This window comes from Acidovorax sp. (assembly GCF_021287135.1).
Classification (GTDB): domain Bacteria; phylum Pseudomonadota; class Gammaproteobacteria; order Burkholderiales; family Burkholderiaceae_C; genus Acidovorax.
The window spans coordinates 1-54033 of record NZ_JAJTBB010000067.1; the positions used below are offsets into that span (position 1 = coordinate 1).

The following is a 54033-nucleotide window of genomic DNA, read 5'->3' on the forward strand; positions in this document are numbered from 1 at the left end:
TGCCTTGCCAGTTCAACGAATTCCTGTCTCAGGTTCATGGTGTTGCAAGCCTTCCATGGCATAGCGACCTCCGGCGAAGTTCGCCGAAAGTGTTAACCATGTCCCCGCACACCTGTTAACCATGTGTCCGATCTGAACAGCGAAGCAAAGAACAAGTACCTCGGCCGCCGGGCCGAGACCCGGCTCCCGTCGTTCAACCGAGCACGCCGCTCAAACCAGCGAACGTGCGCCCAGGTTTCGACAAGCTCAACCCACCGGCCGTGCCACCACCCCCCTGCGCCCCACCCACCACGCCTGCAGCGACCGCCCATACAAGATGAACCCCAGCGCCGCCCCGATCAACGGCAGCGCCGCAAACACCCACCCCGTCAACACCTCGCCCCCCAGCGCCACCCCCACCACCAACGCCACCGCCGGGTTCACAAACGAATAGCTTCCTGCCAGCGCAGGCGACGTGTTCTGCAGCAGCCACAGGTAGGCGTTGAGCGTGAGCAGCGTGCCAAACACCAGCAGATAGCCCCAGGCGGCCCAGGACTTGGCACTCACCTGTGCGAGGGACGAGACCGGCTCGAACCACGGCGCCACCAGCAGGCCCAGGGCGCCGCCCACCAGCCACTGCGCGGCCGAGGCCATGGCGGGTGCGGGCAGCGACAACTTGCGCGAGGCGTACGAGCCCACGCTCCACGCCAGCGGGGCGGCAAAGGCCAGCAGCGCCCCCAGCCAGGTGGCCGAGAAGTCGCCCTCCAGCGCCAGCAGCAGCGCCCCCGCCACGCCCAGCGCCAGGCCGATCCAGCTGGTGAAGGGCACACGTTCACCGCCCAGGCGCGACCACAGCGCGAGCCACATGGGCATGGTGGTCACCACCGTGGCCATCAGGCCCGAACCGATGCCCAGCTTCTGCGCGAAGCCCGTCAGGTTCATGGCCAGGAATACCATGCAGCCCCCCACCACGGCCGCGTTGCGCCACTGCCGGGCCGTGGGCAGTGCCTGCCCCTGCCACAGCGCGATGAGCAGCATGACGCCGCCCGCGCACAGGAAGCGCAGCGCATTCATCAGCAGCGGCGGCATGCTGGTGAGCGCGATGCCGATGGCGAAGTACGTGGTGCCCCACACCACATAGACCAGAGCCAAGGCCGCCGCCACGGCCCAGGGCGCGGGCGTGCGCGCTTGCGCATGGAAAATTGTCGGCATATTCTTCACTTCACCGAAAAATGAATGGAAACCGCGAGGTTTTCGAAATTCTTACCAAAGTCAGGCGACTATGCAAGCAAATATTCAGACAGATGACATGGACGCCAGAATTATTTCGGCACTCGGAGCGGACGGGCGGCGTTCATACGCCGATGTCGGGGCCGAGGTCGGGCTGTCCACCGCGGCTGTGCACGAACGGGTGAAGAAGCTGCTCGACAAGGGCGTGATCCGCCGCTTTTCCATCAGCGTGGACCCGGAGCGCGTGGGCCTGAACTTCACCGCGTTCGTGGCCATCCGCAACGATGGCGGCGTGCACTGCCGCGACGTGGCCCCACGCCTGCGGGCCATGCCGCAGGTGGAAGAGCTGCACAGCGTGGCGGGCGAATACGACTTCCTGGCCAAGATCCGCACCACCCATGCGCGCGGGCTGGAGGACGTGCTCTACCAGATCAAGGCGATTGCCGGCGTGGCGCGCACCACCAGCACCGTGGTGCTGAACACCGAGTTCGAGGACCGGCCGCTGGATCTGGGCTGGATGAATGCCGACAAGAACGACTGAACGCAGCGGCTGCGCGGCCCGCTTCGGCCGCGCCCGCACTGCCCGTTACGCCGGAGACAGCGGCGCCTCGACCGCCAGTGCGCGAACAGCGGACAGGTAGTGGGCCAGCGGCGGCGTGGCCAGCCCGGGCACCTTGGCATGGTCGTCGTAGCGGCGCAAACGAATAGCCTCCTGCGCAAAAGGCAGGCTCGCAAAACGCTCTGCCTCCGGCCCGGAAAACGCCCCGCCTTGCAGCACCAGGCTGTGCTGCGAAGCGGGCGACAAGGCCTCCCAGTAGCCGGGCTCCACCGTGCACAAATACCGCTTGGCATCCACGTGCAGGCGGATGGGCTCCAGCACCGCGTCGGGCAACAGGCTGCGCAAGAACGGCAGCGCCACGTATTGATGCAAATCGTCCTGCTCGTGCGTTCCGCCGCCCGGCGCCAGCAAGTGGCCCAGATCGTGCAGCAGGCACGCCGCCACGGTGGCGGGGCTCTCGCCCGCCTGCTCGGCCAGCTGCGCGCACTGCAGCGCGTGCTCCAGCTGGCTCACCGCCTCGCGGCCGTATTGGAGGGGGCCTTGGGTGACCAGCAGGTGCTCGATCTCTTGCAGGGTGAGTGCCATGGCGGGCCTCCGATCAGATCAGGACTTTGCGGATGCGGGCCGACACCAGGTCGATCGCGCTCACGGTGACGACGATGATGAGCATCACCGCACAGGTCTCGGCGTACTGGAAGCCGCGGATGATCTCCCACAGCACCACGCCAATGCCGCCGGCTCCCACCATGCCCACCACCGACGCGGACCGCACATTGGCCTCGAAGCGGTAGAGCGTGTAGGAGATCCACAGCGGCATCACCTGCGGGATCACGCCGTAGATGATCTCGTGCAGCGCACTCGCGCCGGTGGAGCGGATGCCCTCCACGGGCTGCGGGTCGATGGCTTCCACGGCTTCAGAGAACAGCTTGGCCAGCGTGCCCGAGGTATGGATCCACAGCGCCAGCACGCCGGCGAAAGGGCCCAGGCCCACGGCCACCACAAACAGCATGGCGAACACCATCTCGTTGATGGCGCGGCAGGCGTCCAGCACGCGGCGCACCGGCTGGTACACCCACCAGGGCACGATGTTGGACGACGCGAGCAAGGCCAGCGGCACGGCGGTGACCACCGCCAGGGCCGTGCCCCACAGCGCGATCTGCAGCGTGACGAGTATCTCCTGCACATAGATCTGCCACTGCGCAAAATTGGGCGGAAAGAACTCCGCCGCGTACCGCACCATGTTGCCCGAGTCGTTCCACAGATCGAGCGGGCGCATGTCGGCGCCCTTCCACGAGGCCGCCAGCAGCACCAGCAGGATGCCCCACGACAGGTACCAGGCCAGGCTGCGCTTGGGCGCCGCGGTGCTGGCCAGCGTGGCCAGCGAGGGATTCAAAGCAGAGGACATGGGGTCACCCGGGCCACGACATCCGACCGGCGGATTACTTGAGCGACGCCAGCTGCTGGTCGATCTCGGCCAGGCGGGTCTTCTTGTCGGCCTCGGCCAGGGTGGCATCGGCCTCGATCTTGTTGCGCTTGCCGAACAGGTCCAGCTGGCGGATGGGCGTGAGCTGGGCATTGGTGGAGGGCTTGAAGCCCGACAGCTTGGAGATCTTCATGACGATCTCCTTTTCACGCGCATCGGTCTTGGCGTAGTGGTAGAAGAAGTCGCGGATCTTGGTCTTGGTGGCCTCGGGCAGGTCCTTGCGCATGACCAGCGGGTCCAGCGGGATCAGGGGCGAGGTCCAGATGATCTTGATGTCCTTGAACTTCTCGGGCTGGCGCTCCTTGATCTTTTCCAGGTTCTCGCTGTTGTTGGTCGCCACGTCCACCTGCTTGTTGGCCACGGCCAGGGCGTTGGTCTCGTGGTTGGCGCTGCGCACCACCTTGAAGTGCGTCTTGGCGTCCACCTTGTTCTGCGCAAAGGCGTAGTAGCCGGGCACCAGGAAGCCCGAGGTGGAGTTGGGATCGCCATTGCCAAAGCTCAGCGACTTGCCATTCTTGAGCACGTCGTCCAGGCTGGCCAGGGGGCTGTCCTTGTGCACGATGAGGTGCGAGTAGTAGCCCTGCGTTCCGTCGGCATTCACCATCTGCGCAAAGACTTCGCCATTGGCGCGGTCCACGGCTTCCATGGCCGACTTGTTGCCCAGCCACGCCACCTGCATCTTGTTGAAGCGCATGGCTTCGATCAGGCCCGCGTAGTCCGACGCGAAGAAGGCGTTGATCTTCAGGCCCGTCTGCTTGGCCATGTCGTCCAGCAGCGGCTGCCAGTCGGCCTTGAGGTTTTGCGACGCCTCGGTCGAGATCATGCCGAAGTTGATGTCTTGGGCCAACGCGCCCGTGGTCAGGCCCACCCCGAGGGTCAGGGCGGCAAACAGTTTCTTGAACATGGGGAAAGCTCCAGAGAGGGAAGGGAAGAAAAAGGGAGGGAGAGGGGAAACGCCGATCAGGCGGCCCGCACCATGGCGGGCGACCACTGCGGCACGGACACCGGGGCTGCCGCCGGCACGGCGGGCGCAGCCGCGGCGTCGGGCAGGATCTCGTCGGCCTGCACGCCGTACAGGCTGCGCAGCAGCGCGGGTGTGAGGGCGGCCGAAGGGCCGTCGTACACCACCTGCCCCTGGTGCAGGGCCACCACGCGGGGGCAGTACTTGATGGCCACATCGACCTGGTGCAAGGACACGACCACGGTGCAGCGGTCTTCGCGGTTGATGCGCGCCAGGATCTCCATGACCTTGCGCGACGATTCGGGGTCCAGCGAGGCGATGGGCTCGTCGGCCAGCACCACCTTGGCACCCTGCACCAGGGTGCGCGCAATGGCCGCGCGCTGCTGCTGGCCGCCCGACAGGGTGGACGCGCGCTGCGCGTGGCACTCGGCAATGCCCACGCGGTGCAGGGCCTCCAGCGCCAAGGCCCGCTCCTGCGGCTTGAACATGCGCAGCCAGCCGCGCCACCAGGGCGTGCGGTGCAGCAGGCCCACCAGCACATTCATCAGCACGGGCAAGCGGTCCACCAGGTTGAACTGCTGGAACACAAAGCCCACCTGCGAGCGCACCTTGCGGATGTCGCCGTGGATGCGCCCGCCCTGCTGCACGCAGCGGCCATCGACCTCAATCAGCGAATTGCTGGACGCATCGGCCACGACCAGACCCGCCACATGGCGCAGCAGGGTGGACTTGCCCGAGCCCGAGGCGCCGATCAGTGCCACCATCTCGCCGCGCTGCAGGGTGAGGTTGATGTCGCGCAGGGCATGCTTGCCGTTGGCGAAATGCTTGTTCAGTTGGTGGATGTGCAGTGCGGCGGTCATGGCAGCCTCCTGGGGGGTTAAGTCGTCTAGACAACCGGAGTTTGGTTGCTGGGCGTGACAGCGCTTTGACAGTTGGGAGAAGTTTGGGTGTCAGGGTTGTGCAGGGCGCCTACAGCACCCGCTGCCCTTCACGCCACACGCCGCGCACGACAGCTTGGCGGCCGCCGCCAGGCAACTCGGCCATGTGCACCTGCACCAGGTCGGCGCGCAAGCCCGGCGCCAGCGCGCCCCGGTCCGCCATGCCCGCGGCCCGGGCCGGGTTGCAGGTGACGGTGGCCACGGCCTGGGGCAAGGGCAGGATGTCGTCCTGCACCAGCCGCATCACTGCGCTCAGCAGGCTGCCGGGCACGTAGTCGGACGAGAGGATGTCCAGAAGCCCCCGGCGCGCCAGATCGGCCGCGGCCACGTTGCCCGAATGCGAACCACCGCGCACCACGTTGGGCCCGCCCATCACGGTGAGCAGCCCGCGCTCGTGCGCGGCCTGGGCTGCGGCCAGCGTGGTGGGGAACTCCGACATTGCGGCCCCTTCGGCATGGGCCTGCTCCACATGCGCCACCGTGGTGTCGTCGTGGCTGGCCAGCGAGATGCCGTGCGTGCGGCAGTAGTCCACAAAATACGCACGGTGCGGCTCGGCGTATTGCGCTTGCAGCGTGGCGGCGTGCGACACCTGGCGCTCGAACTTCTCGGCGCTCCAGCCCTTCTTGCCGGTGTAGTAGGTGCGCGCCTGCTCGATGTTCTCCCACTGGCGCTGGCCCGGGGTGTGGTCCATCAGCGAGATCAGCGACAGGCGCGGGTGGCCGTGGAAGGGCTCGAACAGATCAATGGTGTTGGGCGCGGGCAGCTCGCAGCGCACATGCAGGTGGTGGTCGGCGCGCAGCAGGTTGCGCTCGGTGCAGGTGTCGAGGGTGTCGAGCACGCGGTTCCAGGCGCTGCCGCGCAGGCTGTCCGCGTCGGCCTCGCCCACGCCCAGCGCGTCCAGCACCGTCGTGATGCCCGCGGCCGCAATCTCGGCGTCGTGCGCCAGCAGTGCGGGCATCTCGGCCCATTGCACCTTGGGGCGCGGCATGAGGTGGCGCTCGAAGTTGTCAGTGTGGATTTCCACCAGGCCCGGCAGCAGGTAGTCGCCGCCCAGGTCAATGCCTTGCAGGGCCGCGGTGGCCCCGCTGTCCAGCGACGCAATGCACCCGCCCTCCACCTGCAGGCTGCCCTGCACCACTTCGCCCGGCAGCACCATGCGGGCATTCTTGAACACGGTCGCGGTCATGCCGATGCTCCCCGAAAATCACCCACGTTCACGCGGCGTGTGGCCACGGCGGCGCCCACCTGGGCGTCGTGAAAAATGCCCACCAGTGCCGCGCCGCGCGCCACGGCCTCGCGGATCATGGCAATCACCGTCTCGGTGTTGGCCGCATCCAGCGATGCGGTGGGCTCGTCCAGCAGCAGCAGCGGCTTGGGCTTGATCATGTTGCGGGCGATGTTGATGCGTTGCTGCTCTCCGCCCGAGAACGTGGCGGGCGGCAGGTGCCACAGCCGCTCGGGGATGCGCAGGCGGGTCAGCCACTGGCGGGCGGCCTCGCGTGCGGTCTCGATGCCCGCAGGGTCGTCGCCCGCGTCTTCGGCCAGCGGCTCGGCCACCACATCCAGCGCCGACACGCGCGGAATGACCCGCAGGAACTGGCTCACATAGCCCACGGTGTCGCGCCGCAGCTGCACCAGCGCACGCGGCGTGGCCTGCGTCACGTCCACCACCGTGCCATCGGCCGAGCGCACGGTGATGCGGCCGGCATTGGCCCGGTAGTTGGCGTAGATCATCTTGAGCAGCGTGCTCTTGCCCATGCCCGAGGGGCCGTCCAGCACCACGCATTCACCGGGCTGCACGGCCAGGTCCACCTGGGCGAGCACGGGCAGTTCGATGCCGTTCTGGTGGTGCAGGGTGAAGCGCTTGGCCACTCCTTGCATCTGGAGGATGGGCGCAATGGAAGGAGGTGGGTTCATGGCTGCAGTACCGAAGAAACGAGGAGCTGGGTGTAGGGGTGTTGCGGGTCGTCGAGCACCTGGTCGGTCAGGCCGGCTTCGACCACGCGGCCGCGCTGCATGACCACCATGCGGTGGGCCAGCAGGCGCGCCACGGCCAGGTCGTGCGTGACCACAATGGCCGCCAGCTGCATCTGCCGCGTGAGCTGGCGCAGCAGGTCCAGCAAGCGCGCCTGCACCGACACATCCAGGCCGGAGGTGGGCTCGTCCATGAACACCAGGCGCGGCTGGGTGACCAGGTTGCGCGCAATCTGCAGGCGCTGGCGCATGCCGCCCGAGAAGGTGCGCGGTGCATCGTCGATGCGCGCAGCGTCGATCTCCACGCGCTGCAGCCATTCCACCGCCGTGGCGCGCAAGCGGCCGTAGTGGCGCTCGCCCAAGCCCATGAGACGCTCTCCCACGTTAGCGCCGGCCGAGACCTCCATGCGCAGGCCGTCCGCCGCGTTCTGGTGCACAAAGCCCCAGTCGGTGCGGGCCAGCAGGCGCTGCTGCGCTTCGGTCATGGCGTACACGTCCTGCAGCTCGCCGCTGCGCTGGCGAAACTGCACCGTGCCTTCGTCCGGCGCGTTGCGCGCCGCGATGGCGTTGAGCAGCGTGGACTTGCCGGAGCCCGACTCGCCCACCACGGCCAGCACCTCGCCGGGCCACAGGTCAAAGGATGCGCCTTGCAGCGCCACGCGGTCGCCATAGCGCTTGCCGACGTTGCGCACGCTCAGCAGCGGCGCAGAGGGTTCAGGGTGGTTCATGGGAGGTTCTCGACAACAAAGCTCAGGCCGTGCTGTGCAAAGCCCAGGGATTCATAGAAGGCATGCGCGCCCTTGCGGCGGGCGTTGGACGAGAGCGCGAGCTTGTAGCAGCCCGCGTCGCGCGCCTGCTGCATGGCGTGAGCCATCATCTGGCGGCCAATGCCACGGCCCTGCTGGCCCTGGGCCACCACCACGTCCTCGACGATGGCCGAGGGCGCGCCCCGGTGCGCCAGGTTGTGCATGACCAGCAGCGCATAGGTGCCCACCACGGCGTCGTGCTGTGCGGAGTCGCAGGCCACCCACAGGCGGTAACTGGGGTAGCGGGCGAACTGGGCCCACACGGCCTGGGCTTCTTCCATCGTCAACAGGTCGGCAGCGCTGTCTTCAATGGCGGCGTACAGCGCCAGCACGCTCTCCAGGTCGGCCTGCCGGGCCTCGCGGATGTGCACCGTGCTCATGCGGCACCGCCTTGCACCTGCGCCGTTTCGGCCTGCTGCGCCTGGCGTTCCTGGCAGTAGTCCGAGTCGGAACAGACGTGCATGCGGCCGCCCTGGTCGTCGGTGATGACCTCGTCCAGAAAGCTGTCGGTGGCGCCGCACAGCGCGCAGGCAGCGTCCCAGCGCTGCACCTCGAACGGGTGGTCTTCAAAACCCAGGCTCTCCACCGGCGTGTAGGGCGGCACGGCGTAGATGCGCTTTTCGCGGCCTGCGCCAAACAGCTGCAGCGCGGGGTTCATGTGCATCTTGGGGTTGTCGAACTTGGGGATGGGCGACGGCGCCATCACGTACCGGCCGTTGACCAGCACGGGGTAGTCGTAGGTGGTGGCGATGTGGCCGTAGCGCGCGATGTCTTCGTAGAGCTTGACGTGCATGAGCCCGTACTCGGCCAGGCCGTGCAGCGTGCGCGTTTCGGTCTCACGTGGCTCCAGGCGCTGCATGGGCTCGGGCACCGGCACCTGGTAGACGATGACCTGGCCTTCGGCCAGCGGCGTCTCGGGGATGCGGTGGCGCGTCTGGATCAGCGTGGCCTCCCGCGTGCGGGTGGTGGTGGCCACGGCGGTGGTGCGCTCGAAGAAGCGGCGGATGTTGACGGCGTTGACCGTATCGTCCGAGCCCTGGTCGATCACCTTGAGGCAGTCCTCTGGGCCGATGATGGACGCAGTGACCTGGATGCCCCCCGTGCCCCAGCCGTAGGGCAGGGGCATTTCGCGCGAGCCAAAGGGCACCTGGTATCCGGGGATGGCGACGGCCTTGAGGATGGCGCGGCGGATCATGCGCTTGGTGCGCTCGTCCAGGTAGGCGAAGTTGAAGTGGCCGTCCACCGGCGCAGCGTCGGCAGGCAGGCCCATCACGGCGGGTTCCATGGGCGCGTTCATGCGGCGTCCTCCTCGGCGGGGGTGGTGGGGTGGGCGGCGGCGGCGCGCATCTTGCGCACCAGCTCCAGCTCGGACTGGAAGTCCACGTAGTGCGGCAGCTTCAAGTGCTGCACGAAGCCCGAGGCCTCCAGGCTGTCGCTGTGGCCCAGCACGAACTCCTGCATCTGCGCGGGGGACTCGACGGGCTCGCCCAGCTCATCGGCGCGCAGCGCGCGGTCCACCAGGCTCATGGCCATGGCCTTGCGCTCGCTGTGACCAAACGCCAGGCCGTAGCCGCGCGTGAACTGCGGCGGCTGGCTCTTGCTGCCGGCAAACTGGTTCACCATCTCGCACTCGGTGATCTCGATGTCGCCGATGTCGATGGCAAAGCCCAGCTCTTCCGGCACGATCTCCACCGCCACCGTGCCCAGGCGCACCTCGCCCACGAAGGGGTGCGAGTGCGAATAGCCGCGCTGCGTGGAATACGCCATGGCGAGCAGGAAGCCCTCGTCGCCGCGCGCCAGGTTCTGCAGGCGCGTGGCCCGGTTGGCAGGGAAGCGCAGCGGCTCGCGGGTCAGGTCCGTGGGCGCGGGGTCGCCCGGGGGCACGGGCCGGGTTTCGATCAGGCCTTCCTGGTTGAGCAGGTCCACCACGCGCGGCGTGGGGCCGGGTGGCACAGGGTCTGCCGCAGCGGCAGGCGGCGTCACCGGGCCTTCGGCCAGCAGCTTGAAGTCCAGCAGGCGCTGCGTGTAGTCGTAGGTGGGGCCCAGCACCTGGCCACCGGGCAGGTCCTTGAAGGTGGCGGAGATGCGCCGGTCCAGCCCCATGCAACGGGTGTCCAGCGGGCGGGTGGTGCCCAGGCGCGGCAGCGTGGCGCGGTAGGCGCGCAGCAAAAAGATGGCTTCCACCAAGTCGCCCGCCGCCTGCTTGATGGCGAGGGCGGCGAGTTCGGGGTCGTACACCGAGCCCTCGGTCATCACCCGGTCCACGGCCAGCTTGAGCTGCTGGCGGATCTGCGCCACCGAGAGTTCGGGCTGCGACGCATCGCCACGGCGCTGGCGGGCCAGCAGCTGGTAGCTGTTGAGAATGGCGGCTTCTCCGCCCTTGACGGCTACGTACATGCTCAGGCCTCCTGAAGGGCAGCGGCGCTGCGCGCCGCCCGCGTGGTGCGGGGCAGGCCCACGATGTGGCCTGGGGTGGCCAGCAGCAGATCCACACCGCGTGGAAACGCCACGTGGTTGGCGGCCCACCGGGCCTCGAAGTCGTCGGGCAGGCCCTCGACCTGCAAGACAGCGACCTCCTGGATTCCGGGGCCGCGCAAGTGCCATGCACCGCTGGCGTCCGCCGTGGTGGCTTTTGCATGCGACACGTCGACCACACAGGTCGCCGACTGGTCGGGGTAGATATCGGTGCCCTGGGCCAGGCTGCCCAGCGCTGGCCATTCGTCGCCCTGCGCCAGCCACACAAAGCGGGCCTGCGCCGCCTCGCTCACCAGGGCGCAGCCCGTGTGAAAGCGCAGCCAGGCACCCGCATCACTGGCCGCCAGGCGCGGCGAGAGCCACAGCGTGCAATCACTGTCGAGCAGCGCCAGCAGCACGGCGGCCGAGGCGGCGTGCCCCACGGCGGGAGTCTGCGCATCGTGGGCTACCGGCACCGTGCGGCCGGGGTGCGACAGCGCCTGCAGCACGGCGCGGAACACCGCCTGGCTGCCAAAGGCTTCGTTGGAGAATCCGGCACCCAGGGATGCCAACGTGGTCATCGGGGCCATCGGGGTCGTGCTCATTCGGTGTCCTCGTCGTTGTCGGCACCACTCTCGCGCGCCACGGTAAAGAAGTCCACCTTGGTGCTGGCGGCCCGCGCTTGGCGCTCGGCCTGGGCGTTGCGCAAGTGGTTGCGGATGGGTTCGAGCAGTTGTGCGTCCAGCACAGGTTGTTGTGCGGGGTCTTGCAGCAGGGCATCAGCCAGCGCGGCCAGCTGCACCTGGCGGTGCGAACGGCCCAGCACATACGCCACACCCACGGTGGCTTCGGCGGCGTCCGGTGCATCGGCCACGCGCAGCGCGCAGCGGGTGACGGTGACCTCGCCCAGGTTGAAGCGCTCGCCCGTTCCCCCCGCGCGGCCCTGCACCATCATCAGGCCGGTCTCGGGCGCACGCAGCCAGCGCGCGGGGCGCGTGGCATGCTCGTGCAAGGCAGATTCGAGCAGCCCCAGCGGCGCCCGGGCCAGCAGCGCCATCCACTGCGCGCGGCCCAGGGGGCGGTCCGGCCCCGGGTTGTCAAAGGCTTGAAACATGGAAGTGGTACCCTGAAAGTTGTATAGACAAATTGAACAACTGACGCCAGCTTAAAGAGCGCGCATGTAGGTTTCATGACAGCCAACACACTTGCTTCCCGCCCCCTTCCACACACCGCGCCGCCACTGCGCCCGGCACGCGACAGCTTCTGGACGCGCATTGCGGCCGAGCTGGCCGAGGCCATCGGCAGCGGCGTCTACCCGCCCGGCCAGCGCCTGCCCTCGGAGCACGCGCTGGCCGAGCAGTTCGGCGTGAACCGGCATACCATCCGCCGCTCGCTCGCCAGCCTGTGCAGCCAGGGGCTGGTGCGCATCACGCAGGGCAGCGGCACCTATGTCGAGGACTTTGCGGTGGACCTGGTGCTGGGCAAGCGCACGCGCCACCAGCAGGGCCTGGCGCAGGCCGGTCTGCGCGGCAGCCTGGTGGTGCTGCAGGCCCAGACCACGCGCGCCACGGCGGCGCTGGCCCAGGCGCTGCAGGTGCCCACGCGCAGCCCGCTGCTGGCGCTGCGCGTGCGCGGCGATGCCGAAGGCCAGCCGCTGCACGTGAGCGAGCGCTACTTTCCCCTGCCCCGTTTCGAGCGCCTGGCTGACGTGGTGCGCGAGACGGGGTCCATCACCGCCGGCTTTGCCGCCCACGGCGTGGCCGACTACACCCGCCGCGAAAGCCGCATCACCGCCGAGCTGCCCACGGCGGACGTGGCGCAGCAGCTGCGCCAGCCCGCGGCGCGGCCCGTGCTGCAGGTGGAAAGCCTGAACGTGGACACCCGCGGCACCCCCATCGAATGGGCCCGCGCCTGGTTCGCGGGCGACCGCGTGAAACTCACCATCGACCACCATGCCGACTGAACCCAGCACTGCGCCCCGTACCGCACCCACCGCCGCCCACCGCTACGCGGTGTACTACGCGCCCCACCCCGGCACCCTCGGCTGGCTGGCCGGCAGCCACTGGCTGGGCCGCTGCGCCGCCCAGCTGCAACCCTTGCCGCAGCTGGACATCCACGGCGTGGCCGCGGCCGACCTGCAGCGCCTGACCGCCGCACCGCGCCGCTATGGCTGGCATGCCACGCTGAAGGCCCCGTTTGCGCTGGCGCCCGGCGCCGACTGGCTTACGCTGCACCACGCGGTGCAGCAGGTGGCGCGCAGCCTGCGCCCCTTTGCGATGCCACCGCTGGAGGTGCAGCGCATCGACGACTTCCTGGCCCTGGTGCCTGCACAGCACCACCCTGCCAATGCGGCGATCCAGGAAGCCGCCGCCACCTGCGTGACGGCGCTGCAGCCCCTGGCCGCGCCCCTGTCGGACGCCGACCTCGGGCGCCGGCGCGCGGCCGGGCTCACGCCCCGGCAAGACGCGCTGTTGCAACACTGGGGCTACCCGTTCGTGCTGGAGGAGTTCCGGTTTCACCTGTCGCTCACCGGGCCACTCAGCCTGGTGGACGAGGCCACGCAGGCGCTGGTGCTGGACGCCGCGCAGCAGTTCTTTGCCGACCTGCCGCCCCTGAAATTCAACAGCCTCGCGATCTTTGCCGAGCCCACGCCAGGCGCGGACTTTGTGCTGCTGGACCACCTGGAGATGGGCGCATGACCGCGGGCCGGCTGGTCTATTGCATGGGCCCCTCCGGTGCGGGCAAGGACAGCCTGCTGGACTGGCTGCGCGCACACCTGCCCGCGCCCAGCCCCGTGCACTGGGCGCAGCGCACCATCAGCCGTGCCGCTACGCCCGGCGGCGAAGCGCATGAGAGCGTGTCGCCCGAGGCGTTCGCGGCGCTGCGGCAGGCCGAGGCGTTTGCGCTGCACTGGCAGGCCAACGGCCTGGGCTACGGCATCCGGCCTGCACAGCTGGCGCCGCTGGCGCAGGGGCGCTGGGTGCTGCTCAACGGCTCGCGCGCCTACCTGCCCGAGGCCCTGCAGCAGTTTCCCGACCTGGTGGCCGTGCACATCACCGCCAGCCCGCAGGTGCTGCGCGCGCGGCTGCTGTCGCGGGGCCGCGAGACGCCTGAACAAGTGGAGGCGCGGGTGCAGCGCGCGCTGGCCTACACCCCGCCCCCGGGTGCGGCCAGCCTGGAGGTGCACAACGATGGCGCGCTGGGCGATGCGGGCGAGCGGTTGCTGAGCGCGCTGGAAAATTTGCCAGGCTGGCCCCAGCGCAATGGCAAACTTTGGCCCGTCGCCACCGAACTTTCCAGCACGCCATGACCACGATCACGATCACGATCTATCACAACCCCAAGTGCGGCACGTCCCGCAACACGCTCGCCATGATCCGCAACAGCGGTGTGGAGCCCCAGGTCATCGAATACCTCAAGACCCCGCCCGACCGTGCCACGCTGGTGGCGCTGATTGCCGCCACGGGCGAGCCGGTAATCAACGCCGTGCGGACCAAGGAAGCGCTCTTCACCGAGCTACAGCTGGGCGCCCCGGGCGTGACCGACGAGCAGCTCATCGATGCGATGCTGCAGCACCCGATCCTCATCAACCGCCCCATCGTGGCCACACCCCTGGGCACGCGGCTGTGCCGCCCGTCCGAGAAGGTGCTGGACATCCTGCCCGCGCCGCAGCAAGGCGCCTTCACCAAAGAGGATGGCGAAGTCGTCGTCAACGCGCAGGGCCAGCGTGTCTGACGCCACGTCGCACCGCACGCCATGAGCGCCGCGTCCCAGCGGTGGACCGTGGCGCGCCTGGGCACGGCCCAGACGCTGGCCTGGGCGTCGTCCTACTACCTGCCTGCCATGCTGGCCGTGCCCATGGCACGCGACCTGGGGGTGGCCGCACCGACGGTGTTCGCGGCGTTCTCGGCGGCGCTCATCGTGTCGGCCCTGCTGGGCCCGGTGGCGGGCCGCGCCATCGACCGCCATGGCGGGCGGCCGGTGCTGGTGGGCACCAACCTGTTGTTTGCGGTGGCTCTGGCGGGCATGGCCCTGGCGCAAGGCCCGGTGGGCCTGTTTGCCGCGTGGATGCTGATGGGCGTGGCCATGGGGTCGGGCCTGTACGAAGCGGCATTTGCCGCGCTGGTGCGGCTGTACGGCCAGGGCGCGCGCGGTGCCATCACCGGCATCACGCTGATCGCGGGGTTTGCCAGCACCGAGGGCTGGCCCTTGTCGGCCTGGATGGAGGCGCAGTGGGGCTGGCGCGGCGCGTGCGCGGGCTGGGCCGCGCTGCACCTGCTGGCGGGCGTGCCGCTCAATGGCTGGCTGCCGCGCGCCAACGTTGCCGAAAAAGCGCACCCGGCTTCGGCGGAGGAACCCGCAGCGCCGGCCACGGAACCGGCCGCATCCGTATCCGCCGCACCCGCTTCCGCCCACCCGCTGCGCACCACCGTGCTGCTGTCGTTCGTGTTCGCCGTCACCTGGTTCACCAGCACCGCCATGGCCGCGCATTTGCCGCGCCTGCTGCAGGCCAGTGGCACCTCGCTGCAGGCGGCCGTGGCCCTGGCCGCCCTGGTGGGCCCGGCGCAGGTGGCGGCGCGGCTGCTGGAGTTTGGATTGCTGCGCCGCCTGCACCCGCTGCTGTCGGCCCAGCTGGCCGCCGCCGCCCACCCGCTGGGCGCTGCGCTGCTGATGGCGCTGGGCGGGCCTGCGGCGGCGGTGTTCACGCTGCTGCACGGCGCGGGCAACGGCATCCTGACCATTGCCAAGGGCACGCTGCCGCTGGTGCTGTTCGGCCCCGCGGGCTACGGCGCGCGCCAGGGCCTGATGATGGTGCCGGCGCGCGTGGCCCAGGCCTTTGCGCCGGTGCTGTTCGGCATGTTGCTCGACGCTGTGGGCGCGGCCGCCCTGTGGTCCACCGCGCTACTGGGCGTGGCGGCGCTGGGGGCTTTGTGGCTGCTGCGGCCGGTGGCGCGGCAGGGGTGATCGCTTCGGCCGCGCCTCGCTCACCCCAGGCCCACCAACACCAGCCACCAAGCCGCCCATTCGGCCGCCCACCCCGCGCGCTTCGCTGCCCGGGCGGTCTTTCGATCGGTTGGAAACAGCTCGCAGCGCGGCCACAGCGCCAGGTTGCCTACCATGGCGACCAGCACGGCCGCCGCGGCGACGGGCCAGGAGGCAAGCACCACGGCCAGCGTGCATCCCACGATCAGCGTCATCCCGGTGAACACGCCAATGCCGCTGGATGTGCTGGCCAGCACATGCGACAGCCCGCCGCAATAGCTGCATTGCGCCGGGTATTCGCGCGTGGACCAGCGCAGCGCGACGTGGGTGACGCCGGGCTTCTAGCAATGGGGGCAGAGGTGTTTCATCAACGCAGGGGCGAATGAGGTATTCGCCATGACATCAGAACGGCACCGCGCCTGTCAAGGAACCCCAAAGGCGGCGCGGGCTTGCAGCGCCGCGTCGCGCGCATGGCAGCCCTCCAGGTGGTCGTTGACCAGCCCCATGGCCTGCATGAAGGCGTACACCGTGGTGGGGCCGACAAAGCTCCAGCCCCGTTTCTTGAGGTCTTTGGACATCGCGACGGACGCCGCGGACGTGGACAGCGTGCGCGCCACCTCGCGGGTGATGCGTTCGGGCCGGTCGGCCACGGCGGGCTCGTAGCGCCACACGTAATGCGCCAGCGAACCGAATTCGCGCCGCAGCTCCAGCACGCGCTTCGCGTTGTTGATGGTGGACTCGATCTTGCCCCGGTGGCGCACGATGCCCGCGTCCTGCACCAGGCGCTCCACGTCGGCCGCACCGAAGGCGGCCACCTGCTCGGCATCAAAGTGGGCAAACGCGGCGCGAAAGCCTTCGCGCTTGTTCAGGATGGTGAGCCAGCTCAGGCCGGACTGGAAACCTTCAAGGCAGATCTTCTCGAACAGCCGCCGGTCGTCCGCCACCGGAAAGCCCCACTCATGGTCGTGGTAATGGCGGTACAAGGGCGTGGCCTGGCACCAGGTGCATCGCGGGCAGCCCGCCTCGTCGGCGAACAGGCCCGCAGGCAATGCTTCCAGGGAAACCGGCCGTTCAGCGAGGGGTTCGGAGGTCATGCGTTGCATTCTAGGAGCCACGTTGGCCAGGCTGCTGACAGCCCGTCGGCACCCGCGGCGCGCTGCCCATAAACTGCCTGGATGCGCGCGCTTTCCCTTCCTCTGCGGGCCTTGCCGGCCCTTCTGTTGTGCCTTGCGCTGGCGGGGTGCGCCAGCACGACCGCCTCGCTGGGCTACTACTGGCAGTCGCTGCGCGGCCACGTGCAGCTGATGCAGGCGGCCGAGCCCATCGACCAATGGGTGGCGCGGCCCGACATTTCCCCCGCGCTGCGCGAACGGCTGCAGCTGGCACAGCGAGCCCGCGCATTCGCCATTGCCGAGCTGGGCCTGCCCGACAACGCCAGCTACCGCCGCTATGCGGACCTGAAGCGCACGGCGGCCGTGTGGAATGTGGTGGCAGCCCCGCCGTATGCGCTGACGCTGCATACCTGGTGCTTCCCGGTGACGGGCTGCATTGGCTACCGGGGCTACTTTGCCGAGGCCGACGCCCAGGCCGAGGCCGCCGAGCTGGCGGCACAAGGCCTTGAGGTGGAGGTGTACGGCGTGCCGGCGTACTCCACGCTGGGGTACATGAACTGGGCCGGCGGCGACCCGCTGCTGTCCACCTTCATCGGCTGGCCCGAGGGCGACTTCGTGCGGCTGCTGTTCCACGAGCTGGCGCACCAGGTGGCCTATGCCAAGGACGACACGCTGTTCAACGAATCGTTTGCCACGGCCGTCGAACGCATCGGCGTGGCGCGCTGGCTCCAGGCGCACGCCACCCCGGCAGTGCGCGCGGCCTACGCCACCAGCGAGGCGCGGCGCAGCGCGTTCCGCGCCCTCACGCGCGCCACCCGCGGGCGGCTGGCGCAGATTTATGAAGAAAATAAGGCTCCAGCGCTTACTGAGCAAGCGCTGACAGCTATGAAAAGTGAAGCAATGCAGCGCTTTCACAGCGACTACGCCGCGCTGCGCGCGCAGTGGCTGGCGCCGCAGGACGGCGGCCCGCCGCCGGCCACCACGGCCCAGGTGGCGGGGTACGACCGCTGGGTGGCGCGGGCCAACAATGCCAGCTTTGCCGCCCAGGCGGCCTACGACGAGCAGGTGCCGGCCTTCCTGGCCCTGTTCGAGCGCGAGGGCCGCGACTTCGCCCGGTTTTATGATGCCGTGCGGCAGCTGGCCCGGCAGCCGCGCGAAGCGCGCCACGAGGCCCTGCGCTTGCTGCAGTCCCCTGGCACCACGACTACCACCATCACCATCCCCAGCCCCAAGGAGAGCCCCGGTGTCTGACATCCATATCCATCGCGAACACCACCTGGGCCTGCCCGCGGCCCGCAAGATCGCTTTCGCATGGGCCGAGAAGGCCGAGGCAAAGTTCGACATGGAATGCGTGTACGAAGAAGGCGACACCGAAGACCTGCTCACCTTCAGCCGCTCGGGCGTCAAGGGCACGCTGCGGGTGGATGCGCGCCAGTTCGAGATGAAGGCCCAGCTCGGCTTCCTGTTCAGCGCGTTCAAGGACCGCATCGAATCCGAGATCGGCGAGCAGTTGGACGCACTGCTGAGCCCTGCCGCCAGCGCCAAGGCCGCCGCCAAAAAACCCGCGGCCCGCAGCGCGCCCGCCAAGGCCGCCCCGCCCGCCAAGCCCCGCAAGGCCTGAACCGGCGGTTCCAAGCCGCCTACGCGGCAGCGCGCAGCCGCGGCGCGTGCGACTGCAGGGCGCCAAACAGGTCCTTGGGGTCGGGCAGCGCCGGCACCAGCGCGATCCGCTCGCCCAGGCCCAGCTCGGCCGCGGCGTCGTGCAGGAAGCGCAGCGCCGCGTAGTCCTCCAGCGCAAAGCCGACCGAGTCGAACACGGTGATCTGGCTATCCGCCGTGCGGCCGGGGCGGCGGGCCGCGAGCACCTCCCACAGCTCGGTCACCGGGAAGTCGGCCGGCAGCTGCTGGATGTCGCCCTCGATCCGGGTCTGCGGGGCGTATTCGACAAACACCTGCGCCTGGCGCAGCACGTCGGCGTGCAGCTCGGTCTTGCCCGGGCAATCGCCGCCCACCGCATTGATGTGCTGGCCCGGCGCGAGCATGTCGGCGGTCAGCAGGTTGGCGTGCGCCTTGTCGGCCGTGGCCGTGGTCACGATGTCGGCGCCCTGCGCGGCTTCGGCCGTGCTGCGGCAGGCCACGGTGCGCAGGCCGGTGCCTTGCAGGTTCCTGCGCAGCTTGGCGGTGGCTGCGGGGTCGGTGTCGAACAGGCGCAGGGTGTCGATGCCCAGCAGGTGGTGGAACGCCAGCGCCTGGAACTCGGCCTGCGCCCCGTTGCCGATGAGGGCCAGGGTGCGGCTGCCGCGCCGGGCCAGGGCCTGGGCCGCCACGGCCGACATGGCGGCCGTGCGCAAGGCCGTGGTGAATGTCAGCTCGCTGAGCAGCACCGGCAGGCCGGTCGCCACGTCGGCCAGCACGCCGAAGGCCATCACCGTGGGCAGCCCGTGCTGCAGGTTCTTGGGGTGGCCGTTGACGTACTTGAAGGCATAGCGGTGCGCGTCGGCCACGGGCATCAGCTCGATCACGCCGTCGCGCGAATGGCTGGCCACCCGGGCCGACTTGTCGAACGCTTCCCAGCGCAGGAAGTCTGCGCGCAGGTTGTCGGCAATGGCGCGCAGGCAATTTTCCAGGCCCCGGCGGCGGACCAGTTCGGCCACGTCGTGGGTGCTGAGGTACAGGGTGGGGGTAAGGGTGGGGGCGGGGGCATGGGAAGGCATGGCGGGTGTCTCCGGATCGGTTCAGCACAGTGTCGCCAGCCGCCGCAGCAAGGGGAATCGCCCAATGTGCGCACACTGCGCCGCCGCCTGAGCGCTGTGCCAGCGCAAACTGCCACTTTGCTCGGGGCCGGAAAGCCTGCCCAAGAAGCGGCCGGGCCGCAAGGGCGGCGGGGCCGCGCTATTCTTCGCACCTTTCCTTCGCACCTTTCCTTCGCACCTTCCCCCCGCACCTCCTGCCCCGCAGCGCTCCACCCCACCATGCAACCACCGCAAGTTCTCATCAGCGAAGTCGGCCCGCGCGACGGACTGCAGTCCGTGAAGGCCACCATGCCCACGGCGGACAAGCTCCGGTGGATCGACGCCCTGGTGGCGGCGGGGCTGCGCGAGATTGAGGTCGGCTCCTTCGTCCCCGCCCGGCTCCTGCCCCAGATGGCCGATGTGGCCGAGGTGGTGCGCCATGCGCTCACCCACCCCGGCATCACCGTCATGGCGCTGGCCCCCAACCTGCTCGGCGCCGAAGCGGCGCTGGCGGCCGGCGTGCACAAGGTCACGCTGCCGGTGTCGGCCAGCGCCGCCCATTCGCTGGCCAATGTGCGCAAGACGCGGGAAGCCATGGTCGAGGAGGTGCGCGCCGTGGTCCGCCTGCGCGATGAGCGGGCGCCGGATATGCGGGTGGAGGTGGGCCTGTCCACGGCCTTCGGCTGCACGCTGCAGGGCGAGGTGCCCGAGGACGATGTGCTCTGGCTCGCCGGGCTGTGCGCGGAAGCAGGCGCGGACGAGATCGGGTTGTCCGACACCACCGGCATGGCCAACCCGGCGCAGGTGCGCCGCCTCTTCACGCGCCTGCGTGCCGAACTGGGCGCCAAGGCCGGGGCGGCCCACCTGCACAACACGCGCGGCCTGGGCCTGGCCAATTGCCTGGCGGCCTACGACGTGGGGGTGCGCACGTTCGACGCTTCGCTGGGCGGGCTGGGCGGCTGCCCCTATGCACCCGGGGCCTCGGGCAATGTGGTGACGGAGGACCTGGTGTTCATGTTCGAGGCCATGGGCATTGCCACGGGCGTAGACCTGGAGCGCCTCGTGGCCGCGCGTGCGCCGCTGCAGGCCGGGCTGCCGGGCGAGCCGATCTATGGCATGACGCCCGAGGCGGGGTTGCCCAAGGGCTGGACCCAAGGCTGACGCACCGCCAGCGCAAGGAAAAAGGCGACCTCGGTCGCCTTTTTCTTGGGAGAGAACCGCGGTATCAGCTCAGCGAGGTGATCAGGTCCACGTACTGCTGCTTGGCCGCGTCGGCTTCGGTGCCCTTGAGCTTTTCCCATGCGTCCCACTTGGCGCGGCCCACCATGTCGGAGAAGCTGGGCTTCTTCTCGGTGTTGTCGCCCACGGTGGCCTGCTTGTACAGGGCGTAGATCTTGAGCAGCGTGGCGTTGTCGGGGCGCTCGCTGAGGTTCTTGGAATGGGCCACAGCGGCTTCGAAAGTGGCGTTCAGGTCGGCCATGTCGGTTGCTCCTTGGGTTCGGATGGGGGAGGGAAAGAACGGTGTCGGCAAGCGTTTGCTGCGTTGTATCTTACGGGCTGCGCACCGCTCTCAGCGGCGCCGTCCATAGAGGCAAGCCCCCAAAAAAACAACCACAACAGGTGTAGATCCGATGGTGACCCGCATCCCAGCCGCTTCCCAAGGCGCCCACGGCACCCATGCGACCGCCGCCGCGGCCCGCCCACCGCGCACCCCGGGCCTGCCGCCCGGCGCCCGCAAAGCCGCCACCGCCGTGAAAAAGAACGTGCGGCGCGCCGCCACCGGCATGCTCGGCCTGTCGGGCGAGCGCATGAGCAAGGTCGACACGGCCTGGCTGCGCATGGACTCGGACAGCAACCTCATGATGATCAACGGGGTGTGGACCCTGGCGCCGGGCATCACCTGGGCCGCCCTGTGCGAGCGGGTGGAGCAGCGGCTGCTGCAGTACCCGCGCTTTCGCCAGCGCGTACTGGAAGACGCGGCCGGCGCCACCTGGGTGGACGACCGCCACTTCGACCTGAGCGCCCATGTGCTGCGCGAAACCCTGCCCCACCACAAGGGCTGCAGCATGCAGCGCGCGCTGCAGGACCGGGTGGGCGAGCTGGCCATGCAGCCGCTGGACCCGCGCCGCCCGCTGTGGCAGATGCACCTGGTGGAGGACTTCGTGGGTGAGGACGGGCAGCCGGGCAGCGCGCTCATCGTGCGCATCCACCACTGCATTGCCGACGGCATCGCGCTGATCTCGGTCACCCTGTCCCTGGTCGACGGGGGCGCCGAGCCCCCCAAGCGCAGGCCCCGCGCCGGCAAGCTCGCCGCAACGGCCGAGGACTGGATTGCCGATGCCCTGATCAAGCCCTTCACCGGCCTGACGGTGAAGGCGCTCGACCTGGCCGGAGATGGCGCAGCGCGCTCGTTCAAGATGCTGGCCGCCCCGGAAAAGGCCGTGCACCACGGCCTGTCGGGCACGGCGGACATGGCGCGCGTGGCCTACCAGCTGGTCAGCGACGCGGCGGCGCTGGCGCTGATGCCCGACGACTCCACCACCCGCCTGAAGGGCCGGCCCGGCCGCGCCAAGCGCGTGGCCTGGTGCCCGCCCATTCCGCTGGACGAGGTCAAGGCCATTGGCCGGGCGCTGAACTGCTCGGTCAACGATGTGCTGCTGTCCTGCGTGGCGGGGGCCATCGGCGGCTACCTGCGCAGCCAGGGCGACGACCCCACGGGCCAGGAGATCCGCGCGATGATTCCGGTCAACCTGCGCCCCGTGGAAGAAGCCTGGAAGCTGGGCAACCGCTTCGGGCTGGTGCCGCTGGTGCTGCCCATCGGCGTGGCCAACCCCATCGAGCGGGTGTACGCGGTGCGCCAGCGCATGAATGCCCTCAAGGGCAGCACCCAGCCCCTGCTGGCGTTCGCCATGCTGGCGGCGGCGGGGCTGATGATCAAGCCCGCGCAGGACGCGCTGCTGAACCTGTTCGGCCGCAAGACCACGGCCGTGATGACCAACGTGCCCGGCCCCAAGGAGGCGCTCACGCTGTGCGGCGCGCGCGTCACGCAATGCATGTTCTGGGTGCCGCAGTCGGGCGACATCGGCCTGGGGGTGTCCATCCTGAGCTATGGCGGCGGCGTGCAGTTCGGCGTGATCACCGACACCACGCTGTGCCCCGAGCCGCAGCAGATCATCGACGCGTTTGCGCCGGAGTTCGCGCAACTGTCGCTGCTCACGCTAATGCTGCCCTGGGGCGAATGACTGGCGTGGCCCCTCTGCCGCTCCGGGCCTGGGCAGGCCGGGTGGGGTTGATCGTTTTGCTGCTGGGCCCCTGCGGCGCACACGCGGCGGTGGAGGAAGAAAACACCCAGCGGCCCTACGTGGTGCATGCCCAGCCCGGTGAGAGCCTGCGCGCGGCCTTGCATGCCGCCACCCCCATTGCGGTGGGTGGGCAGCGCTTTCACGGCTATACCCGCTGGAACGTGCGCTGGACCTTCCGCTGGTGGCGCGAAGCCTCCGGCCGCTGCGCGATCACCGAGGTCACCACCCGGCTGCACACCGAGGTGCAACTGCCGGAACTGCGGGCCGCGAGCCCCGAGCAACAAGCGGCTTTTGACCGGTACCTGCGGGCCCTGTCCGACCACGAACAAGGCCATGTGCGGATCGGCCGCGATGCCGCGCAGGCCATTGACCAGGGCATCCGCCAGATGCCTGCGGCACCCGACTGCGCCACGCTGGAGCGCGAGGCGAACGCCCTGGGGCGCCGGCTGCTGCAGGACCATGGGGCACGCGAGAAGCAATATGACCAGCGCACCCGCCACGGCGCCACCCAAGGCGCGCGGCTGGACTGATGACGCAGGCGGAGGCCGGAAGCGGTCTTAGCGCGTGCGCTGTGGAGGCTTTGCCGCCAGCCCATCCGTCAGACGGGACACCGCGGCCACCACCTCAGCCACGGGCTCGCCCATCTGCACACGCACGATGGCGCCCTCCACCACCAGGGTGAGCGCCTGCGCATCTTGCGCACTTCGCGCCGACGCTGGCAGCAAGCCCGCCAGCAACGCCGTCATGTCGCGCTTGTGGCGCCGCGCGATCTCCAGCACCTCGGGCACGGTGTCTCCCAGCTCGCTCACGCTGTTGATGAAGGCGCAACCCCGAAAGTGCTCGCTGCCCAACCATTCCGCCAGGGCGGGCGCCAAGGCCCGCGAGCGGTCCGCGCCTGCGGGCAGCGCGTGCGCATGGCGCTGCAGCGCGCCGGCAAACCAGGCCATCCAGCCCGTGTGCCGGTACTCCAGATACGCACAGATCAGGTCGTTCTTGCTCGGGAAATGCCGGTAGAAGGTTACCTTGGTCACGCCGGACTCCGCGATCACGCGGTCGATGCCCGTGGCGCGGATGCCATCCCGGTAGAACAGCGCGTGCGCCGTGTGCAGCAGGCGGTCCCGGGGGGGCAGGTCCTGCCAGCCGGGGGGGAGAGGATCAAAGGTCATTCGCCCATTGTAGACAAGTCTGTCTACATGGCTTTATGATGGCGAGTAGACAGACCTGTCTACATCTACCCTTCACCTTCGAGGTTCCCATGAAAACACGACCGCCCTTGCCCCCCTTTACCCAACACACTGCCGTACAGAAGGTGCGCCTGGCCGAAGACGGCTGGAACTCGCGCGACCCTGCCCGCGTGGCCCTGGCCTACACCGAGGACACACGCTGGCGCAACCGCGCCGAGTTCCCCGTGGGCCGCGAGGCTGCCCGGCAGCTGCTGGAGCGCAAGTGGGCGCGCGAGCTGGACTACCGCCTCATCAAGGAGCTGTGGGCGTTCAGCGGCCACCGCATCGCCGTGCGGTTTGCCTACGAATGGCATGACGACGCAGGCCAGTGGTACCGCAGCTACGGCAACGAGAACTGGGAGTTCAACGACGACGGCCTGATGGCCGTGCGCCACGCCAGCATCAACGACCGCCCCATCCAGGCCGCCGACCGGCTGTTCTTCTGGCCCCTGGGGCGCCGGCCGGACGACCATCCGGGGCTGAGCGACCTGGGGCTGTGAAACCCTTTGGCCGCATGCAGCGGCCAAAGGGAAGCGCCCGGGGGGCGTGCCCTCGCTCTGCCCGCCGCGCTCAGGTCGCAGAACAGGTAAAGCTCTCGGCCTTGGCCGGGTCGCCCGTGCCGTTGTAGCGGGGGAACTTCGGGTACTCGCACACCGGGCGCTGGGCCAAGGGTGTGGTGGTGCCCGGTGCGAACCGGGTGGCCACCAGCTTGTCGGGTGCAGCGCCCTTTTCCACCCAGGCGTCCATGGCGGCCAGCAGGTCGATGGAGCGCGGCTCGGTGCCCGCGCCGTCCAGGTCATGCCCGTTGGAAGGCGAGGTGACCATGCGCGCAAAGGTCTGCACCTTGCTGGCGCCCAGGCGCTGCTTCACCATGTCGAAGTATTCCGCCGTCCGGTACAGCGACACGCAGGTGTCGCCCAGGCCGTACCAGATCAGCAGCTTGCCGCCGTGGTCGGCAAAGGCAGCAATGTCCGGGTCGGTGCCGTCGATCATCTCGGCCAAGCGGCTGTACTGGGCCTGGTACAGGGTGGGGTCGTGGGTGAGGATGTTGGCGTTGGGGTTGCCCTCCACCAGGCGCGCGGCTTCCGTCACGGCCATGTGGTTGAAGGAATCGGGCGCGTCGAAGCTGGTGCCGAACATGTACGACTGCCAGTCCGAGGTAGACGCGCCGCCCCGGCCGTAGCGCGGGTAGCCCACGGCGCCGCGCGACAGGGTCACGGGGGTCTGGTGGTCGCTGTAGATAAGGCGGATGGATTCGATCTGGCCGGCCGTGAGGCAGCTGTCGTTGTCGGCGCCCTGGCACAGCAGCTCGGTGGGCACGTAGTGGCAGGCCTCGATGTTGCCGATGATGCCGTCCTTCAAGCCGTCGAGCTCGTCGCACGCTGCGGTTTCGGCCTTGGCATACAGCGCGATCTTGGCGGGGCTCATCCAGTTGTCGCGGCTCTTGAAGATGTGGCGCAGCACCGTGGGCCCCAGGTTGACCTGGTGCGCCTGCTGGGCGATGGCGGGCTCCATGGCCACCACGCCGTCGTAGTCCTTGGGGTACTTCTGCGTGGAAATGAGGCCGGACCGACCGCCGTTGGAATGGCCCATGTGGTAGCGCCGCGTGGGGCGCTTGCCGTAGAACTCGGTGGCGATGGCCGTGCCCACCTCCAGCACGAAATGGTTGGCATCGAACGCATGGTTGCGCAGCGCCACGTCGCTCTTGCCCCAGGCAAAGCCGCGGATCTGGTGGCCGGAGTCGGAGCTGATCTTCACGAACGGATTGGCGGACGGGCCCACCAGCTGCTGGTACCACGGGTCGTCGGTGGGGATGAAGCCGTCAAAGCCGCCGCCGCCGATGGTCAGCGTCTTGCCGTTCCACTGCGCCAGCGTGGGCAGCTCCACGGCCCAATGGATAGTGGACTCGGGCGAGGACACGATCTGCCCGCGCACGATGCACACGTCGGGCAACGTGCCCTCGGCCTTGCGCAGCTCAGTGGCCGTGACCTTGGCGCCGTGCGGCAGGGCGGTGGAGGTGTAGGCCGCGCAGGCTTCGGCCAGGGGCTTGCTGGCCAGCGGGGGACTGGCGTCGCCACCGCCGCCACAGGCCGCCAGCGCCAGCGCGGCCAGCAGGCTCAGGGTGCCGGTGCGCCGGTATCCGCCACGCGGGGACGGTGGGTTGCCAGGGCGTTGCGCCACGGCGGCGCGGGAAGGGTTCGGGAACATTGCAAAAGTCTCCTGGTATGGTTTTTTCAGGAGCCCGGGCTCGCGGGCTCCGGGGCGGACGATAGGAAAAGGGCGCGCGATTGCAGCCTCTGCAAATGCAGAGGGCCCGGGAAACTACCGAGCCGGCGCGGCTACACGGCGCGCAGCGCGGCGACCAGTTCCAGCTTGTTGCGCACCCCCAGCACCGCGTAGGCCGTGCGCAGGTAGGTGCGCACGGTGGCGGGCGTGAGGCCCAGGGCGCCTGCGATGTCCTTGTGCGAGCGCCCGTGCGCGTACAGCATGGCCGCGCTCAGCTCGCGCGGCGCCAGCGGGGACTTGGCGTGGCGCGAGGCCATGCGGATGGCCACCAGCGGACCGCAGGGCTCCAGCCGCAGCCGGCAGGGCTTGCTGCCGACGGCCAGGTTGCACGGGGCACCGGGCAGCGCCTGCACCAGCGCGGGCGGCAGGCGCGTGCCGCTCCAGCCGGGGTAGGCCTCGCCCAACGCCCGGCTGATGCGCAGGCCGGCAAACAGCAGCTCGCCGGACGGCTCGGCCAGCGCAAAGCTGTCCCACGGACGCCCGGGCGTGCCGCTGTGCAGGCGTTGCAGCAGCAGATGCCAGTGCTGCAGCAGGTGGGCGACAAACTCGCCAAACAGCACCGTCTCTGCCTCCGTGAACTCGGGACGCTGCTGCGGCCGGTACACCGAGACGAAGAACATCAGCCCGCTGTGCGGCAGCTCGGCCGTGAGGGCCATGCAGTGGTGCAGGCCGTGGCGCTGGCTGAACGCCGCCACCTGCGGGTGCTCGGGCACCTCCGGCGGCATGTCGCGCTCGCGGACCACACCACCCAGCCGGTGCATCGACAGCTGCGCAAAAGCGTCCACCGCGGCGAGCTCGTTCCACTCCTGGGCGAAGGTCCGGCTCAGGCCGATGCTGCCGTGCAGCCAGTTGCGGGGGCCGCCTTCCACGCCGCCCGCGGACACTTCGCCCCACCAGGCCGCGTCGAACGGCACCAGCCCGCGCAAGGTCTGCAAAGCCTGCTGCAGCAGTTCCTGCGGCGGGGCCTGCTGGGCAAGTTCCTGCAGCCGCAACAGGCTGCGGCTGAAGGTGCGCAGGCTGCGCAAGCCATCGGCTTCGGCAACGACCATGGTGTCTCCAGATTTTTTCCGGACATGGTAGCGGCCGCAGCTGCCGCCGGCACGGCGCCAGCTGCCCCGCAAAAGCTATCAAATTAATAGCTTCTTGCGCTTGCGGCACAAGCGTTGGAGGCACATTTCCTTAAAAAACCGGAAGCGTCTCCCGGTCGGAGCGCAGGGGCGGCCCCGCTCACCCGGCCAGGCCATCCACGGCCTGGAACAAGGCCTGGCGCGCCTGGCTGATGATCTGGCCCTTCCACTGCGGCGTGTCGGTGTAGAAGGCGGCCAGCATCTGCGCCTTGATCCGGGCGGCCTGTTCGGCAGGGGCTTCGGGGTGCAGGTTCAGCCACTGCTCTGCGCGGATCGCGTCCATCACCTCCAGCACGGGCACGGTGCCGTACTCCATGGCGATGCCGGTGTATTCGGCGTGGGGGCACTCGTCATAGATGGCGCCCCACATCAGCCCGGTGAGAAAGGCCGAGGTGGACGTGCCGTCGTAGATCGACGTGACGGGCGTGGCGCCGTTGCCGCCCCACCAGCGGCGGGTGCGGGCCACGGCCGCATCGTCATCGCGGCCGGCGTAGATGCGCTCGCCATGGCCGCTGGGGCCGAGGCCCGTGTGCAGGTCGATCCAGGCGATGCGCGACGCGATCGCGCCATGGCGGCGCAGCACCTGGCGCAGGGTGCGGTTGCTCCAGGTGGGCTCGGTGCCGCCAAAGAACAGCCCGTCCGGAAACTCGTGCTGCCCGCGCGAAATGGCGGCCTGCCATGCGGCCTCGCCCCGGGTGGCGATGTACTCCTGCACGGCCGCGGCGTTCTCGGGGCCCGGCGGCCAGTGCGGCGGCAGCAGCAGCGGGTGCACCTCGCGGTACGCCTCGTTCACCGGCAGCGGGCGCGAGAAGTCCTGGAAATTGCGGTTCAGGTCCACGTTTTCGTGGGTGAAGCGCCGCAGGTGCGAGAACCCGTAGGGATTGAGCGCATGGATGTACAGCGTGGCGACACCCGCCCCCCGGGCCTTGGCGCGCCACTCGGCATCGCGCAGCGCATAGACCTGCACGCCACTGCCGCAGTAGCCCTCGACGCCATGGCAGGCGCTGCTCACGATCAGCAGCCGGTCGGCCTGCGGCGGCCCGTCCAGGACCACGTCCATGGCCAGGTCTTCGCCGTCGCGCCCCTTGAGCGGGTGCAGGTGCGTCTCGATCGGCAACCCCGCTGTTGCCGCGGCCTCCAGGAACTGGGCGCGTGCGCGGGCGTAGGTGGGCGAAAAGGCTTCGGCGATACCGGTCATGGGCAGGGCTTTCTTCGGGCGGGTTGCGGAGGAAGCAGGGCAGACCGGGGCACGGACACCGTCAGGCGTGCCCTTTGGCGCCCCGGGGCGGCGGCGGCTTACGCCTTGCGGGCCGGCTGGGCCAGCCACGCCTGGGCCAGCTGGACCCAGTAGGTGGCCCCCAGCGGGATCAGGTCGTCGTTGAAGTCGTAGCTCGGGTTGTGCAGCATGCAGGGGCCGCCGCCGTGGCCCATCTCGCGGTGGGTGCCGTCGCCGTTGGCGATGAAGCAGTACGCCCCGGGCTTGGCCTGCAGCATGTAGGCAAAGTCTTCGGCGCCCATGGTGGGCTCCTGCACCAGCACCTTGTCTTCTCCCACGATGCCGGCCATCACCCTGCGCGCAAACTCGGCCTCGGCCGGCGAGTTCACGGTGGGCGGGTAGTTGCGCACGAACTCGAATTCGCAGGTGGCATCGTGCGCGGCGCAGTGGTGCTCGGCGATCTGGCGCATGCGCTTTTCAATGAGGTCCGTCACCTCGGTGGTGAAGGTGCGCACCGTGCCCTGCAGCTCGACGCTGTCGGGCACCACATTGGAGGCCTCGCCCGCATGGATCATGGTGACCGAAATCACGCCGGCGTCCACGGGCTTCTTGTTGCGGCTGATGATGGTCTGGAAGGCCTGCACCATGCCGCAGGCGATCGGCACCGGGTCGATGCCCGTGTGCGGCAGCGCGGCATGGCCGCCCTTGCCGCGCAGGGTGATCTTGAATTCGCTGGTGGAGGCCATCACCGGGCCGGGGCTCACGGCAAAGGTGCCCACCGGCATGCCGGGCCAGTTGTGCATGCCGTACACGGCTTCCATGGGGAACTGCTCGAACAGGCCGTCCTCGATCATCACGCGGGCGCCGCCGCCGCCTTCTTCGGCCGGCTGGAAGATGAGGTACACGGTGCCGTCGAAATCGCGGTGCTTGGCAAAGTGCTGCGCCGCCCCCAGCAGCATGGCCACATGGCCGTCGTGGCCGCAGGCGTGCATCTTGCCCGGGTGCTGGCTGGCGTGGGCGAAGGTGTTGAACTCCTGCATGGGCAAGGCGTCCATGTCGGCGCGCAGGCCGATCGCCCGGCCATTGGCGCCACCGTCCCGCCCCTTCACGATGCCCACCACGCCGGTCTTGCCCAGGCCCCGGTGGATGGGGATGCCCCACTCGGTGAGCTTTTGCGCCACCACGTCGGCCGTGCGCACCTCTTCAAAGCACAGCTCGGGGTGGGCGTGAATGTCCCGGCGCACCGCAGCGATACCTGCGGCTTGCGTGACGATGGAATCGATAACGTTCATGATATGCATCCTTACGATCTCACAGTCTAGCCCGCCGGCCGTGCATTGCGCCACCCCGGGTTTATTTGCACCGCAACATGACGCTTTCCCCGCACGCCCTTGAACTTGCGCAAACCCTGGTGCGCATGAACACCGTCAGCCAGAACTCGAATTTGGAGCTGATCCACTTCCTCCGCGACCATCTCGCGAAGCTTGGTGTGAAGAGCCGCCTCACCTTCAACGAAAGCAAGACCAAGGCCAACCTGTTCGCCACGCTGGGCGAGGGCAAGCCCGCGGGCGTCATCCTCTCGGGCCACACCGACACCGTGCCCTGGGACGGCCAGGACTGGACCCTGGACCCGCTGAGCGCCCTGGTGAAGGACGGCCCGGAGGGCCCCAGCCTTTACGGGCGGGGCAGCGCGGACATGAAGGCCTTCATCGGCATCGCCGTGTCGCAGGCCGAGCAGTTCCTGAACAGCAACGCCCCCTTCGCCGTCCACTACGCCTTCAGCTACGAGGAGGAGATCGGCTGCTTTGGCGTGCGGGAGCTGATTGCCGACCTGCGCGATGCCGGCATCCAGCCGCTGGCCTGCATCGTGGGCGAGCCCACCAGCATGGTGCCCGCCATCGCGCACAAGGGTGTGTACCGCTACAAGTGCTGCGTGCGCGGCAAGGAAGCGCACTCCTCGCTCACGCCGCACTCGGTCAACGCCATTGAGATGGCGGCGCGCGTGGTGGGCCGCCTGCGGGACATGGGGGAAGGCTTCGAGCGCGAAGAGCCGCGGTTCGAGGGCTTTGACGTGCCGTTCTCCACCACCAGCGTGGGCCAGTTCCACGGCGGCATCGCCGACAACGTGGTGCCGCGCGATGCCGAGTTCCGCTACGAATTCCGCGACCTGCCCACGGCCAACGCCGCGCAGATGCAGGCCGAGGTGGTGGCCTACGCGCGATCGCTGGAACCCGCGATGAAGAAGGTGGCGCCCGCAGCGGGCTTCGACTTCGAGACCATCTGCGAGATCCCCAGCTTCCTGGGCCGCCAGGACGACCCGGTGACGCGCCTGGCCCAGAAGCTCTCGGGCGAAAAAGGCACCACGCTGGTGGCCTTCGGCACCGAAGCGGGCCTGTTCAAGAACGCCGGCATCCCCACCGTGGTGTGCGGGCCCGGCAGCATCCGCCAGGCGCACCAGCCCGACGAATACGTGAGCCTGGAGCAGCTTGCGCGCTGCGAGGCGTTCATGCAAGGGCTGGCGCGCACCGCATCCATCGACTGAGAGGCCGCCGCTAGGACGGCGACGGCAGCACAAAAAACACGAAGCCCGCAACGGGCGCGCAGCGCCTCAGCGAGGCCTCAAGTCTTGACGCGCCCGTCGCCGGTCAGCATGGACATTTCCACGAATTTCGATGCCGCGTGGCTGGTGGCGCTGAACGACACCGGAAAGCCCGCAATGACCTGGCTGCCCAGGGCCTCGGTGCCGGTAATGAAGCTCTCGCGCGTGATCTTGCCGCTGGCCTGCGCCTGCCGCAGCCCCTCCGCAAAGATGCGTGCCGCCAAGTAGCCCTCCATGCTGGAGTAGTTGGGCTGCACCTTGTCGCCGCCCTTCTTGATGGCCTCCAGGAATTCCCGCGTGATGGGCCGTGACGGCTGGTAGGGCGAGGGCACCACCTGCGAGACCACCACGCCCGCGCCGTCCTTGCCCAGCGCGTCGGCCAGGGCCTGCGTGCCCACGAACGACACGTTGTAGAAGGTGCCGCCATAGCCCGCCTTGCGCGCCGCCCGCACGAAGGCCGCGGCCGAGGCGTAGGCCGTGATCTGGATGACCGCGTCGGGCGCCGCGGGCGCCAGCTTTTCCACGGCGGCCTTCACGTCGGTGGAATTGCGCTCCACCGTGGCCGTGGCCACGGGGGCCAGCTTGAGTTCGGCCAGCGCGCGCATCACCCCGTCCAGCCCGGCCTTGCCGTAGGCATCGTTCTGGTGGAACACCGCGATTTTGCGCAGGCCCAGGTTGGTGAGCTGGCGCACGATGAGCGCCGTCTCGTCGTAGTACGAAGCGCGCACGTGAAAGATCAGCCGGTTGAAGGGCTGGCGCAGCGACTCGGCCCCCGTGAACGGCCCGAAGAAGGGCACCTTGTCCTTGGTGAACAGAGGCAGCGCCGCCATGCTGGTGGGCGTGCCGATGTAGCCGAACAGCGCAAAAACGTCGTCCGCAATCAGCTTGCGGGTGTTCTCGGCGCAGCGGTCGGGCTCATAGCCATCGTCCAGCGTGCGGATTTCCACCGTGCGCCGGCCCACCCCGCCCTGGGCGTTCAACTGCTCAAAAAACAGCTGGGCCCCCTGATGAAACTGCACCCCCAGCTGCGCGGCGGGGCCGGTGAACGGCGCCGACTGGCCCAGCACGATGCGCCCCTCGCCCTGCGCGCGCACCAGCCCGGCCCCTGCCAGCGCTGCCGCGCCCAGGCCCACGGAAAACTGCCTGCGTCCCCAACCCGCTTGGTTCATGGTGAAATCCCTGCTCTTGTGAATCGAGGGCATCCCTCCGCCCTGCCGGATAGGCAGGCATCCCGGACGGTGCCCACCTATGAACGCCCGTTCCAACCCCGACGGCAGTTTACGATCAAGACACAAAGATGCCCACATCCAGCCCCGCAATAGCCCTGCAAGCCGCCCCGACACCGGTGCGCGGCGCCTGCCCCCACGACTGCCCGGACACCTGCGCCCTGCTTACCACGGTGGACGAGCACGGGGTAGCGACGCGGGTGCAGGGCAACCCCGACCACCGCCACACCGACGGCGCGCTGTGCGCCAAGGTGAGCAAGTACACCGAGCGCACGTACCACCCGGAGCGGGTGCTGACCCCGCTCAAGCGCACCGGCCCCAAGGGCAGCGGCCAGTTCACCCCCGTGGGCTGGGACGAAGCGCTGGCCGACATTGCGCAGCGCCTGCAGGCGATTGCGGCCCGCGCCCCCGAGGCCATCCTGCCCTACAGCTACGCCGGCACCATGGGCATGGTGCAGGGCGAGAGCATGGACCGCCGCTTCTTCCACCAGCTGGGCGCCTCGCAGCTGGACCGCACCATCTGTGCGTCGGCGGGCGCCGAGGCGCTCACGCAGACGCTGGGCGGCAAGGTGGGCATGAAGGTGGAGTTCTTTGCCGAATCGCAGCTCATCCTCATCTGGGGCAGCAACTCCATCGGCAGCAACCTGCACTTCTGGCGCTATGCCCAGCAGGCCAAGCGCAATGGCGCGAAGCTGGTGTGCATCGACCCGCGCAAGAGCGAGACGGCCGACAAGTGCCATGAGCACATTGCCCTGCGGCCCGGCACCGATGCCGCACTGGCCCTGGCGCTGATGCACGAGCTGATCGTGAACGACTGGCTGGACCACGACTACATCGCCCGCCACACGCTGGGCTGGGAGCCCTTGCGCGAACGCGCCCTGCAGTGGCCGCCCGAGCGCGCGGCCGAGGTGTGCGGCATTCCCGCGGAGCAGATTCGCCAGCTCGCCAAGGACTACGGCACCACGAAGCCCGCCGCCATTCGCCTGAACTACGGCATGCAGCGCGTGCGCGGCGGCGGCAATGCGGTGCGCGCCGTGGCCTGCCTGCCGGCGCTGACGGGCGCCTGGCGCCACCGTGCGGGCGGGGTGCTGCTGTCCAGCTCAGGCCAGTTCCCTGCGCAGCGGGGTGTGCTGCAGCGGCCGGACCTGATGCCCGGCGGCAAGACGCCCCGCACCCTCAACATGTCCACCATTGGCAACGACCTGCTGCGCGAGGCCTCGCCAGCGTTTGGCCCCCAGGTGGAGGCCATCGTGGTCTACAACAGCAACCCCATGGCGGTAGCGCCCGAGTCCGGCAAGGTGGTGCAAGGCTTTGCGCGGGAGGATTTGTTCACCGTGGTGCTGGAGCACTTTCGCACCGATACGGCCGACTACGCCGACTACCTCCTGCCCGCCACCACGCAGCTGGAGCACTGGGACGTGCACCTCTCCTACGGCCACACCGACGTGCTGCTCAACCGCCCGGCGATTGCGCCGCTCGGCGAGGCGCGCAGCAACGCACAGATCTTCCGCGACCTGGCCGCGCGCATGGGCTTCACCGAGCCCTGCTTTGCCGACAGCGACGAGGCCCTGTGCCGCCAGGCGTTTGGCGACGCGGTCGATTACGCTTTGCTAGAAAGCCAGGGCTTTGCCACGCTGGCGCTGCCCGATGCGCCCTTTGCCGACGGCAACTTCCCCAGCCCCAGCGGCAAATGCGAGTTCTACAGCGCCCGCCTGGCCGCGCAGGGGCTGGACGGCCTGCCCGACCACCTGCCCAACCACGAACTGCAGGGCACGGACGCCCGCTACCCGCTGGCCATGATCTCGCCGCCCGCGCGCAACTTCTTGAACTCCACCTTCGTGAACGTGCAAAGCCTGCGCACCCTCGAAGGCCGCCCGGTGCTGGAGATCCACCCCGACGACGCCGAGGCCCGCGGCATTGGCAACGACGCCGTGGTGCGCGTGTTCAACGACCGGGGCAGCTACCTGTGCCACGCGGTGGTCTCGCGCCGCGCGCGGCCCGGCGTGGTCAACGGCCTGGGAATCTGGTGGCGCAAGTTCGGGCTGAACGGCACCAACGTGAACGAGCTAACCAGCCAGGCCCTCACCGACCTGGGCCGCGCCCCCACGTTCTACGACTGCCTGGTCGAGGTGCAGGCGCACGCGGGCGCCTAGGGATGCTTACATGGACGTCTCCAGAAGAGCAAGCTTCGGTGGCGTGAAGGTCTGAAGGGTTTGCAGTCTTACATACGGCCTGTCGGTGCAGGGTTTTCGTCCTGCTGGCCCTGATGGCATTCGCGGGTGAGGATCCTGTCTGCATATCGGGCTTTGATGCCCTTGATCCCTATCGGATTAACCCCACCCCGGTTTGACCTGTTGACCCATCACACAAGCTTCTTGTGTGCTCTCCTTCAAACGGTGTCTGGCGCTTGGTGTGTTCAGACCATCGTTGGGTCCTAGGCTGCAGCGCGGTCAACCGGATTCCATCTCACCGGGTCGAAGGCCTTGCCTTTGACCAGGACCGCCCAAGCTGTTCGGGCCAGTTTGTTGGCCAGTGCTGCGACCACCACGCTGTAGGGGCGGCGCAGTAACAGCCGCTCGATCCAGCCGCTTCGCTGACTTCTGGCAATGACGGCGCGAGCGCCGTGCATCAGCAGGGTCCTCACATAGGGGTCGCCGCGTTTGGAGATCCCCAACTGCCGGGTCTTCCCGCCAGTGCCAGTCTGTCGGGGCGTCAGACCCAGCCAGGCGGCAAACTGCCTGCCTGAATCGAAGCTGGACAGGTCGGTCGCTGTGGACACCAAGGCTGTCGCGGTCAACGCACCGATGCCGGGGATGGCTTGCAGTGCCTGCATGTGCTGGTTCTGCTGGACCATCGAAGCCAGGCGTTTGTCCAACTGGTCGATATCGGCCTGCAGGCCGTCAATGCGACGCAGTTGATCCTGAACGCTGACAACCACCACCTCGGGAAGCCTCGCCTGTTCCTGGGCTTTGGCCAGTTCGTCGTGAATGTGCTTGAGCAACACACGATGCCCCTCGGGCAGAACGATACCGAACTCGTAGAGCAAGCCGCGCAACGCGTTGGTTTGCATGATGCGCACCTTCATGAGCTGAGCACGCATGCGGTGCAGGGTCAGACAGGCTTGCTGCTGCTCGTTCTTGACCGGAACGGCCTTGATGTGAGGTTGCTAGGCCGCCACCCAGATGGCCTGGGCATCACGGGCATCGGTCTTGTCGCGCAGGACAAAGGGACGGACATGTCTGGCAGGCAGCAGCTTCACTTCATGCCCCAATGCCTGCAGCGTTCTGGCCCAATGGTGTGCACCGCCACAGGCCTCCAGTGCAACGAGCGACTTCTGACGGTTGGCAAAGAATGTGGTCACCCGGTCACGCCTGAGTTTGTGTCGTGTGACCTCGCCGGTCTCTGCGTGCGTGACGTGCAGCTGGAACACGTTCTTGGCAATATCCATTCCGATGACTGGCAGCGTTGCGGTAGATTGCATGGTGGGGCCTCCGGTTCAGTGGTTGCGACGAACTTCCACTTTGGCACTTTGATGCCGTTACCGCGAGGCCCCACCTTGCAACGTGGTCTGGGGCCTGCGCCATCAACGGCGGTTTAGGTGGAGACGTCCATGCCATCTGCACGAATCCCCGCGCCGTGGGCATCTGCGGACTCGGGCGGTCTGCTGCGTTGCAAATCCTCGCAATAGCTACGGCTATTGCTGCGTTTTACGCCTTGCAGCCCATCCCGATCCGCAGTGCACACTTTCCGCTCGATTCGTGCAGAGCATCCCTAGCGCGCCGGATTGCCCCGGGGCCCTGGGGCGCGGCGCTCATCGGCGTTCATGCCACGGCCGCGCGGGGCGCTGGCCCCGCCAGCAGGCCCAGATCGGCCAACGCCTGGCGCACCGCCTGATCGAACGGGGTGCGCGGCTCCTCGCCCAGCAAGGCGCACAGGCGGGTGTTGTCCAGCCGGTGCGGGGTGCGCCACAGGTAGCGCATCGCCGCGAGAGCCCCCAGGGTGGGCACGACCCACCCCGCCAGGCGCAGCAGCGGCCAGGGCATGCGGCCCACGCGCAGCGCCCCCGACGCCGGCAGCCAGCCCTGCTCGGCAGCGATGGCGGCGAAGCTGTGCAGCCACTGCTGCGCCGAGACGGTGTGGCCGGCAAAGTGCAGGCATTCAAAGGGCGCCAGACGGTCCCGCTCCTGCGTCACCCGCACGAAGGCACGCGCCAGGTCCGGCAGGTAGGCCCAGGGCGTGGCGACATCCAGCGGCCCGGGCCAGGTGACGCGGCCGCGCGGCAGGTCCTTGGCGATGGCCAGGTCGAGCCAGCTGCCGGTGCCGCTGCCAAAAAAATCGCCCGCGCGCAGCACCACCGCGCGCATGCGCCCGTCGCGGGTTGCCTCGGCCAGGCGCTGCTCCAGCGTGACGCGCATGCGGCCCATGAACCCGGTGGCGGCCTGGGGGGTGTCCTCCCGCAGCACGGGCGGCATGGCCTCGCCGAAGTTATAGACATTGCCCGGCAGCATCAGCGTGGCGTGCAGCTCCCGGGCCACGGCGATCGCCGCGTCCATGAGGCCGGGCGCCTGCGCGCGCCAGGCCTTGTGCGTGTAGGCCGGGTTGAGCGCGTGCACCACCACGGTGGCGCCCCGCGCCTGCGCGGCCAGGGCCGCGGTGTCGTGCACCGCGGCCGGCAGCCACCACACGCCGGCAATGGCCGGCAGGGCCTGGCTGCGCGCGCCCGGCCGCACCTGGGCCAGCACCTGCCACCCGGCCTGCGCAAAGGCGCGCGCGGCGGCCAGCCCGAGGCGGCCGCGCGCGCCGAGGATCAGCACGGTCTGGGCGTTGTCGTGCGGGAGCGGGGTGGAAGGCATGGTGGTTTCTCCAGAAATGAGGGACTGCACGCGGCAGCACAGGCGCCATTGTGGAAACCTCCCGGCGGCCACACAATTGCCTAACTTCCCATACCAGGTATTCATATTCATATAACGCAGCTCCGTGCGCATGACCTCTTCCCCTTTCAACTGGAGCCTGGTGCAATCGTTTTTGGCCGCGCTGGACCAAGGCAGCCTGCTGGGGGCGGCGCGCGTGCTGCGCACCAGCCAGCCCACCGTGGGCCGCCATATCGCGGAGCTGGAAACCCAGCTGGGCGTGGTGCTGTTCGAACGCACCGGGCGGGGCCTGCAGCCCACGCCCACAGCCCTGCAGCTGGCCGAGTCCGCCCGGACCATGGAGGCCGGGGCGCACCAGCTGGCGCGCAGCGTGTCGGGCGCCGAGGCGGGCGTGGCGGGCACGGTGCGCATCACGGCCAGCCAGCCGGTGGCCTGCGTGCTGCTGCCACCCGTGCTCGCGCGCATGCGGCAGGCGCTGCCCGACGTGCAGGTGGAGCTGGTGGCCAGCAACGAGGTCACCAACCTGCTGCGCCGCGAGGCCGACATTGCCCTGCGCATGGTGCGGCCCGACCAGGCCAGCCTGGTGGCCCGGCGCATCGGCACCGTGACGCTGGGCGCCTACGCCCACCGCGACTACCTGCGCCGCAAGGGCACGCCCCGGCAGCCGTCGGACCTGCTGCAGCACGAGCTGGTGGGCGCGGACCGCAATGAGGACATCCTGCGCGGCTTCACGGCCCTGGGCACGGCCGTCGAGCGCCAGCACTTTGCGTTCCGCACCGACGACCTCATGGCCTACTGGGAAGGCGTGCGCGCCGGGCTGGGCATTGGTTTCGTGGCCGACTACGTGGCCCGCACCGACCCCGGCGTGGTGCCCGTGCTGCCCCAGCTGCCCCTGCCGGAGCTGCCCATCTGGCTGACCGTGCACCGCGAAATCCGCACCAGCCGCAGGATCCGGGCGGTGTACGATTTTCTGGCGCAGGAGGTGCCGCAGGGGCTGTGAAACCCCGCCCTCGTGCCATCGCCCCACCCACGCCGGCGTGCGGCCCGGCGGCTGCTAGCATGCCGGTTGCATCTTTCCACCCTTTTCCACGCTGTGTCCGCCGCGCCCAAGGAAGCCCCGTGACCCTTCTGTCATCCCCCCTGCCGCGCCTGCTCCCGGGCGCCCCGCTGCGGCCCCTGGTCCTTGCCGGCCTGGCCGTACTGTGCAATGCCGCCGTGCCGGTGCTGGCCCAGGACAGCTCGCGCATTGCCCGCGTCACCGTGTACCCCGGCAGCGCCACCGTGGAGCGGGTGGCCCGGGTGCCGGCGGGGGCGCGCAGCCTTACCCTGGCCTGCCTGCCGGCCTCGCTGGACGCGCAAAGCCTGCAGATCAACGCGGACCCGGCCGTGCGGGTGGGCGAATTCAACGTGCTGACGGAAGACCGCGACGTGGTGAGCGCCTGCGCCAGCCCGCTGGACGGCCGCATCCGCGAGCTGGAGGACCAGATTGCCGGCGTGAAGGCCGAGGTCTCCGCCCTGCAGCTGGTGGACAGCTACCTGCGCAGCGTGGCCGGCAGCCATGTGCCGGACGACGCCGCCCCGGCCCGCAACGCGCCGGCGCCGGGGGCCGCGCAGATCACCGCCACGGCCGAGGTGCTGCGCAAGTCGGGGCAGGACGCCTTCGCCCGCACCCACCAGCTGCAGCGCAAGCAGCAGGCGCTGGAGCTGGCCCTGAAGCCCCTGGTGGCCGAGCGCGACCGCGTGGCTAGCCAGCGGGCGCGGGTGGTGTCGGTCACCATCAACCTCGCCACCGAGCGCGAGGCCGAGCTGCGCCTGTCCTACCAGGTGCGCGGCCCCGGGTGGCAGCCCACCTACCGCGCCACGCTGGACGCCGCCAAGTCCACGGTGCTGATCGAGCGCCAGGCGCTGGTGGCCCAGAACAGCGGCGAAGACTGGAGCCAGGTGCAGCTGACCCTGTCCACCGGCCAGCCGGGCCGCGCCACGCAGGGCCGGCTGCCCCGCCCCTGGACGCTGGACGTGGAAGCCCCCGTGCCGCAGGCCATGCCGGCCGCGCCCGCCATGGCACTGGAGGCGGTGCCGGCGCCCGCCCCGCTGGCGCGGGCGCGCAATGCGGCCGACGAGCCCCTGCCCACCTTTGACGTGAGCACCTTCGACAAGGGTTTTGCCACGGAGTTTGCCGTGCCGCAGCGCATCACGGTGCCCTCCAGCGGCCAGCGCGTGACGCTGGCCCTGGGCAGCCTCACGGCCCCCGCCACGCTGCTCACGCGCGCAGCACCCGCGGTGGAAGAGGCGGCGTATCTGGTGGCCTACCTGGCGCAGCCGCCCGGGGTGTGGCCTGCCGGGCCGGCGGGTCTGTACCGCGACGGGGCCTTTGTCGGCAACGGGCGCGTGGACTTTGGCACGCCCAGCGCCGGGGCGCCGCAGGGCAGCACCAGCCTGTCGTTCGGGCGGGACGAGCTGGTGACCGTGCGCGCCGAGGCGCCGCAGGATCTCACCGGCAGCGCCGGATTCACCGGCGCGCGCACCGAGCGCAAGACGCGCCGGACCTACAGCGTGGAAAACCACCACAAGAGCGCCATCACGCTGCAGGTGCTGCACGCCGCCCCGGTGTCGCGCCATGAGAAGATTGAGGTCGAATCCCGCTACCAGCCCGAGCCGACCGACACGGCCTGGAACCGCACGCCCGGCATGGTGGCCTGGCAGCAGCCCCTGGCGGCGGGCGCCACGGCGCAGTTCACGGCCGAGCACACCCTGCGCTACCCCAAGGACATCGCGCTGCGGGAACGCCAGTGACGGCGCCGCGCCACACCGCCCTCTTTCCTCTCTTTCCACCACCACGTTCACTGCCATGAGCTACCAACACATCCTTGTCGCCGTCGACGGCAGCCCCACCGCCGACCAGGCCGTTGCGCAGGCCGCCGACCTCGCGCAGGCCACGGGCGGGCGCATCCGGCTGCTGAACGTGATGGACCCGATCGCCCACATCAGCGGCTTTGAACAGCCGCAGGTCTACCAGCAGGAGGTGCTGCCCCGGCTGCGCCGCGCCGGCGAAGCCCTGCTGGACGCCGCCCGCACCCAGGTGGCGCGCCGCGGCGTGCCGGTGGACACCGTGCTGCTCGAAAACCTGGATGCGCGGGTGGCCGAGCTGGTGGTGGACCACGCCCGCAGCTGGGGCGCGGACCTGATCGTGCTGGGCACGCACGGCCGCCGCGGCCTGGCGCGCGTGCTGATGGGCAGTGACGCCGAGCAGATCGCGCGCACCGCGCCGGTGCCGGTGCTGCTGGTGCGCCAGCAGGCCCCGCAGGGCGGGCAGGCCTGACGCCCCTGGCCCACGCACGCCCCCGCTCCCGCAGCGCTGCCCGTCTGCACGGCCCTTTCGGTTGCTTTTTCTTCCGCGCACGCTACCGCCCCGATTCCCTCTGCTTCCGCTGCCATGTCCGCCTCTCCCGCCCTGCGCCCCAGCGTGCGCTTCCTGCTCGCCCACCCGGCCCATTTCATCGCGCTGGGGTTCGGCGCCGGCCTGGCGCCCAAGGCGCCGGGCACGGTGGGCACGCTGTGGGCCTGGCTCAGCTACCTGGTGCTGCACCAGTGGCTGTCCCCCCTGCAGATGGGCGCGGTGATCGCCGCCAGCACCCTGGTGGGGTGGTGGGCCTGCACCACCACCGCGCGCCACCTGGGCGTGGCCGACCCCGGTGCCGTGGTGTGGGACGAGGTGGTGGCCTTCTGGGCGGTGCTGTGGCTGGCCATGCCCATGGGCTTCTGGGGCCAGGGGGTGGCCTTCGCGCTGTTTCGCTTCTTTGACGCGGCCAAGCCCGGCCCGGTGGGCTGGGCCGACGGCCTCTTCAAGGGCTTTGGTTGGCGCGGCGGCTGGGGTATCTTGTGGGACGACTTTGTGGCAGCCTTCTGCACCTTGCTGGTCATCGCGCTGTGGAGGTTTTTTTGATGGCAACCGTTCCACTATCAAAAAGTGAGCTGTCCGCGCTTGATGCACAAGCGCTAGAGGCCAATTTGACCCAAATCTCCCTGCGGCTGCTGCAGCAGCGCCGCATGCTGGCCACCGCCGAAAGCTGCACGGGCGGCATGATCGCCGCCGCCTGCACCGACCTGCCGGGCTCCAGCGAGTGGTTCGAGCGCGGCTTCGTCACCTATTCCAACGCCGCCAAGACCCAGATGCTGGGCGTGCCTGCCGCACTCATCGAGCAGGAAGGCGCCGTGAGCGAAGCCGTGGCCCGCGCCATGGCCGATGGCGCCCTGGCCCGCTCGCAGGCCCAGGTGAGCCTGGCCGTGACGGGCGTGGCCGGCCCCACGGGGGGCAGCGAGGCCAAGCCCGTGGGGACCGTGTGGTTTGCCTGGTGCGTGGGCGGCGCCACCCACAGCGAGGTGCAGCACTTCGCCGGCGACCGCGCCGCCATCCGCGCGGCCACGGTGCGCTACGCGCTGCAGCGGCTGCTGGGCTGGCTGCCGGCCTGAGCCGCACCCGGCCACCGCCCCCGGCCCTCTGGCTCCCTGGCCCCTTCTCCCAAGCCGTCAACCGGCTCCAGGCGCCGTGCATTTGTTCACGCGCACGGCCGCTCCACGCCGGCCGCGGCGCGCCACGGCCGGGCAGCGTTCCTAGAATCCGCCGCTTCGCACGCCGTGCAGCGCGCGCCGCCCGCTGCCGGGCAGGCGCCGTGCCGGCGGCTGAAACCTGCCTGCCGCTTCGCTCCTGCAACCCTCCTGCCGACTGCCGATCCCGCACCCCGACCATGCACGCCTTCACCGCCAGCCAGAACCAACTGCTCACCGAACACCTGCGCAGCTTTTTGCAAGGCATCGAGCCCGACGCGCTCGAGCTGCTGCGCACCCACCTGGAATGGGTGGAAGTGCCCGGCGGCAGCACGCTGATGGCCCAGGGCGAGCCGGGCGAGTCGATGTACCTCACCGTGAGCGGCCGGCTGCGCGCCTACGTGCGCGGCGACGACGGCCAGCAGCGCCGCGTGGCCGACATGGGGCGCGGCCAGGTGATCGGCGAAATCAGCCTGTTCACCGACGCGCCCCGCTCCGCCACCGTCGTGGCAGTGCGCGACTCGGTGCTGGTGCGGCTGACCAAGAGCGTGTTCAAGACCCTGCTGGCCAGCAGCGCCCAGGTGTCGATTGCCCTGACGCGCCAGATCATCCAGCGCCTGCAGTCGGGCACCGCCCGCACCGTGGCCGCGCAGGAGCGGCCGGTGGCCATGGGCCTGCTGCCCATCACCGGCGGTGTGGACCTGCAGGGCTTCGGCCAGAGCCTGGCCCGGCAGCTGGGCACCATCGGCCGGGTGCGCGTGGTGGACTCCGCCACCGTGGACGCCGAGCTGCACGAGCCCGGCATCGCCCAGCGCGAGGGGGCCGACGCCACGGCCAACCGGCGCATCGCCATGCTGCTCGACGAGATCGAGGCCCGCAACGATTTCGTGCTGCTGCTGGCCGACCCCGAACCCAGCCCCTGGACGCGGCGCGTGAGCCGGCACTGCGACGAGCTGCTGCTGCTGGCCGACGCGCAGGCCGAGCCGGCCATTCACCCCATCGAGGAACACTGCCTGATGCGCCGCGCCCCGCTGGCCGAGGCCGCCGAGATCCTGGTGCTGCTGCACCCCGAAGACACCCTGTGCCCGCGCGGCACGCAGCAGTGGCTGGAGCGCCGCCCGGTGGCCGACCACGTGCACGTGCGCCCCGCGCTGGACCGCGACATGGCGCGGCTGGCCCGCATCCAGAGCCGCACCGCCGTGGGCCTGGTGCTGGCCGGCGGCGGCGCGCGCGGCTTTGCGCACCTGGGCATCTACCGCGCGCTGCAGGAGGAGGGCGTGGAGATCGACTGCGTGGGGGGCACCAGCATCGGCTCCGTCATGGCGGCGTACGTGGCGTCGGACCGGCCGCTGGACGTGGTCATGGCCAACGCGCGCGAGGCGTTCCGCACCAACCCCACGGGCGACTGGAGCCTGCTGCCCCTGCTGTCGCTCATCAAGGGCCGCCGGCTGCGCCACATCCTGCAGCAGGCCGTGGGCCAGCTGGTGGGCTTTCCCGCCCAGGTCGAGGACCTGTGGAAGAACTACTACTGCGTGGCCACCAACTACTCCAAGGCCAGCGAGCAGGTGGTGCGCCGCGGCAGCCTGGTGAAGTCGCTGCTGGCCAGCATCTCCATTCCCGGCGCGCTGCCGCCCGTAGTGCACGAGGGCGACCTGCTGTGCGACGGCGGCACGTTCAACAATTTTCCGGTGGACGTGATGCGCGGCCTGCGCGGCGTGGGCACGGTGATCGGCGTGGACCTGAACTTCAGGAAGCCCCGCCGCATCGAGCTGGACGACGTGCCCAGCAGCTGGGCGCTGCTGCGCGACAAGCTGCGCCCGCGCGCCCAGCGTCGCTACAAGCTGCCCTCGCTGGCCAGCTACCTGATGCAGGTCACCATCCTGTACAGCATGTCGCGCCAGCGCCAGTCGCAGCAGCTCACCGACCTGTACTTCAACCCGCCGATGGACCGCGTGGGCATGCTGCAGTGGAACCGCTTCGAGCAGATCGTGCAGCAGGGCTATGCGCACGGCATCCAGGTGCTGGACGGACTGGACGCGCAGGGCCGCCGGCGCATCGGCGGCCTGCAGCCCGGGTAGGCGCCCCGGCCCCGGCGCGTGTAGCATGGCCCCCAGAGGAGACGACCCATGCACCCCAACGCCCAGACCCTGCAGCGCTTCTATACCGCCTTTGCGCAGCTGGACCACGCCACGATGGCGGCCTGCTACGCCCCCGATGCCACGTTTGACGACGAAGCCTTTTCGCTGAAAGGCCGCGATCAGATCGGCGGCATGTGGCGCATGCTGTGCACCGCATCCCAAAAGCCCGAAGCCCGGCCGCACTGGAAGCTGGCGTTCAGCGGCATCGAGGCCGACGCACAAGGCGGCCGCGCGCACTGGGAGGCCGACTACTTGTTCAGCGCCACCGGGCGCACCGTGCACAACACCGTGGACGGCACCTTCACCTTTACGCCCGACGGGCTGATCGCCACCCACCGCGATCGCTTCAATTTCTGGGCCTGGGCCCGTCAGGCACTGGGCACGCCCGGCCTGCTGCTGGGCTGGTCGCCGTCGCTCAAGCGCAAGGTGCGCAGCACGGCGGCGGGCAATCTGAAAAAGTTCCTGGCGCAGGGGTGATGCCACGCCAGCAGGCAGAGACACAGAGACAGCACACGGACAAGGAGACGCCATGCAGGTGCAAGGCCAATGCTATTGCGGCGCAATAGCCTACGAAGCGCAGGTGGAGCCCGGCACGGCGACGGTCTGCCATTGCACGGACTGCCAGGCGCACTCCGGCTCCGCCTTCCGGACCAACATCCAGGCGCCGGCGGCGGGCTTTCGGCTCATCCGCGGCACGCCCCGCACCTACATCAAGACGGCCGCCAGCGGCAACCGCCGCGTGCTGGCCTTCTGCGAGGTCTGCGGCAGCTCGCTGTATGCCTGCGCGGCCGAAAATCCGCAGACCTATTCCCTGCGGCTCGGAACGATCACGCAACGGCGCGAGCTGGGCACGCCGCAGCGCCAGATCTGGACCCAGCGGCGCTTGGCGTGGGTCACTCTGCCCGAAGGCATCGACGCGTTCGACGAACAGCCGTAGCGGCCTCCGGCCGCGGTAGGCCGCTGCAAAATTCAGGCGTTATCGGCCTCTGGCCCTTTTGCAGCAAGCGCAAGCAGCTACCAAATTAGTAGCAATCAAGATGGCACCTACTCGCCGTGGCACTTCTTGTACTTCTTGCCGCTGCCGCAGGGGCACGGGTCATTGCGCCCCGGCTCGGGGGCCTTGCGCACGGTTTCCACGCGCGGGCCCAGGCTCTTCCAGAGCTGGCGCAGGTCGTACACCGCCCAGATGGCTTCGCCAAACGCCTCCACGCGCGCCTGGCTGGTGCTGGGCGGGCCGTCCTCGCTGTACATGCAGACTTCGGGCTTGCCCGTGTCGTCCTCGGTCAGCGCCACGATGCGGTCCAGGGCGTCATCCAGCCACTCGGCGGCCTCCTTGTCGCGCGGGGCAGCCCAGTCCTCGGGCCAGTTCTCCACCGCAAACATGAAGCCCAGCGCCCACACCTGGCCGAAGGACGGAACCTCCTGGCCCGCCATCTCGGCGCGCTCTTCCTCGGGCAGGCTGGCCACCGCGCCGCGCATGTCCATGGCCTCGGGCTGGTAGGTGCGGTCGTCCTCCAGGGTCTTCACATCCGCGTCGAGCTGGGCCACGACCTCGTTCCACCGGCGGTCCCACAGCTCCAGGAAGCGCGCCTGCTGCGCGGCGTCGGCAAATGCGGGCAGCAGCGGCAGCGGCTCGCCCTCGGCCACCTCCAGCTCGGCACCATCGCCCAACAGCATGGGCAGGTACTCGGCGGGCGGAATGGGGCGGCGGCTGCAGACCACGGCGGCCATGAAGCCGTCGCAGAACTCCCACTGCGGGATCTCTTCGCCGCGCGTGCGCAGGTCGTCCAGGAGGTTGTCGATCTCTTCCAGCTCGTCCGGGCCCAGCGCGGGCGCGAACGCCGCCGGCGCGTCGTCGGCCGCTGCGTCCGAAAGGGGTGTGGAGGGGGTGGGGGTCATGCGGTGCTCCTGTCGTCAGGCCGGAAAGAGAAGAGAAGAGAAAAGGGTGCGGGGCGGGCGCGGGACTGCGACCTTTTATGATGCGCGGGCCGCCAACGGCCGCTCGCACGCAGGGGCAGACACCCGGCAACACCCAAAGGCGGCAGTGTAGCCCCGCCCGCCGCCCGCATTTTCCAAGCCCTTCGCCCCGCGCCATGCACCTTTCGAACGACGCGCCCCACGCACCGCCAAAGGCGCGGCCGGCGGGGCCGCAAGCCCGCTACGACGCCTTTTTGCAGGCGCGGCTGGTGGACCAGCCGCACAGCGTGATGCCCCACCGGCTGGGGGACGAGCAGCTCTGGATCAAGCGCGCGGGCGCACCCCACGGCCCGGGCCGCTACCGCGCCATGGCGCTGCTGGCCCGCCTGCTGCGCCTGGAGGTGCTGCGCCCCGTGCCCAACCCGGGCGGCGAGGCCGCCATCGCCACCGAAGTGCGCCGCCTGCGCGACCTGGCCGCGCGCGGCATCCGCGTGCCGGTGGTGCTGGCCGCCCTGCCCCAGGGCTTTGCCATGCGCCACCTGGGCCGCGTCGGCGAGGAAACGCACTCGCTGGGCAACGAGATCGACCACGCCGTGCAGGCCCGCGACCCGGCCGCCGTGCTGGCCCTGTGGCAGCAGGGGCTGGACACCCTGGCACGGGTGCACCGCCAGGGCGCCTGCCTGAGCCAGGCCTTCGCCCGCAACCTGGTGCGCTGCCCCGACGGCGAAGTGGCCTGCATCGACTTTGAAGACGACCCTGCCGCCGTGCTGCCGCTGCCGGTGTGCCACGCGCGCGACGCGCTGTGCTACGCGCATTCCACGGCGATTTACCTGCATGCCAGCGGCACCCTGGACGAGGGCCGCGCGCGCTGGGCAGCCTGGGCAGCACAGGGCAGCGCCGAGATGCGCGCCGTGCTGGCCACCAGCACCCGGCGCCTGGCATGGATGCGGCATTTGCCCGCCAGCCGCAAGCTGGGGCGGGACCTGCAGCGGGTGCGGGCCGCGTATGACTTGCTGGCGTGAGGCTCGATCAGCCCGCCGCCCGTAGGTCGGGTTAGCCGAAGGCGTAACCCGACAGACAGGGCCTCTACCAGCAAGCGTCGGGTTACGCTGCGCTAACCCGACCTACGAAACTGCGCGACCACCAGACTGTTGGCGATGACCGATTTTGAGATCTACACCCCCACTGCAGAAGAAGTCCACTCCGGCGTTCTGGGCCGCCGAATGCGGCAGTTCAACTACGGGTTTGTGGGCGAGTACGGCCAGACCCAGCCCGTGTGGGTGAGCGCGCGTGACGTGCAAGGTGAACTGGTGGGCGGGCTGCGCGGATTTGTATTTCTGCAATGGCTGAATGTGGACTTGCTGTTTGTCGACGAGACGGCAAGGCGACAAGGGTTGGGCCGAGATCTGCTTGCGACCGCAGAACAGAAGGCCCGTGAACTCGGCGCACACAGCGCGACGCTGAACACCTTTGAATGGCAGGCCCGCGGCTTTTACCTCAAGCAGGGTTATGAGGAATTCGGCCATATCGACAACTACATCCAGGGCTTTCAGCTGGTGTACATGAAGAAGGCGTTAGTGCCCTGACAGCCCGGGCTTTGTTGCTGCCGCCGCAACGGCTGCAGCAGAGGGTCCGGCTGCGCATCGAATGGGTTGGTGACCAGATCGGCATGCGCGTGCAGATTGGTCACCGGCGTCTTCAAGGACGTCCAGCAAAAAGGGCGTGGAGGCACACTGCGCCGCGTAGGGATGGCGGTAGGCATCAAAACGCGCCATCGGTCAGAAACTGCGGTACTGGGCCAGCGGCAGGTCTTCGCTGTCGACGCGCGCGTTGTAGGCGGCGATGGCCGCTTGGTTGGCGCTGTTCCAGCGCTCCCAGTAGCGGTGCTGGACTTCGGCAACCAGCAACTCGTCCACGGTTTGGGAAATGTTCATGTCCAGGTCTCGCGCGGCTTCCGGCACCTTGCTGTTGAGCGAGAGGTCGGTTGATCTTTTTGGGGCGTTGTCAAAACCAAGCATGGCGGTATCTCCGGCACAAACTGTGCGCATTCTTCACCCAAGCACCTCGCCCATCTCCAGCACCACCTCCGTCGCCACATCCGCCCCCAGGTTCGCCAGCCGCTTGCGCATGCAGAGCACGGCCTTGTCCTTGCTGAGCAAAACCGCCCGGTGCGCAGCCGCCAGGTCGATGAACTTCTGGTCGTCCGCGTCCTTGCACACGTAGGCGACCTTGGGGGCCGTGTCCACCCGGCGCGCCTGCGCGTCGAAAGCGGCCAGCACCTGCGCGGCACTCACGCGGTAGTAGTCCATGCGCTCTGCGATGTGCGGGTAGGCCAGCACGCGCTCCAGCTCGTCGCGCATGACCTGCGTGGCAATCCACGCCAGCCGCCCCGCGGCCAGCAGGGTGCGCAGCGGGGCGGTGCGCGGGTCGCTGAAGATCAGCAGGTCCAGCGCGACGTTGGTGTCCACCACCACGGGGCGCGGGGGCGCGCCCGCCGGGGCCTCGGCGGGCAGGTGCAGTGCCACCTTCATGGGGCGCCGTGGCCGGGGTGTTCCGCGGCGGGGGGCTTGGCCGTGCGCTCGCGCACGGCGCCCTTGACCATGTCGAAGCGGAACAGGCGGCATTCGATGGGACCGTTCCACATCGGCACGCGGCGGGATTCCTTCAGGCGCATCTTGCCGGGCAGCTTGAGGTCGGGCGTGAGCATCCAGGCCGTCCAGCCGCTGTAGTTTTTCTTCCAGTGCGCGGCCAGCTGGCTGAAGAATTCACCGCCGTCCTCGGTTTGCGCAGACTCTCGCCCTACGGCTTCGCCGCGGGCGCGGTCGGCGGCGCGTTCGCTGGCGTTGCGGCCGGCGCTGCCGGCGGCTGCAATGCGCTCGCCGTAGGGCGGGTTCAGCAGCATCACGCCGGGCTGCTCGCAGGGGGGCATGCGCTGCAGGGCGTCACCGCCGCGCAGCTGCACGGCCCCGGCCACGCCGGCGCGCTCGGCGTTGCGCTGGGCAAAATCGACCATGCGGAAGGCCACATCACTGCCAAAAATGGGGATTGGGCTTGTCTGCACTGCGCTAGCAGCTTCGTTTTTGATAGCAGTCCAGACATGGGCCTGGAACGGCAGCAGCTTCTCGAACGCGAAGCGGCGCTGCAGGCCCGCCGGGATGCGGCAGGCGATCTGCGCGGCCTCCACGACGATGGTGCCGCTGCCGCAGCAGGGGTCGTACAGGGGCTGGGGGTTGTCGCCGTGCGGGTCCCAGCCGCTGGCGGCGATCATGGCGGCGGCCAGGGTTTCCTTGAGCGGGGCGTCGCCCTTGTCCTCGCGCCAGCCGCGCTTGAACAGCGGCTCGCCGCTGGTGTCGATGTACAGCGTGGCCTCGTCGGTGGTGAGGTGCAGGTGGATGCGCACGTCGGGCCACTGGGTGTTCACGTCGGGGCGCACGCCGCTCTTGTGGCGGAAGCGGTCGGCCACCGCGTCTTTCACGCGCAGGCCGGCAAAGTTCAGGCTGGTCAGCGGGCTGTGCTGGGCGGTCACTTCCACCTTGAAGGTCTGGCGCGTGGTGAACCAGATTTCCCAGGCCACGTCGCTGGCCAGGGCGTACAGGTCGTTCTCGGAGCGGTACATGCGGTGCGCCAGCTGCACCAGCACGCGCTGCGCCAGGCGGCTGTGCAGGTTCAGCAGCAGCGCGTCGCGCCAGGAGGCACGCAGCAGCACGCCGCCGCGGCCCACCAGCAGGTCCTGGCCCGTGAGCCCGGTGATGCCGTGCACCTCGTCGGCCAGAAAGCCTTCCACGCCGGCAGCGCAAGGCAGAAAAAGTTGGAGTTGGTTCATGGGAAGGGCGAGGATACGCGCTCGGCAGGCGCGGGGGATCAGGCTGCCGCGCGCGCCAGCAGGAGCTGGCGGATGGATTCGGGGATGGACGCCACCTTGCGGTCGGCCTGGCCGATGAACACGATCCCGATCTTGCCGCGCGCCACTTCGCGGCCGGTGGTCTTTTCAGCCATGCGGAACACCAGGTCGAATCCATAGCGGTTGAAATCTGCCGGCGCCATGTCCACCCGCAGGGTTTCGCCGTGGAACGCCTCGGACTTGTACTGGGCCACGATATCGCCCACCACGATGGACAGGCCGCCCACGTCGGCCTCGGGGTAGCCCAGCGACTGGAAGAAGCGCACCCGTGCCTCGGACACCAGGCTGAGCAGCTGGGCGTTGTCCAGGTGCCCGCCCTGGTTCACATGGCTGATGTAGATCTGCAGCTCGGTGGCAAAGCCGAAGTGGGCGGGAAGGTCGAAAACGATGCGGGCCATGGAGACGTACGGTCGGTGAGATCAAAGAAGTCCGGCTGCGGCGCGCGAAGCCATTCCGTCGGCACGCACAGGCCGCAAAGGCCGGCTACAGCGCCTTGCGCAGGTTGGCCGGCGCAATCTTGAGCGCCTCGCGGTACTTGGCCACGGTGCGGCGCGCGCACTCGATGCCTTGCTCCTTGAGCATCTCGGCGATCTGGCTGTCCGACAGGGGCTTGGCGGTGTTCTCGGCCGCCACGAACTGCTTGATGAGCGCGCGCACGGCCGTGCTCGACGCGTTGCCGCCCGTCTCGGTGCCCAGGCCCGAGCCGAAGAAGTACTTCAGCTCGTAGGTGCCCACGGGCGTGGCCATGTACTTGGCGGTGGTCACGCGGCTGATGGTGGACTCGTGCAGGCCCAGCTCGTCGGCGATGTCGCGCAGCACCAGCGGCCGCATGGCCAGCTCGCCGTGGGTGAAGAAGTTCTTCTGCCGCTCCACGATGGCGCGCGAGACGCGCAGGATGGTGTCAAAGCGCTGCTGGATGTTCTTGATGAACCAGCGCGCCTCCTGCAGCCGCTGCTGCAGCCCCTGGTGGCCCTCGCCGCCCTTGTGGCCACGCAAGGCGCCGGCATAGATGTCGTGCACGCGCAGGCGCGGCATCACGTCGGGGTTGAGCGTGACGATGAAGTTCTGCTGCCCGCTGCTGCCGTTGGCCCGCCCGGCTTTGCGCACGATGACGTCGGGCACGATGATGTTGCGCTCCACATCGGCGAAGCGGCGGCCCGGGCGCGGCTCCAGGCGCGCGATCAGGGCCATGGCGGCGCGCGTGCGCTCCTCGGTGTCGCCGCACAGCTGGGTCAGGCGGCGGATGTCGCGGCGGGCCAGCATCTCCAGCGGCTGCTGGCAGATGCGCAGGGCGGTCTGCACGGTGGCGGGATCGGCATCGCTGTCCTCGTCGGCGGCCAGCGCGGTGAGCTGCAGCGTGAGGCATTCGGCCAGGTTGCGCGCGCCCACGCCCACGGGCTCCAGGCTTTGCAGCAGGCGCAGCGCCACGGTGAAGCGGTGCACCAGCTCCTCGATCTGCTCCAGGTCGTCCGGGCCGGCCAGGCTGGTGGCCAGCTCTTCCAGCGGGTCTTCCAGGTAGCCATCGTCGTTCAGCGATTCGATCAGGAAGCGCAACGCCGCCGTGTCCACCTCCGACAGCCGCAGGGACAGCGCCTGGCGGTGCAGGAAGGCCGTGAGCGACTCATGGCTGCGGGCCAGTTCGGTGGCGTCGGCCTCGTCGCCCTCGGCATCATTGCGCGTGCGCGGCGGTGCGTCGCCGCCCCACTCCGCATCGTTAGGCGCCATGTCCACCGTGCCGTCGCCGCTCCAGTCCGGCTCTTCGGCGGAAGCGGCGGGGGATTCGGACTCCGATGGGGCTTCCGCGCTGGTGCTGCTTGCGCTGGCAGCTCCTGAATAGATAGCATCGTCGGCGCTGTAGTCGTCCGGCTGCGCAGGGGTGTTCTCGGCGTCCAGCCCGAACTCCTCGCGCGGCGCCTCGTCGGCGGTGCGCTCGAGGAACGGATTGTCGTCGAGCATCTGCTCGACTTCCTGCGACAGCTCCAGGGTGGACAACTGCAGCAGCCGGATGGATTGCTGCAGCTGCGGCGTGAGTGCGAGATGCTGCGAGACGCGCAGCGAAAGACCGGGTTTCATCGACACAAAAGGACCAGCGTGGGGGCCATGCCTACATCCTGAAATGTTCGCCGAGGTAGACGCGGCGCACCTCGGCGTTGTCCACGATCTCGGAAGGCGTGCCCTGCGCCAGCACGCGGCCGTCGCTGATGATGAATGCGTGGTCGCAAATGCCCAGGGTCTCGCGCACGTTGTGGTCGGTAATGAGCACGCCGATGCCCCGCGCCTTGAGAAAGCCGATGATGCGCTGGATCTCGATCACCGCGATCGGATCGATGCCGGCAAAGGGCTCGTCCAGCAAAATGAAGCGCGGCTGCGTGGCCAGCGCGCGGGCGATCTCCACGCGGCGGCGCTCGCCCCCTGACAGCGCCAGGGCTGGCGACGCGCGCAGGTGGTCCACCCGCAGCTCCTGCAACAGGGCCGTGAGCCGCTCTTCGATGGCGCCGCGCGAGAGCGGCTGGCCGTCGTCGCCGCGCTGCAGTTCCAGCACGGCGCGCACGTTTTCTTCCACGCTGAGCTTGCGGAAGATCGATGCTTCCTGCGGCAGGTACGACAGCCCCAGCCGCGAGCGGCGGTGGATGGGCATGTGCGCCACCGACTGCCCGTCGATGCGGATGTCGCCCGCGTCGCTGCGCACCAGGCCCACGATCATGTAGAACGAGGTGGTCTTGCCGGCGCCGTTGGGACCCAGCAGGCCCACGACCTCGCCCTTTTGCACGACCAGCGAGACATCCTGCACCACCTTGCGGCTGCCGTAGGACTTGGCCAGGTGCTGCACCTCCAGGCGGCTGCCCGCCGCAGCGTCCGGCCCGGACCGGCTCCCCGCGGATGCGCCGGGGATGGTGTGGACGGCGGCCTCGCTCACTGGGAGCCGCCACCAAGGCTGTTGCTGGGCCGCAGCGCCGGCGCCGAAGCGGGCGCCGTGGCGGCTGGCGGCGTCTTGGCCGCGGGCGGATCCTTGGGCGCCAGCACCGCTCGCACGCGGCTGCCCGGAGCCGGGGTCTCGCCGGATGCGCCGGCGACGCTGTTGCGCTTGCCGTCCACCGTGAAGACGTCGGTCAGGTTGTTGTAGACGATGACCGCGCCCGTGATCTCGTCGCTCAGCTCGGCCCCGCGGTAGCGGCGCAGTTCCGCGCGGGTGACGAAGCGCACGTTGTCAGAGCGGCCGTCGTACTCGATGACCTCGCTTTCGCCTTCGATGAACTCGTCGGGTGCGCCGGGCAGGGTGTCGCGCTTTTGCCGGAAGAACGCGCGCTTGCCAGGCTCGGCGGTGACCACGCCGTGCTGATAGCCCTCGGCATCCTGGCGCACGTCCAGCCGCGCGCCGCGCAGCACGATGGAGCCTTTGGTCATGACCACGCGGCCGGTGAACACGCTGGTCTGCTTGAGCTCGTCATGCCGCAGGGCATCGGCCTCGATGTTCATGGGCTTGGCGCGGTCGGCCTTTTCAGCATGGGCCGCACCGAAGGCGCCGGCCAGGGCCGCGAGCAGGAGGATCGGAAAAAGGCGGTGGTTCATAGGGCACGAATCTTGCAAACGATTGTAGCCACGCCTTGGCGTTCCTCCATGAAAAAAGCCCGCACGTGCGGGCTTTTGGTCAGGGGATTGCGCGCGGGGCGGAAAAGCGTCAGGCTTTGCGCGCCGTGGCAGCCAGGTGCTCCACCACCTGCAGCACGTTTGGCATGCTGCCGGCCATGGTGCCGTCGGTGTAGTACTTGCCGGCCACGCCCATCGAAGGCACGCCTTCCACGCCGTAGGCGTCCTGCAGCTGCGAGGCACGGCGCACCTGGTTCGACACGGTGAACGAGGTGTAGACCTCCTTGAACTTCGCGGCGTCCACGCCCTGCTGGGCCACCCAGGCAAAGATCTCGTCGTCCTTGGCAAGCTTTTGCTTTTCCGCGTGGATGGCGCGGAAGACCTTGGCGTGCAAGGCGTCGAGCTTGCCCATGCCTTCGAGCGTGTAGTACAGCTTTTGCTGCGGAACGAAGCTGGCGTTGAACGCCACCGGCACGCGGCGGATGGACAGGTCCTTGGGCGCAGCCTTCACCCAGGCGTCCAGCGTGGGCTCAAAGGCATTGCAGTGGGGGCAGCTGTACCAGAAGAACTCGATCACATCGACCTTGCCGGCCGGCGCATCGGGCGCCACGGGCTTGTCCAGCCGCTTGTAGTCCTTGCCTTCCTTGAACTGCCGGGGCTGGGCCAGCGCAGGGGTGGCCACGGGCAGCGCCAGGGCGGAAGCGGCAACCGCCGAGGCGGCGGACAAAGAAAACTCACGGCGTTTCATCACAAAGACTCTCCTGTTCAGGTGTTGGGGGGATGGAGCCATGCCCCAGCAAAAAGTTCAGCCGCCGCCCGCGGCGCCACGGCAGCCGTGGCAGCCGCCGTCAGCGCTGCACACGCACCAGGGCCGATTCGACGC

58 protein-coding genes and 1 pseudogene (1 of these 59 only partly in view) are annotated in these 54033 nt (G+C 69.3%); 24 read left to right on the top strand and 35 right to left on the bottom strand.

What is annotated here, in order from left to right; translation table 11 throughout:
• Positions 1–246: 246 nt before the first annotated feature.
• Positions 247–1191, bottom strand: coding sequence for an EamA family transporter (locus tag LWW96_RS15510; RefSeq protein ID WP_291488532.1), 945 nt, complete (start codon positions 1189–1191; stop codon positions 247–249).
• A 97-nt stretch (positions 1192–1288) separates the two neighbouring features.
• Between LWW96_RS15510 and LWW96_RS15515 the strand changes: the two genes are divergently transcribed.
• Positions 1289–1750: an Lrp/AsnC family transcriptional regulator gene (locus tag LWW96_RS15515; protein ID WP_291488534.1), complete on the top strand. Its 462-nt coding sequence runs from the start codon at positions 1289–1291 to the stop codon at positions 1748–1750.
• Positions 1751–1795: 45 nt separating this feature from the next.
• Here the strand turns inward: LWW96_RS15515 and LWW96_RS15520 are convergent, their stop codons facing one another.
• The 12 genes from LWW96_RS15520 to phnG all read right to left on the bottom strand — a co-directional run bounded on the left by LWW96_RS15520 (position 1796) and on the right by phnG (position 11498).
• A complete protein-coding gene (locus tag LWW96_RS15520) occupies positions 1796–2353 on the bottom strand; it encodes a phosphonate degradation HD-domain oxygenase (protein WP_291488536.1) in 558 nt (185 codons plus the stop codon).
• Positions 2354–2366: 13 nt separating this feature from the next.
• On the bottom strand, positions 2367–3173 hold the full coding sequence (gene phnE, locus LWW96_RS15525; protein WP_291488538.1) for a phosphonate ABC transporter, permease protein PhnE: 807 nt from the start codon (positions 3171–3173) through the stop codon (positions 2367–2369).
• 34 nt (positions 3174–3207) lie between these two features.
• On the bottom strand, positions 3208–4155 hold the full coding sequence (gene phnD / locus LWW96_RS15530; protein ID WP_291488540.1) for a phosphonate ABC transporter substrate-binding protein: 948 nt from the start codon (positions 4153–4155) through the stop codon (positions 3208–3210).
• Positions 4156–4211: 56 nt separating this feature from the next.
• Positions 4212–5072 carry a phosphonate ABC transporter ATP-binding protein gene (gene phnC / locus LWW96_RS15535; protein ID WP_291488542.1) on the bottom strand — a complete coding sequence of 287 codons (861 nt, stop codon included), beginning with the start codon at positions 5070–5072 and terminating at the stop codon, positions 4212–4214.
• 109 nt (positions 5073–5181) lie between these two features.
• On the bottom strand, positions 5182–6336 hold the full coding sequence (locus tag LWW96_RS15540; protein ID WP_291488544.1) for an alpha-D-ribose 1-methylphosphonate 5-triphosphate diphosphatase: 1155 nt from the start codon (positions 6334–6336) through the stop codon (positions 5182–5184).
• A complete protein-coding gene (phnL, locus tag LWW96_RS15545; protein ID WP_291488545.1) occupies positions 6333–7067 on the bottom strand; it encodes a phosphonate C-P lyase system protein PhnL in 735 nt (244 codons plus the stop codon). The genes LWW96_RS15540 and phnL overlap by 4 nt, the downstream gene beginning before the upstream one ends.
• A complete protein-coding gene (gene phnK, locus LWW96_RS15550) occupies positions 7064–7852 on the bottom strand; it encodes a phosphonate C-P lyase system protein PhnK (RefSeq protein WP_291488547.1) in 789 nt (262 codons plus the stop codon). Before phnK ends, phnL begins: the two co-directional genes overlap by 4 nt.
• On the bottom strand, positions 7849–8310 hold the full coding sequence (locus LWW96_RS15555; protein ID WP_291488549.1) for a GNAT family N-acetyltransferase: 462 nt from the start codon (positions 8308–8310) through the stop codon (positions 7849–7851). Before LWW96_RS15555 ends, phnK begins: the two co-directional genes overlap by 4 nt.
• Positions 8307–9227, bottom strand: coding sequence for an alpha-D-ribose 1-methylphosphonate 5-phosphate C-P-lyase PhnJ (locus tag LWW96_RS15560; protein WP_291488551.1), 921 nt, complete (start codon positions 9225–9227; stop codon positions 8307–8309). The genes LWW96_RS15555 and LWW96_RS15560 overlap by 4 nt, the downstream gene beginning before the upstream one ends.
• Complete coding sequence (locus LWW96_RS15565) at positions 9224–10327, bottom strand: carbon-phosphorus lyase complex subunit PhnI (RefSeq protein WP_291488553.1); 1104 nt, start codon at positions 10325–10327, stop codon at positions 9224–9226. The genes LWW96_RS15560 and LWW96_RS15565 overlap by 4 nt, the downstream gene beginning before the upstream one ends.
• Before the next feature lie 2 nt (positions 10328–10329).
• Positions 10330–10989: a phosphonate C-P lyase system protein PhnH gene (gene phnH / locus LWW96_RS15570; RefSeq protein WP_291488555.1), complete on the bottom strand. Its 660-nt coding sequence runs from the start codon at positions 10987–10989 to the stop codon at positions 10330–10332.
• Entirely contained in the window at positions 10986–11498 is a 513-nt protein-coding gene (gene phnG, locus LWW96_RS15575) for a phosphonate C-P lyase system protein PhnG (protein WP_291488556.1), read from the bottom strand. Before phnG ends, phnH begins: the two co-directional genes overlap by 4 nt.
• A gap of 75 nt (positions 11499–11573) precedes the next feature.
• On the opposite strand from phnG, the gene phnF reads away from it, so the two are divergent.
• Genes phnF through LWW96_RS15600 form a run of 5 tightly spaced genes read left to right on the top strand, consistent with a single transcriptional unit; the run spans position 11574 to position 15349 of the window.
• Positions 11574–12347: a phosphonate metabolism transcriptional regulator PhnF gene (gene phnF / locus LWW96_RS15580; protein WP_291488558.1), complete on the top strand. Its 774-nt coding sequence runs from the start codon at positions 11574–11576 to the stop codon at positions 12345–12347.
• Entirely contained in the window at positions 12337–13083 is a 747-nt protein-coding gene (locus LWW96_RS15585; RefSeq protein WP_291488560.1) for a DUF1045 domain-containing protein, read from the top strand. Before phnF ends, LWW96_RS15585 begins: the two co-directional genes overlap by 11 nt.
• The gene (gene phnN / locus LWW96_RS15590) at positions 13080–13694 is read left to right on the top strand and encodes a phosphonate metabolism protein/1,5-bisphosphokinase (PRPP-forming) PhnN (protein ID WP_291488562.1); all 615 of its coding nucleotides are present in this window, start codon (positions 13080–13082) and stop codon (positions 13692–13694) included. Before LWW96_RS15585 ends, phnN begins: the two co-directional genes overlap by 4 nt.
• Positions 13691–14119, top strand: a complete 429-nt coding sequence (arsC, locus tag LWW96_RS15595; RefSeq protein ID WP_291488564.1) for an arsenate reductase (glutaredoxin) — start codon at positions 13691–13693, stop codon at positions 14117–14119. The genes phnN and arsC overlap by 4 nt, the downstream gene beginning before the upstream one ends.
• A gap of 21 nt (positions 14120–14140) precedes the next feature.
• Complete coding sequence (locus LWW96_RS15600) at positions 14141–15349, top strand: MFS transporter (protein WP_291488566.1); 1209 nt, start codon at positions 14141–14143, stop codon at positions 15347–15349.
• A 20-nt stretch (positions 15350–15369) separates the two neighbouring features.
• Here the strand turns inward: LWW96_RS15600 and LWW96_RS15605 are convergent, their stop codons facing one another.
• Both LWW96_RS15605 and LWW96_RS15610 read right to left on the bottom strand, forming a co-directional pair.
• Positions 15370–15624: a hypothetical protein gene (locus tag LWW96_RS15605; protein WP_291488568.1), complete on the bottom strand. Its 255-nt coding sequence runs from the start codon at positions 15622–15624 to the stop codon at positions 15370–15372.
• 165 nt (positions 15625–15789) lie between these two features.
• A complete protein-coding gene (locus LWW96_RS15610) occupies positions 15790–16461 on the bottom strand; it encodes a DNA-3-methyladenine glycosylase I (protein WP_291488571.1) in 672 nt (223 codons plus the stop codon).
• 81 nt (positions 16462–16542) lie between these two features.
• Between LWW96_RS15610 and LWW96_RS15615 the strand changes: the two genes are divergently transcribed.
• Complete coding sequence (locus LWW96_RS15615) at positions 16543–17730, top strand: aminopeptidase (protein WP_291488573.1); 1188 nt, start codon at positions 16543–16545, stop codon at positions 17728–17730.
• Positions 17723–18100: a polyhydroxyalkanoic acid system family protein gene (locus tag LWW96_RS15620; RefSeq protein WP_291488575.1), complete on the top strand. Its 378-nt coding sequence runs from the start codon at positions 17723–17725 to the stop codon at positions 18098–18100. Before LWW96_RS15615 ends, LWW96_RS15620 begins: the two co-directional genes overlap by 8 nt.
• 19 nt (positions 18101–18119) lie before the next feature.
• On the opposite strand, the gene LWW96_RS15625 is transcribed toward LWW96_RS15620, so the two are convergent.
• Complete coding sequence (locus tag LWW96_RS15625) at positions 18120–19193, bottom strand: ornithine cyclodeaminase (RefSeq protein WP_291488576.1); 1074 nt, start codon at positions 19191–19193, stop codon at positions 18120–18122.
• 258 nt (positions 19194–19451) lie between these two features.
• Here LWW96_RS15625 and LWW96_RS15630 point away from each other — a divergent pair, with 258 nt between their 5' ends.
• Positions 19452–20372 carry a hydroxymethylglutaryl-CoA lyase gene (locus tag LWW96_RS15630; RefSeq protein WP_291488578.1) on the top strand — a complete coding sequence of 307 codons (921 nt, stop codon included), beginning with the start codon at positions 19452–19454 and terminating at the stop codon, positions 20370–20372.
• Positions 20373–20436: 64 nt separating this feature from the next.
• Here LWW96_RS15630 and LWW96_RS15635 read toward each other — a convergent pair whose 3' ends face one another.
• Positions 20437–20691, bottom strand: coding sequence for an acyl-CoA-binding protein (locus tag LWW96_RS15635; protein WP_291488581.1), 255 nt, complete (start codon positions 20689–20691; stop codon positions 20437–20439).
• Between the two features lie 151 nt (positions 20692–20842).
• Between LWW96_RS15635 and LWW96_RS15640 the strand changes: the two genes are divergently transcribed.
• Together LWW96_RS15640 and LWW96_RS15645 are read left to right on the top strand one after the other, a co-directional pair.
• Complete coding sequence (locus LWW96_RS15640; protein WP_291488583.1) at positions 20843–22453, top strand: wax ester/triacylglycerol synthase family O-acyltransferase; 1611 nt, start codon at positions 20843–20845, stop codon at positions 22451–22453.
• A 5-nt stretch (positions 22454–22458) separates the two neighbouring features.
• Positions 22459–23043: a DUF922 domain-containing protein gene (locus tag LWW96_RS15645; protein ID WP_291488585.1), complete on the top strand. Its 585-nt coding sequence runs from the start codon at positions 22459–22461 to the stop codon at positions 23041–23043.
• A 27-nt stretch (positions 23044–23070) separates the two neighbouring features.
• Here the strand turns inward: LWW96_RS15645 and LWW96_RS15650 are convergent, their stop codons facing one another.
• Complete coding sequence (locus LWW96_RS15650; RefSeq protein WP_291488587.1) at positions 23071–23679, bottom strand: TetR/AcrR family transcriptional regulator; 609 nt, start codon at positions 23677–23679, stop codon at positions 23071–23073.
• A gap of 89 nt (positions 23680–23768) precedes the next feature.
• On the opposite strand from LWW96_RS15650, the gene LWW96_RS15655 reads away from it, so the two are divergent.
• A complete protein-coding gene (locus LWW96_RS15655) occupies positions 23769–24236 on the top strand; it encodes a nuclear transport factor 2 family protein (protein WP_291488589.1) in 468 nt (155 codons plus the stop codon).
• A 70-nt stretch (positions 24237–24306) separates the two neighbouring features.
• On the opposite strand, the gene LWW96_RS15660 is transcribed toward LWW96_RS15655, so the two are convergent.
• The 4 genes from LWW96_RS15660 to LWW96_RS15675 form a co-directional block, all read right to left on the bottom strand.
• On the bottom strand, positions 24307–25944 hold the full coding sequence (locus LWW96_RS15660; RefSeq protein ID WP_291488591.1) for a tannase/feruloyl esterase family alpha/beta hydrolase: 1638 nt from the start codon (positions 25942–25944) through the stop codon (positions 24307–24309).
• Between the two features lie 131 nt (positions 25945–26075).
• Entirely contained in the window at positions 26076–27071 is a 996-nt protein-coding gene (locus LWW96_RS15665) for a helix-turn-helix transcriptional regulator (protein ID WP_291488593.1), read from the bottom strand.
• A 178-nt stretch (positions 27072–27249) separates the two neighbouring features.
• Positions 27250–28347, bottom strand: coding sequence for a M14 family metallopeptidase (locus LWW96_RS15670; protein WP_291488595.1), 1098 nt, complete (start codon positions 28345–28347; stop codon positions 27250–27252).
• A gap of 98 nt (positions 28348–28445) precedes the next feature.
• Entirely contained in the window at positions 28446–29657 is a 1212-nt protein-coding gene (locus LWW96_RS15675; RefSeq protein WP_291488596.1) for a M20 aminoacylase family protein, read from the bottom strand.
• Between the two features lie 77 nt (positions 29658–29734).
• Here LWW96_RS15675 and argE point away from each other — a divergent pair, with 77 nt between their 5' ends.
• Entirely contained in the window at positions 29735–30907 is a 1173-nt protein-coding gene (gene argE / locus LWW96_RS15680) for an acetylornithine deacetylase (RefSeq protein WP_291488597.1), read from the top strand.
• Positions 30908–30984: 77 nt separating this feature from the next.
• Here argE and LWW96_RS15685 read toward each other — a convergent pair whose 3' ends face one another.
• Positions 30985–32133, bottom strand: a complete 1149-nt coding sequence (locus tag LWW96_RS15685) for an ABC transporter substrate-binding protein (RefSeq protein WP_291488598.1) — start codon at positions 32131–32133, stop codon at positions 30985–30987.
• Between the two features lie 128 nt (positions 32134–32261).
• Between LWW96_RS15685 and LWW96_RS15690 the strand changes: the two genes are divergently transcribed.
• Complete coding sequence (locus LWW96_RS15690; RefSeq protein ID WP_291488599.1) at positions 32262–34343, top strand: molybdopterin oxidoreductase family protein; 2082 nt, start codon at positions 32262–32264, stop codon at positions 34341–34343.
• A 281-nt stretch (positions 34344–34624) separates the two neighbouring features.
• On the opposite strand, the pseudogene LWW96_RS15695 reads toward LWW96_RS15690, so the two are convergent.
• Together LWW96_RS15695 and LWW96_RS15700 are read right to left on the bottom strand one after the other, a co-directional pair.
• Positions 34625–35671: pseudogene (locus tag LWW96_RS15695) on the bottom strand (IS110 family transposase).
• 340 nt (positions 35672–36011) lie between these two features.
• Positions 36012–37043, bottom strand: a complete 1032-nt coding sequence (locus LWW96_RS15700; protein ID WP_291488600.1) for an NAD-dependent epimerase/dehydratase family protein — start codon at positions 37041–37043, stop codon at positions 36012–36014.
• Between the two features lie 130 nt (positions 37044–37173).
• Here LWW96_RS15700 and LWW96_RS15705 point away from each other — a divergent pair, with 130 nt between their 5' ends.
• The 8 genes from LWW96_RS15705 (at position 37174) to LWW96_RS15740 (ending at position 44681) form a co-directional block, all read left to right on the top strand.
• The gene (locus LWW96_RS15705; protein ID WP_291488602.1) at positions 37174–38061 is read left to right on the top strand and encodes a LysR family transcriptional regulator; all 888 of its coding nucleotides are present in this window, start codon (positions 37174–37176) and stop codon (positions 38059–38061) included.
• 191 nt (positions 38062–38252) lie between these two features.
• The gene (locus LWW96_RS15710; RefSeq protein WP_291488635.1) at positions 38253–39854 is read left to right on the top strand and encodes a DUF4139 domain-containing protein; all 1602 of its coding nucleotides are present in this window, start codon (positions 38253–38255) and stop codon (positions 39852–39854) included.
• A 55-nt stretch (positions 39855–39909) separates the two neighbouring features.
• Positions 39910–40380, top strand: a complete 471-nt coding sequence (locus tag LWW96_RS15715; protein ID WP_291488604.1) for a universal stress protein — start codon at positions 39910–39912, stop codon at positions 40378–40380.
• 114 nt (positions 40381–40494) lie between these two features.
• Positions 40495–41004 carry a phosphatidylglycerophosphatase A gene (locus tag LWW96_RS15720; RefSeq protein WP_291488606.1) on the top strand — a complete coding sequence of 170 codons (510 nt, stop codon included), beginning with the start codon at positions 40495–40497 and terminating at the stop codon, positions 41002–41004.
• Entirely contained in the window at positions 41004–41531 is a 528-nt protein-coding gene (locus tag LWW96_RS15725) for a CinA family protein (RefSeq protein ID WP_291488608.1), read from the top strand. Before LWW96_RS15720 ends, LWW96_RS15725 begins: the two co-directional genes overlap by 1 nt.
• 275 nt (positions 41532–41806) lie before the next feature.
• Positions 41807–43684 carry a cyclic nucleotide-binding and patatin-like phospholipase domain-containing protein gene (locus LWW96_RS15730; RefSeq protein ID WP_291488610.1) on the top strand — a complete coding sequence of 626 codons (1878 nt, stop codon included), beginning with the start codon at positions 41807–41809 and terminating at the stop codon, positions 43682–43684.
• 48 nt (positions 43685–43732) lie between these two features.
• A complete protein-coding gene (locus LWW96_RS15735; protein ID WP_291488612.1) occupies positions 43733–44221 on the top strand; it encodes a nuclear transport factor 2 family protein in 489 nt (162 codons plus the stop codon).
• A gap of 52 nt (positions 44222–44273) precedes the next feature.
• Positions 44274–44681, top strand: a complete 408-nt coding sequence (locus LWW96_RS15740) for a GFA family protein (RefSeq protein WP_291488614.1) — start codon at positions 44274–44276, stop codon at positions 44679–44681.
• Positions 44682–44788: 107 nt separating this feature from the next.
• On the opposite strand, the gene LWW96_RS15745 is transcribed toward LWW96_RS15740, so the two are convergent.
• Positions 44789–45643, bottom strand: coding sequence for a UPF0149 family protein (locus LWW96_RS15745; RefSeq protein ID WP_291488616.1), 855 nt, complete (start codon positions 45641–45643; stop codon positions 44789–44791).
• A gap of 194 nt (positions 45644–45837) precedes the next feature.
• Between LWW96_RS15745 and LWW96_RS15750 the strand changes: the two genes are divergently transcribed.
• Both LWW96_RS15750 and LWW96_RS15755 read left to right on the top strand, forming a co-directional pair.
• Positions 45838–46683 (top strand): hypothetical protein, encoded by an 846-nt coding sequence (locus LWW96_RS15750; protein ID WP_291488618.1) that lies wholly within the window; start codon positions 45838–45840, stop codon positions 46681–46683.
• A gap of 135 nt (positions 46684–46818) precedes the next feature.
• On the top strand, positions 46819–47247 hold the full coding sequence (locus tag LWW96_RS15755; protein ID WP_291488619.1) for a GNAT family N-acetyltransferase: 429 nt from the start codon (positions 46819–46821) through the stop codon (positions 47245–47247).
• A 192-nt stretch (positions 47248–47439) separates the two neighbouring features.
• Here the strand turns inward: LWW96_RS15755 and LWW96_RS15760 are convergent, their stop codons facing one another.
• The 9 genes from LWW96_RS15760 to LWW96_RS15800 form a co-directional block, all read right to left on the bottom strand.
• Positions 47440–47709 (bottom strand): type II toxin-antitoxin system CcdA family antitoxin, encoded by a 270-nt coding sequence (locus tag LWW96_RS15760; protein WP_366118220.1) that lies wholly within the window; start codon positions 47707–47709, stop codon positions 47440–47442.
• A gap of 3 nt (positions 47710–47712) precedes the next feature.
• On the bottom strand, positions 47713–48192 hold the full coding sequence (locus tag LWW96_RS15765) for a putative toxin-antitoxin system toxin component, PIN family (RefSeq protein ID WP_291488623.1): 480 nt from the start codon (positions 48190–48192) through the stop codon (positions 47713–47715).
• Entirely contained in the window at positions 48189–49484 is a 1296-nt protein-coding gene (locus LWW96_RS15770; protein ID WP_291488625.1) for a THUMP domain-containing protein, read from the bottom strand. The genes LWW96_RS15765 and LWW96_RS15770 overlap by 4 nt, the downstream gene beginning before the upstream one ends.
• A 38-nt stretch (positions 49485–49522) precedes the next feature.
• Positions 49523–49960, bottom strand: coding sequence for a thioesterase family protein (locus LWW96_RS15775; protein WP_291488627.1), 438 nt, complete (start codon positions 49958–49960; stop codon positions 49523–49525).
• Positions 49961–50045: 85 nt separating this feature from the next.
• Positions 50046–51635: an RNA polymerase factor sigma-54 gene (locus LWW96_RS15780; RefSeq protein WP_291488637.1), complete on the bottom strand. Its 1590-nt coding sequence runs from the start codon at positions 51633–51635 to the stop codon at positions 50046–50048.
• Between the two features lie 31 nt (positions 51636–51666).
• Positions 51667–52455, bottom strand: coding sequence for an LPS export ABC transporter ATP-binding protein (gene lptB / locus LWW96_RS15785; RefSeq protein ID WP_291488639.1), 789 nt, complete (start codon positions 52453–52455; stop codon positions 51667–51669).
• A gap of 20 nt (positions 52456–52475) precedes the next feature.
• Positions 52476–53132 (bottom strand): lipopolysaccharide transport periplasmic protein LptA, encoded by a 657-nt coding sequence (lptA, locus tag LWW96_RS15790; protein ID WP_291488629.1) that lies wholly within the window; start codon positions 53130–53132, stop codon positions 52476–52478.
• Positions 53133–53241: 109 nt separating this feature from the next.
• Positions 53242–53898: a thiol:disulfide interchange protein DsbA/DsbL gene (locus LWW96_RS15795; protein WP_291488631.1), complete on the bottom strand. Its 657-nt coding sequence runs from the start codon at positions 53896–53898 to the stop codon at positions 53242–53244.
• Positions 53899–53998: 100 nt separating this feature from the next.
• Positions 53999–54033 carry part of the coding region annotated (locus LWW96_RS15800) for an SPOR domain-containing protein (RefSeq protein ID WP_291488633.1) on the bottom strand (this coding region is incomplete at its 5' end). The annotated region continues 333 nt past the right edge of the window, so 35 of the 368 annotated nt are shown.

Bases quoted from the DNA above. Each gene is read 5' to 3' on its own strand.
- arsC (WP_291488564.1), top strand. From the start codon at position 13,691: ATGACCACGATCACGATCACGATCTATCACAACCCCAAGTGCGGCACG.
- phnC (WP_291488542.1), bottom strand. From the start codon at position 5,072: ATGACCGCCGCACTGCACATCCACCAACTGAACAAGCATTTCGCCAAC.
- phnK (WP_291488547.1), bottom strand. From the start codon at position 7,852: ATGAACCACCCTGAACCCTCTGCGCCGCTGCTGAGCGTGCGCAACGTC.
- LWW96_RS15565 (WP_291488553.1), bottom strand. From the start codon at position 10,327: ATGTACGTAGCCGTCAAGGGCGGAGAAGCCGCCATTCTCAACAGCTAC.
- LWW96_RS15520 (WP_291488536.1), bottom strand. From the start codon at position 2,353: ATGGCACTCACCCTGCAAGAGATCGAGCACCTGCTGGTCACCCAAGGC.
- LWW96_RS15780 (WP_291488637.1), bottom strand. From the start codon at position 51,635: ATGAAACCCGGTCTTTCGCTGCGCGTCTCGCAGCATCTCGCACTCACG.
- LWW96_RS15690 (WP_291488599.1), top strand. From the start codon at position 32,262: ATGCCCACATCCAGCCCCGCAATAGCCCTGCAAGCCGCCCCGACACCG.
- LWW96_RS15560 (WP_291488551.1), bottom strand. From the start codon at position 9,227: ATGAACGCGCCCATGGAACCCGCCGTGATGGGCCTGCCTGCCGACGCT.
- LWW96_RS15655 (WP_291488589.1), top strand. From the start codon at position 23,769: ATGAAAACACGACCGCCCTTGCCCCCCTTTACCCAACACACTGCCGTA.
- LWW96_RS15630 (WP_291488578.1), top strand. From the start codon at position 19,452: ATGCAACCACCGCAAGTTCTCATCAGCGAAGTCGGCCCGCGCGACGGA.
- LWW96_RS15755 (WP_291488619.1), top strand. From the start codon at position 46,819: ATGACCGATTTTGAGATCTACACCCCCACTGCAGAAGAAGTCCACTCC.
- LWW96_RS15715 (WP_291488604.1), top strand. From the start codon at position 39,910: ATGAGCTACCAACACATCCTTGTCGCCGTCGACGGCAGCCCCACCGCC.
- phnN (WP_291488562.1), top strand. From the start codon at position 13,080: ATGACCGCGGGCCGGCTGGTCTATTGCATGGGCCCCTCCGGTGCGGGC.
- LWW96_RS15665 (WP_291488593.1), bottom strand. From the start codon at position 27,071: ATGGTCGTTGCCGAAGCCGATGGCTTGCGCAGCCTGCGCACCTTCAGC.
- LWW96_RS15750 (WP_291488618.1), top strand. From the start codon at position 45,838: ATGCACCTTTCGAACGACGCGCCCCACGCACCGCCAAAGGCGCGGCCG.
- LWW96_RS15685 (WP_291488598.1), bottom strand. From the start codon at position 32,133: ATGAACCAAGCGGGTTGGGGACGCAGGCAGTTTTCCGTGGGCCTGGGC.
- phnE (WP_291488538.1), bottom strand. From the start codon at position 3,173: ATGTCCTCTGCTTTGAATCCCTCGCTGGCCACGCTGGCCAGCACCGCG.
- LWW96_RS15705 (WP_291488602.1), top strand. From the start codon at position 37,174: ATGACCTCTTCCCCTTTCAACTGGAGCCTGGTGCAATCGTTTTTGGCC.
- phnG (WP_291488556.1), bottom strand. From the start codon at position 11,498: ATGTTTCAAGCCTTTGACAACCCGGGGCCGGACCGCCCCCTGGGCCGC.
- LWW96_RS15610 (WP_291488571.1), bottom strand. From the start codon at position 16,461: ATGACCTCCGAACCCCTCGCTGAACGGCCGGTTTCCCTGGAAGCATTG.
- LWW96_RS15740 (WP_291488614.1), top strand. From the start codon at position 44,274: ATGCAGGTGCAAGGCCAATGCTATTGCGGCGCAATAGCCTACGAAGCG.
- lptA (WP_291488629.1), bottom strand. From the start codon at position 53,132: ATGAACCACCGCCTTTTTCCGATCCTCCTGCTCGCGGCCCTGGCCGGC.
- LWW96_RS15615 (WP_291488573.1), top strand. From the start codon at position 16,543: ATGCGCGCGCTTTCCCTTCCTCTGCGGGCCTTGCCGGCCCTTCTGTTG.
- LWW96_RS15730 (WP_291488610.1), top strand. From the start codon at position 41,807: ATGCACGCCTTCACCGCCAGCCAGAACCAACTGCTCACCGAACACCTG.
- LWW96_RS15700 (WP_291488600.1), bottom strand. From the start codon at position 37,043: ATGCCTTCCACCCCGCTCCCGCACGACAACGCCCAGACCGTGCTGATC.
- LWW96_RS15540 (WP_291488544.1), bottom strand. From the start codon at position 6,336: ATGACCGCGACCGTGTTCAAGAATGCCCGCATGGTGCTGCCGGGCGAA.
- LWW96_RS15585 (WP_291488560.1), top strand. From the start codon at position 12,337: ATGCCGACTGAACCCAGCACTGCGCCCCGTACCGCACCCACCGCCGCC.
- LWW96_RS15795 (WP_291488631.1), bottom strand. From the start codon at position 53,898: ATGAAACGCCGTGAGTTTTCTTTGTCCGCCGCCTCGGCGGTTGCCGCT.
- phnL (WP_291488545.1), bottom strand. From the start codon at position 7,067: ATGAACCCACCTCCTTCCATTGCGCCCATCCTCCAGATGCAAGGAGTG.
- LWW96_RS15760 (WP_366118220.1), bottom strand. From the start codon at position 47,709: ATGCGCACAGTTTGTGCCGGAGATACCGCCATGCTTGGTTTTGACAAC.
- LWW96_RS15635 (WP_291488581.1), bottom strand. From the start codon at position 20,691: ATGGCCGACCTGAACGCCACTTTCGAAGCCGCTGTGGCCCATTCCAAG.
- LWW96_RS15555 (WP_291488549.1), bottom strand. From the start codon at position 8,310: ATGAGCACGGTGCACATCCGCGAGGCCCGGCAGGCCGACCTGGAGAGC.
- argE (WP_291488597.1), top strand. From the start codon at position 29,735: ATGACGCTTTCCCCGCACGCCCTTGAACTTGCGCAAACCCTGGTGCGC.
- LWW96_RS15775 (WP_291488627.1), bottom strand. From the start codon at position 49,960: ATGGCCCGCATCGTTTTCGACCTTCCCGCCCACTTCGGCTTTGCCACC.
- LWW96_RS15675 (WP_291488596.1), bottom strand. From the start codon at position 29,657: ATGAACGTTATCGATTCCATCGTCACGCAAGCCGCAGGTATCGCTGCG.
- LWW96_RS15765 (WP_291488623.1), bottom strand. From the start codon at position 48,192: ATGAAGGTGGCACTGCACCTGCCCGCCGAGGCCCCGGCGGGCGCGCCC.
- LWW96_RS15725 (WP_291488608.1), top strand. From the start codon at position 41,004: ATGGCAACCGTTCCACTATCAAAAAGTGAGCTGTCCGCGCTTGATGCA.
- phnD (WP_291488540.1), bottom strand. From the start codon at position 4,155: ATGTTCAAGAAACTGTTTGCCGCCCTGACCCTCGGGGTGGGCCTGACC.
- LWW96_RS15735 (WP_291488612.1), top strand. From the start codon at position 43,733: ATGCACCCCAACGCCCAGACCCTGCAGCGCTTCTATACCGCCTTTGCG.
- LWW96_RS15745 (WP_291488616.1), bottom strand. From the start codon at position 45,643: ATGACCCCCACCCCCTCCACACCCCTTTCGGACGCAGCGGCCGACGAC.
- LWW96_RS15650 (WP_291488587.1), bottom strand. From the start codon at position 23,679: ATGACCTTTGATCCTCTCCCCCCCGGCTGGCAGGACCTGCCCCCCCGG.
- phnF (WP_291488558.1), top strand. From the start codon at position 11,574: ATGACAGCCAACACACTTGCTTCCCGCCCCCTTCCACACACCGCGCCG.
- LWW96_RS15600 (WP_291488566.1), top strand. From the start codon at position 14,141: ATGAGCGCCGCGTCCCAGCGGTGGACCGTGGCGCGCCTGGGCACGGCC.
- LWW96_RS15640 (WP_291488583.1), top strand. From the start codon at position 20,843: ATGGTGACCCGCATCCCAGCCGCTTCCCAAGGCGCCCACGGCACCCAT.
- phnH (WP_291488555.1), bottom strand. From the start codon at position 10,989: ATGAGCACGACCCCGATGGCCCCGATGACCACGTTGGCATCCCTGGGT.
- LWW96_RS15510 (WP_291488532.1), bottom strand. From the start codon at position 1,191: ATGCCGACAATTTTCCATGCGCAAGCGCGCACGCCCGCGCCCTGGGCC.
- LWW96_RS15660 (WP_291488591.1), bottom strand. From the start codon at position 25,944: ATGTTCCCGAACCCTTCCCGCGCCGCCGTGGCGCAACGCCCTGGCAAC.
- LWW96_RS15720 (WP_291488606.1), top strand. From the start codon at position 40,495: ATGTCCGCCTCTCCCGCCCTGCGCCCCAGCGTGCGCTTCCTGCTCGCC.
- LWW96_RS15670 (WP_291488595.1), bottom strand. From the start codon at position 28,347: ATGACCGGTATCGCCGAAGCCTTTTCGCCCACCTACGCCCGCGCACGC.
- LWW96_RS15770 (WP_291488625.1), bottom strand. From the start codon at position 49,484: ATGAACCAACTCCAACTTTTTCTGCCTTGCGCTGCCGGCGTGGAAGGC.
- LWW96_RS15515 (WP_291488534.1), top strand. From the start codon at position 1,289: ATGGACGCCAGAATTATTTCGGCACTCGGAGCGGACGGGCGGCGTTCA.
- LWW96_RS15625 (WP_291488576.1), bottom strand. From the start codon at position 19,193: ATGCCTTCCCATGCCCCCGCCCCCACCCTTACCCCCACCCTGTACCTC.